55 protein-coding genes and 2 tRNA genes (2 of these 57 only partly in view) are annotated in these 57,671 nt (G+C 36.9%); 24 read left to right on the forward strand and 33 right to left on the reverse strand.

The genetic code is table 11. The features are described from left to right. The 9 genes from ABMA72_RS07250 to ABMA72_RS07290 all read right to left on the reverse strand — a co-directional run. On the reverse strand, positions 1-501 hold the 5' portion of the coding sequence (locus ABMA72_RS07250; protein ID WP_393056652.1) for a hypothetical protein. The gene continues 480 nt to the left of window position 1, outside the view; only the first 501 of its 981 coding nucleotides appear in the window; it begins with the start codon at positions 499-501; its stop codon lies off the left edge, out of view. 62 nt (positions 502-563) lie between these two features. Continuing rightward, positions 564-1,559 carry a hypothetical protein gene (locus ABMA72_RS07255; protein WP_393056654.1) on the reverse strand — a complete coding sequence of 332 codons (996 nt, stop codon included), beginning with the start codon at positions 1,557-1,559 and terminating at the stop codon, positions 564-566. A gap of 102 nt (positions 1,560-1,661) precedes the next feature. After that, positions 1,662-2,624 carry a hypothetical protein gene (locus ABMA72_RS07260; RefSeq protein WP_393056656.1) on the reverse strand — a complete coding sequence of 321 codons (963 nt, stop codon included), beginning with the start codon at positions 2,622-2,624 and terminating at the stop codon, positions 1,662-1,664. A 161-nt stretch (positions 2,625-2,785) separates the two neighbouring features. Next, a complete protein-coding gene (locus ABMA72_RS07265) occupies positions 2,786-3,835 on the reverse strand; it encodes a hypothetical protein (RefSeq protein ID WP_392857499.1) in 1,050 nt (349 codons plus the stop codon). Between the two features lie 137 nt (positions 3,836-3,972). Then, positions 3,973-4,929, reverse strand: a complete 957-nt coding sequence (locus tag ABMA72_RS07270) for a hypothetical protein (RefSeq protein ID WP_393056657.1) — start codon at positions 4,927-4,929, stop codon at positions 3,973-3,975. Between the two features lie 168 nt (positions 4,930-5,097). Beyond that, on the reverse strand, positions 5,098-6,279 hold the full coding sequence (locus ABMA72_RS07275; protein WP_393056659.1) for a hypothetical protein: 1,182 nt from the start codon (positions 6,277-6,279) through the stop codon (positions 5,098-5,100). A 151-nt stretch (positions 6,280-6,430) separates the two neighbouring features. After that, positions 6,431-7,603: a hypothetical protein gene (locus ABMA72_RS07280; RefSeq protein ID WP_392857502.1), complete on the reverse strand. Its 1,173-nt coding sequence runs from the start codon at positions 7,601-7,603 to the stop codon at positions 6,431-6,433. Between the two features lie 97 nt (positions 7,604-7,700). Then, a complete protein-coding gene (locus tag ABMA72_RS07285) occupies positions 7,701-9,230 on the reverse strand; it encodes a transglycosylase SLT domain-containing protein (protein WP_392857505.1) in 1,530 nt (509 codons plus the stop codon). 156 nt (positions 9,231-9,386) lie between these two features. Then, positions 9,387-10,643 carry a dicarboxylate/amino acid:cation symporter gene (locus tag ABMA72_RS07290; protein WP_392857506.1) on the reverse strand — a complete coding sequence of 419 codons (1,257 nt, stop codon included), beginning with the start codon at positions 10,641-10,643 and terminating at the stop codon, positions 9,387-9,389. A 47-nt stretch (positions 10,644-10,690) separates the two neighbouring features. On the opposite strand from ABMA72_RS07290, the gene ABMA72_RS07295 reads away from it, so the two are divergent. Further along, entirely contained in the window at positions 10,691-11,233 is a 543-nt protein-coding gene (locus ABMA72_RS07295; protein ID WP_392857508.1) for a hypothetical protein, read from the forward strand. On the opposite strand, the gene ABMA72_RS07300 is transcribed toward ABMA72_RS07295, so the two are convergent. Beyond that, positions 11,230-12,039 carry a hypothetical protein gene (locus ABMA72_RS07300; protein WP_392857511.1) on the reverse strand — a complete coding sequence of 270 codons (810 nt, stop codon included), beginning with the start codon at positions 12,037-12,039 and terminating at the stop codon, positions 11,230-11,232. The two genes, ABMA72_RS07295 and ABMA72_RS07300, sit on opposite strands and share 4 nt — an antisense overlap. Before the next feature lie 244 nt (positions 12,040-12,283). Here ABMA72_RS07300 and rplU point away from each other — a divergent pair, with 244 nt between their 5' ends. The 5 genes from rplU (at position 12,284) to ABMA72_RS07325 (ending at position 14,903) form a co-directional block, all read left to right on the forward strand. Then, positions 12,284-12,589: a 50S ribosomal protein L21 gene (rplU, locus tag ABMA72_RS07305; protein WP_021266313.1), complete on the forward strand. Its 306-nt coding sequence runs from the start codon at positions 12,284-12,286 to the stop codon at positions 12,587-12,589. Positions 12,590-12,615: 26 nt separating this feature from the next. Further along, the gene (gene rpmA / locus ABMA72_RS07310; protein WP_021266471.1) at positions 12,616-12,870 is read left to right on the forward strand and encodes a 50S ribosomal protein L27; all 255 of its coding nucleotides are present in this window, start codon (positions 12,616-12,618) and stop codon (positions 12,868-12,870) included. Between the two features lie 89 nt (positions 12,871-12,959). Next, positions 12,960-13,961, forward strand: coding sequence for a GTPase ObgE (obgE, locus tag ABMA72_RS07315; protein WP_392857512.1), 1,002 nt, complete (start codon positions 12,960-12,962; stop codon positions 13,959-13,961). Positions 13,962-13,964: 3 nt separating this feature from the next. Further along, the gene (rsfS, locus tag ABMA72_RS07320) at positions 13,965-14,429 is read left to right on the forward strand and encodes a ribosome silencing factor (RefSeq protein WP_392857514.1); all 465 of its coding nucleotides are present in this window, start codon (positions 13,965-13,967) and stop codon (positions 14,427-14,429) included. A 6-nt stretch (positions 14,430-14,435) separates the two neighbouring features. After that, positions 14,436-14,903, forward strand: a complete 468-nt coding sequence (locus tag ABMA72_RS07325; protein ID WP_392857515.1) for a 23S rRNA (pseudouridine(1915)-N(3))-methyltransferase RlmH — start codon at positions 14,436-14,438, stop codon at positions 14,901-14,903. A gap of 6 nt (positions 14,904-14,909) precedes the next feature. On the opposite strand, the gene ABMA72_RS07330 is transcribed toward ABMA72_RS07325, so the two are convergent. Together ABMA72_RS07330 and ABMA72_RS07335 are read right to left on the reverse strand one after the other, a co-directional pair. Continuing rightward, entirely contained in the window at positions 14,910-15,917 is a 1,008-nt protein-coding gene (locus ABMA72_RS07330) for a tryptophan--tRNA ligase (RefSeq protein WP_392858015.1), read from the reverse strand. A gap of 111 nt (positions 15,918-16,028) precedes the next feature. Beyond that, positions 16,029-16,325: a hypothetical protein gene (locus tag ABMA72_RS07335; RefSeq protein WP_392910066.1), complete on the reverse strand. Its 297-nt coding sequence runs from the start codon at positions 16,323-16,325 to the stop codon at positions 16,029-16,031. 149 nt (positions 16,326-16,474) lie between these two features. On the opposite strand from ABMA72_RS07335, the gene ABMA72_RS07340 reads away from it, so the two are divergent. The 3 genes from ABMA72_RS07340 to ABMA72_RS07350 all read left to right on the forward strand — a co-directional run bounded on the left by ABMA72_RS07340 (position 16,475) and on the right by ABMA72_RS07350 (position 19,234). Beyond that, positions 16,475-16,550, forward strand: a tRNA-Met gene (locus ABMA72_RS07340). Positions 16,551-16,743: 193 nt separating this feature from the next. Further along, on the forward strand, positions 16,744-17,955 hold the full coding sequence (locus tag ABMA72_RS07345; protein WP_393056661.1) for a sensor histidine kinase: 1,212 nt from the start codon (positions 16,744-16,746) through the stop codon (positions 17,953-17,955). A 52-nt stretch (positions 17,956-18,007) separates the two neighbouring features. After that, entirely contained in the window at positions 18,008-19,234 is a 1,227-nt protein-coding gene (locus ABMA72_RS07350; RefSeq protein ID WP_392857521.1) for a sensor histidine kinase, read from the forward strand. Here the strand turns inward: ABMA72_RS07350 and ABMA72_RS07355 are convergent. From ABMA72_RS07355 to alaS, 3 genes are all read right to left on the reverse strand, one after another. Further along, complete coding sequence (locus ABMA72_RS07355; protein ID WP_392857523.1) at positions 19,231-19,530, reverse strand: hypothetical protein; 300 nt, start codon at positions 19,528-19,530, stop codon at positions 19,231-19,233. The genes ABMA72_RS07350 and ABMA72_RS07355 overlap by 4 nt on opposite strands. A 65-nt stretch (positions 19,531-19,595) precedes the next feature. Continuing rightward, entirely contained in the window at positions 19,596-19,949 is a 354-nt protein-coding gene (locus ABMA72_RS07360) for a hypothetical protein (RefSeq protein ID WP_392857525.1), read from the reverse strand. A 136-nt stretch (positions 19,950-20,085) separates the two neighbouring features. After that, positions 20,086-22,656 (reverse strand): alanine--tRNA ligase, encoded by a 2,571-nt coding sequence (gene alaS / locus ABMA72_RS07365; RefSeq protein WP_392857527.1) that lies wholly within the window; start codon positions 22,654-22,656, stop codon positions 20,086-20,088. Positions 22,657-22,887: 231 nt separating this feature from the next. Between alaS and ABMA72_RS07370 the strand changes: the two genes are divergently transcribed. The 8 genes from ABMA72_RS07370 (at position 22,888) to ABMA72_RS07405 (ending at position 31,103) form a co-directional block, all read left to right on the forward strand. Beyond that, entirely contained in the window at positions 22,888-24,471 is a 1,584-nt protein-coding gene (locus ABMA72_RS07370) for a phosphoenolpyruvate carboxykinase (ATP) (protein WP_393056663.1), read from the forward strand. Next, a complete protein-coding gene (locus ABMA72_RS07375) occupies positions 24,471-25,007 on the forward strand; it encodes a CopD family protein (protein WP_393056665.1) in 537 nt (178 codons plus the stop codon). Before ABMA72_RS07370 ends, ABMA72_RS07375 begins: the two co-directional genes overlap by 1 nt. After that, a complete protein-coding gene (locus ABMA72_RS07380) occupies positions 25,007-25,252 on the forward strand; it encodes a DUF1653 domain-containing protein (RefSeq protein WP_392857533.1) in 246 nt (81 codons plus the stop codon). Before ABMA72_RS07375 ends, ABMA72_RS07380 begins: the two co-directional genes overlap by 1 nt. Continuing rightward, positions 25,249-26,043 carry a 2-oxo acid dehydrogenase subunit E2 gene (locus ABMA72_RS07385; RefSeq protein ID WP_393056667.1) on the forward strand — a complete coding sequence of 265 codons (795 nt, stop codon included), beginning with the start codon at positions 25,249-25,251 and terminating at the stop codon, positions 26,041-26,043. Before ABMA72_RS07380 ends, ABMA72_RS07385 begins: the two co-directional genes overlap by 4 nt. Positions 26,044-26,126: 83 nt before the next feature. Further along, on the forward strand, positions 26,127-27,962 hold the full coding sequence (locus tag ABMA72_RS07390) for a phosphatidylserine/phosphatidylglycerophosphate/cardiolipin synthase family protein (RefSeq protein WP_393056669.1): 1,836 nt from the start codon (positions 26,127-26,129) through the stop codon (positions 27,960-27,962). Positions 27,963-28,002: 40 nt separating this feature from the next. Then, positions 28,003-28,557: a hypothetical protein gene (locus ABMA72_RS07395; protein ID WP_393056671.1), complete on the forward strand. Its 555-nt coding sequence runs from the start codon at positions 28,003-28,005 to the stop codon at positions 28,555-28,557. A 94-nt stretch (positions 28,558-28,651) separates the two neighbouring features. Then, on the forward strand, positions 28,652-29,737 hold the full coding sequence (locus ABMA72_RS07400; RefSeq protein ID WP_393056673.1) for a hypothetical protein: 1,086 nt from the start codon (positions 28,652-28,654) through the stop codon (positions 29,735-29,737). Between the two features lies 1 nt (position 29,738). Then, the gene (locus ABMA72_RS07405; protein WP_393056675.1) at positions 29,739-31,103 is read left to right on the forward strand and encodes a hypothetical protein; all 1,365 of its coding nucleotides are present in this window, start codon (positions 29,739-29,741) and stop codon (positions 31,101-31,103) included. Here the strand turns inward: ABMA72_RS07405 and ABMA72_RS07410 are convergent, their stop codons facing one another. Further along, positions 31,104-32,840, reverse strand: a complete 1,737-nt coding sequence (locus tag ABMA72_RS07410) for an ABC-F family ATP-binding cassette domain-containing protein (RefSeq protein WP_392857545.1) — start codon at positions 32,838-32,840, stop codon at positions 31,104-31,106. It lies immediately after the preceding gene. 64 nt (positions 32,841-32,904) lie between these two features. On the opposite strand from ABMA72_RS07410, the gene typA reads away from it, so the two are divergent. Both typA and ABMA72_RS07420 read left to right on the forward strand, forming a co-directional pair. Then, on the forward strand, positions 32,905-34,746 hold the full coding sequence (gene typA / locus ABMA72_RS07415) for a translational GTPase TypA (RefSeq protein WP_392857548.1): 1,842 nt from the start codon (positions 32,905-32,907) through the stop codon (positions 34,744-34,746). 233 nt (positions 34,747-34,979) lie between these two features. Continuing rightward, positions 34,980-35,681, forward strand: coding sequence for a response regulator transcription factor (locus tag ABMA72_RS07420; RefSeq protein ID WP_392857551.1), 702 nt, complete (start codon positions 34,980-34,982; stop codon positions 35,679-35,681). Here the strand turns inward: ABMA72_RS07420 and ABMA72_RS07425 are convergent. The 17 genes from ABMA72_RS07425 to ABMA72_RS07505 all read right to left on the reverse strand — a co-directional run bounded on the left by ABMA72_RS07425 (position 35,670) and on the right by ABMA72_RS07505 (position 53,964). Then, positions 35,670-36,737 carry a glycosyltransferase gene (locus ABMA72_RS07425; protein ID WP_392857554.1) on the reverse strand — a complete coding sequence of 356 codons (1,068 nt, stop codon included), beginning with the start codon at positions 36,735-36,737 and terminating at the stop codon, positions 35,670-35,672. The two genes, ABMA72_RS07420 and ABMA72_RS07425, sit on opposite strands and share 12 nt — an antisense overlap. Positions 36,738-36,744: 7 nt before the next feature. Further along, positions 36,745-37,902 carry an NAD(P)/FAD-dependent oxidoreductase gene (locus ABMA72_RS07430; protein ID WP_392857556.1) on the reverse strand — a complete coding sequence of 386 codons (1,158 nt, stop codon included), beginning with the start codon at positions 37,900-37,902 and terminating at the stop codon, positions 36,745-36,747. Between the two features lie 4 nt (positions 37,903-37,906). Then, positions 37,907-39,697, reverse strand: a complete 1,791-nt coding sequence (locus ABMA72_RS07435) for a DEAD/DEAH box helicase (RefSeq protein ID WP_392857558.1) — start codon at positions 39,695-39,697, stop codon at positions 37,907-37,909. Between the two features lie 169 nt (positions 39,698-39,866). Further along, entirely contained in the window at positions 39,867-40,559 is a 693-nt protein-coding gene (locus ABMA72_RS07440) for a hypothetical protein (protein WP_392857560.1), read from the reverse strand. Positions 40,560-40,621: 62 nt separating this feature from the next. Continuing rightward, positions 40,622-41,011, reverse strand: a complete 390-nt coding sequence (locus tag ABMA72_RS07445) for a hypothetical protein (RefSeq protein WP_392857562.1) — start codon at positions 41,009-41,011, stop codon at positions 40,622-40,624. A gap of 160 nt (positions 41,012-41,171) precedes the next feature. After that, positions 41,172-41,561: a hypothetical protein gene (locus ABMA72_RS07450; protein ID WP_392857564.1), complete on the reverse strand. Its 390-nt coding sequence runs from the start codon at positions 41,559-41,561 to the stop codon at positions 41,172-41,174. A 127-nt stretch (positions 41,562-41,688) separates the two neighbouring features. Beyond that, positions 41,689-42,552, reverse strand: a complete 864-nt coding sequence (locus ABMA72_RS07455) for a hypothetical protein (RefSeq protein WP_392857566.1) — start codon at positions 42,550-42,552, stop codon at positions 41,689-41,691. Next, the gene (locus ABMA72_RS07460; protein ID WP_392857567.1) at positions 42,494-43,213 is read right to left on the reverse strand and encodes a hypothetical protein; all 720 of its coding nucleotides are present in this window, start codon (positions 43,211-43,213) and stop codon (positions 42,494-42,496) included. The genes ABMA72_RS07455 and ABMA72_RS07460 overlap by 59 nt, the downstream gene beginning before the upstream one ends. 48 nt (positions 43,214-43,261) lie before the next feature. Then, the gene (locus tag ABMA72_RS07465; RefSeq protein WP_392857568.1) at positions 43,262-44,311 is read right to left on the reverse strand and encodes a hypothetical protein; all 1,050 of its coding nucleotides are present in this window, start codon (positions 44,309-44,311) and stop codon (positions 43,262-43,264) included. A gap of 205 nt (positions 44,312-44,516) precedes the next feature. Continuing rightward, positions 44,517-44,600: transfer RNA gene (locus ABMA72_RS07470), tRNA-Leu, on the reverse strand. An 83-nt stretch (positions 44,601-44,683) separates the two neighbouring features. Continuing rightward, complete coding sequence (locus ABMA72_RS07475) at positions 44,684-46,729, reverse strand: hypothetical protein (protein WP_393056677.1); 2,046 nt, start codon at positions 46,727-46,729, stop codon at positions 44,684-44,686. Next, on the reverse strand, positions 46,730-47,560 hold the full coding sequence (locus tag ABMA72_RS07480) for a hypothetical protein (protein ID WP_392857573.1): 831 nt from the start codon (positions 47,558-47,560) through the stop codon (positions 46,730-46,732). Positions 47,561-47,668: 108 nt separating this feature from the next. Then, positions 47,669-48,541, reverse strand: coding sequence for an ABC transporter permease (locus tag ABMA72_RS07485; protein WP_392857575.1), 873 nt, complete (start codon positions 48,539-48,541; stop codon positions 47,669-47,671). 8 nt (positions 48,542-48,549) lie between these two features. After that, positions 48,550-49,491, reverse strand: a complete 942-nt coding sequence (locus ABMA72_RS07490; RefSeq protein WP_392857578.1) for an ABC transporter permease — start codon at positions 49,489-49,491, stop codon at positions 48,550-48,552. A 114-nt stretch (positions 49,492-49,605) separates the two neighbouring features. Continuing rightward, positions 49,606-51,369, reverse strand: a complete 1,764-nt coding sequence (locus ABMA72_RS07495) for an ABC transporter substrate-binding protein (protein ID WP_392857581.1) — start codon at positions 51,367-51,369, stop codon at positions 49,606-49,608. A 106-nt stretch (positions 51,370-51,475) separates the two neighbouring features. Next, positions 51,476-52,174, reverse strand: a complete 699-nt coding sequence (locus ABMA72_RS07500) for a hypothetical protein (protein ID WP_392858022.1) — start codon at positions 52,172-52,174, stop codon at positions 51,476-51,478. After that, positions 52,093-53,964 (reverse strand): tetratricopeptide repeat protein, encoded by a 1,872-nt coding sequence (locus ABMA72_RS07505; RefSeq protein WP_392857583.1) that lies wholly within the window; start codon positions 53,962-53,964, stop codon positions 52,093-52,095. The genes ABMA72_RS07500 and ABMA72_RS07505 overlap by 82 nt, the downstream gene beginning before the upstream one ends. 492 nt (positions 53,965-54,456) lie before the next feature. Here ABMA72_RS07505 and ABMA72_RS07510 point away from each other — a divergent pair, with 492 nt between their 5' ends. The 5 genes in view from ABMA72_RS07510 to ABMA72_RS07530 are tightly spaced (at most 45 nt apart) and all read left to right on the forward strand, a layout consistent with a single transcriptional unit that may run on beyond the window. Continuing rightward, a complete protein-coding gene (locus tag ABMA72_RS07510) occupies positions 54,457-54,846 on the forward strand; it encodes a polyhydroxyalkanoate synthesis regulator DNA-binding domain-containing protein (protein WP_021265786.1) in 390 nt (129 codons plus the stop codon). Between the two features lie 45 nt (positions 54,847-54,891). Next, positions 54,892-55,548, forward strand: a complete 657-nt coding sequence (locus tag ABMA72_RS07515) for an outer membrane protein (RefSeq protein ID WP_392857586.1) — start codon at positions 54,892-54,894, stop codon at positions 55,546-55,548. Beyond that, positions 55,548-56,360: an ArsA-related P-loop ATPase gene (locus tag ABMA72_RS07520; protein ID WP_392857587.1), complete on the forward strand. Its 813-nt coding sequence runs from the start codon at positions 55,548-55,550 to the stop codon at positions 56,358-56,360. Before ABMA72_RS07515 ends, ABMA72_RS07520 begins: the two co-directional genes overlap by 1 nt. Positions 56,361-56,368: 8 nt before the next feature. Further along, positions 56,369-57,370 (forward strand): ArsA family ATPase, encoded by a 1,002-nt coding sequence (locus ABMA72_RS07525; protein ID WP_392857589.1) that lies wholly within the window; start codon positions 56,369-56,371, stop codon positions 57,368-57,370. Continuing rightward, positions 57,367-57,671, forward strand: the beginning of a protein-coding gene (locus tag ABMA72_RS07530; RefSeq protein WP_021265745.1) for a pyridoxal-phosphate dependent enzyme. 1,078 nt of this gene lie beyond the right edge of the window; 305 of the gene's 1,383 nt are visible here — the first part of the coding sequence; the start codon lies at positions 57,367-57,369; the stop codon falls past the right edge of the window. Before ABMA72_RS07525 ends, ABMA72_RS07530 begins: the two co-directional genes overlap by 4 nt.

Here is a 57,671-nt window from a genome sequence, read left to right on the forward strand (position 1 = left end):
ACCTTCTGTTAAAACAGCATCTACCATATGATGAGCAAGTGAAGCACCTAAAGTTGTTCCATTAACAACAATTGTTCCACCAGCTTCAAGAACTGTGTCATCAATAGTATCTGATAATTCATCTACAGTTAGTCCTAGACCTAGAGTTAGGTTTCCACCAGTTCTAAATCCCATAAGTATATTTAGCTCAGCTAAATCTTCTTCTGAACCCATAGCCTCCATTTTATTTTTTGCATATGAGCCTTCAAATGAAAATGTATCAGTTGAAACTGCACCAAATAAATTTGTAAATGTAATATCAAGGTCAAATGAAGGAGTCGTATCTGTTTCAAGAGATTGAGAAATATATTGGCCAGCAATGAAGCTTCTCTTTTCTTGAGAAACAGCAAGTACTGATGTGTTTCTTGTTTTACCATCGCGTGAAATTTCTGGCATTAATACATTAGCGTATGCTGATGTTGAAAGTGCTGCAAGCGCAACTGCACTAATTAACTTCTTCAAATCTTCCTCCTTGAAGCAATAAAAATAAATATTAAGATTTATTATACTTCAAAAAGGCTTAATTAAAACAAATATCCTACATTTAGTGACAGGCCTAGGCCATCATAGTCAATATCGTTTTCTTCACCGACAAAGATATAGCTCGCACCAATTGTTGCATCTAGTCTTTTTGTGCGATAACCGAAATCAGTTTTTATTCTAACGTCAGAAGTATCACTTGAAACACCCGGCGCGTTTTCGGCAGAATAATTAATTCCCGGAGTAATATAGAAGTTTGAACCTACGAGGAATTCTGCATCGAATTCAAAGTAAAGTGCATTATAGTTATTTCCATCTAGAGAATTACCTTCACCTTTTAGGTAATTTCCAAATTCATATGTGAAGCTACCATCAATCTCAATTCCATTAACAACTTTTGTCATACTACTAAAGAGAGTAAAACGCTTTCCTGTTGTTAAATCATCAGAGCCTTCTGTCATTAACTGCACACCTGCTTCAACACTATTCTTTGCATCTTGCTGACCAAATCCTGCACTTAGAACAAAGAAGCCACCTTTTGTGGCAGAAGTTTTATTTTCAACATATTCAACAGAACCACCTAAAACCTTGTCATTAACTTTAAGACTTCCTCCCGCCGCAATGACGCTTTCGTCTGTTGAGATATCTAACTCAGACTTAGTGTAGCCAAGCCCTAAAGTTAGCTTCTTATTTACCTGGTATCCACCGAGAAATGAGAAGTTGGTTGCATGATTTTTTACCCCCTCCATATCATAAGTCGGTATCTCCATATTTAACTGGCCACTAAAGCTATTAGTCGAAAATCCTCCAAAAATTCCTGGAGAGCTTTGTTTGATTTCAACTGCTGGAGTCGTATCACTTTCAACACTTAAGTATTCATACTTAGCTGCCGCGAAATTTCTTTTTTCTTGTGAGACTGCGATGACAGATGTGTTTAAGGTTTTACCATCACGTGAAATTTCAGGAAGAATAAAATTTGCAGATACATTAGTACTAATAAGTGAAAGTGCACTTAGACATAAGATTTTTTTCGACTTCAACTCGAACTCCTAGGGCGTATGAATATTGTAATAGATTATACAAAGAGAAAAGGGAGATGAAAATCTCCCTTTTTATGACATTGATAAGTTTAAAATCAGTTTTTAAAATAAGTAAGCGACATTAACCTTCCAGGCCATTTCATCGTAATCGACAGTTCCAACTTCTCCAATAACTGCATAATCAACACCGAATGTCGCATCAATTCCGTTCATACGATATCTAAAGTCTGCAGAAAGATCGAGCTGTTTAGTGTCTGTTCCATCATTGTCTGTAAGAGTATATTCAATACCTGGAGCGATAAAGAACATTTTATGTAGCATGAATTCAGCATCAAAATTTAAGTGAAATTGAGAGTAATCACCACCTGCTGTTGTAAAATCACCAGTTGTGTAGTCAATATCACCATCAAGTTCTGTGTTATTTAGTACCGTTGTCATACCTGCAAAGATTTTAGTACGAGTTGGAGACTTAATATCATCATCTTTTTCTTCAAGATCAAATTGAAGACCAGCTTCCCAAGACATATTATCCTTATTTGACCCTAGTCCAAGAATAATACGATTATGAGAACCATCAATTGTTCCGTTATCTTCATCTACAAGACTGAATGAACCACCAAATATTAAGTCATTCATATTAAATGATGCCGCAATCTCTATTACAGAGTCCTCGCTATTTGGATCTGTATCAACCATCTGATAGCCAAGGCCTAAGGCAAATTCTTTGGTTAATCTAAAACCGGCCTTAATATCATAAACTGTAAAGTCTGTATCTGTTGCACCAGTATCGACATTCCCAAAGTCTAAGTCCGCTTCAATCGAAACCATCTTATTTGACCAAGCACCGTAAAAATCAAAGTTAGTTGTATCGATATCACCACCGGTATCGGGTTCTAAATTTGAAGAATTATACTCGGCCGCAACAAAGGTTCTCATTTCTTGTGTTACTGCTATTGTTGAATCGTTTTTGGTTTTACCGTCACGTGACGTTTCGGGAACTATCGTATTCGCAAACGCTGTCGTTGTAAGCCCAACTAGAGTTGCGGCCATAAAGATATTCTTCATTTATTCCTCCATAAAAGTTGTATATGCAAATTTTCAACTAAGATGAAAAAAATAAAAACTTAATTTAATTTAAAAAAATGATGGCTTGAATGAGTTAGTTAGAAATAAAAAAGGGAGATCTAAGTCTCCCTTCACGTATATTCTAAATTTTAAAATTAAAATTAGAAGTTGTAAGCTACGTTAACTTTCCAAGCCATTTGGTCAGTATCATATGCGCCAGTACCATCTATATACTCACCTGATAATTGATAATCTACTCCTAAAGTAGCATCAAAACTATTTGCACGATAACCAAAATCAGCAGAAAGACCTAGCGAGTCTTCTTCAACTGGTCCAACAACACGATCATTATAATAAAGTCCAGGTGTTACATAGAACATTTTACCAATTAAAATTTCAGCATCAAGATTTACGTTTAATTTCTTATAGTCGTTACTACTTAAATTTGTTTCTACTAAGTTATCACCAGTTATATAAAATATATCTGCATCAAACTCTATATCGTTAATTACTTTAGTAATACCAGCAAATACTCCAAACTTTGAATCACGCTTTGTAGTATCAGAACTCGAATCTCCTTCAGCATTATATTCAATACCAGCTTCCCATGACATGTTATTTGCGTTTGAACCAACACCCAAACGATATCCATACCAATCACCTTCAGTTTCTCTAACTAAGCTAATTGACTTTATCGTAGTTTTTCTATCGCTTGAATGATGCGCAATTGATGCTCCAATAACTAAATTATTTAACTTATAAGATAAACCAAATTCTGTTTCAGGGAGTTGTGAGTCAGTATGAACGACTGCAGAGTCAATAGCTTCTTTGTCAACAGTATGAGCTAGACCTAATGAGAGTCTCTCATTTAAACGGTAGCCAATAGCGATATTATAATAATCATAATCATAATCAGCGACTTGATGATAGTCGCCTTTTCCATCTCTTAAATCAGCAGCAAACGTAAACATTGAATTTGACCATTCTCCATAAATATCAATACTATTTCTATCTAGCTCACTGTCAACGTTGTCCTTTTCAAAAGTTGAAGAATTATATTCAACAGAAACAAATTTTCTCTTTTCTTGTGAAGTAGCAATAACTGAAGAGTTTCTTGATTTACCATCTCTAGAAATTTCAGGAACTATAATATTTGCATATGTAGAAGATGAAAGCATAATTACGGCAACAGAACTTAATATTTTTTTCAATGTTTACTCCTTAAAAAACTAACTACACTAAACATTTTCCACATACAGCAATAAAAACACAAGCAAATATTTTCAATGTAAAAAAAAAGGGAGACCTAAGTCTCCCTTCACGTATATTCTAAATTTTAAAATTAAAATTAGAAGTTGTAAGCTACGTTAACTTTCCAAGCCATTCCGTCGAAGTCAACATTGCTTGACTCACCAGCAACTGTATAATCAATACCAAAAGTAGCATCGATTTTGTTAGCTCTGTAACCAAAGTCAGCTGAAAGATCAAACTTAGTAGTTTCTGCACCATCTTCATCTTCATTTGAGTAAGCAAGACCTGGAGTGATGTAGAACATTTTCCCTACTAGGAATTCTGCATCAAAGTCAATTGTGTATTTAGTGTAATCACCACCAGCAACAGTGTTGTCACCTGTAGTATAAGTAATGTCACCATCAAATTCGATGTTGTTGATAACTTTAGTTGCTCCAGCAAATAGCTTAGTTCTTGAAGCTGATGTGATATCATCATCTTTCTCTTCAAGATCAAATACTAGACCTGCTTCCCATGACATGTTGTTTGCGTTTGAACCAACACCAAGAGTTAGTCTATTGTGTGAACCATCAACAGTTCCGTTATCATTAGAAACGATTGCAAATGAAGCACCGATTACTAGATCATTCATGTTGTATGAACCAGCGATTTCAAGAGTTGTATCTTCTGAATTTGGATCAGTATCAACCATTGTATAACCTAGACCTAGACCAAATTGCTTGTTGATTCTGTATGCGGCTTGTACACCGTAAGTATTTACATCTGTATCATTGTCATCAGCCATGTTAAGGTCTGCTTCTACAGAGAACATTTTGTTTGACCATGCACCGTAAAGGTTCATGTTTGTTACTTCATCTTTAATAGCTGGTGTTGTATCTGTTTCTAGGTCTGTTGAGTTATACTCACCAGCTACGAAAGTTCTCATTTGACCAGTTGTAGCGATAACTGAAGCGTTTTTAGTTTTTCCATCACGTGAAGTTTCTGGAACGATTGTGTTTGCAAATGCTGCAGAAGAAAGTACTGCCATTGCGATAATACCTGTCATTTTTTTCAAAACTTACTCCTTGTTTTGTTTTATTTAAACTAGCGTTCTAGTTCGATTTTAAAAAATAATTTACTAAATTATACCCTTTTTGTTTTTGTGTGCAATTTTTTTTTACTTTTTTTTAAGAAAGGCCGTGGTTACGCTTCCACGGCCTTCTGTATATAATCAAAAATTTAATTAGAAGTTGTACTTCATTGCAACTCTTGAATCAGTGTCTTCACCGTTTGTACCAGTGTAAACATCAATATCAACAGTTTTATAATTTAAAGTAGCACCAACAGCAACTCTAGTTGTGTTTTCAAAAGAAGCATCACCATTTGTGTAAGAACCATTGTAGTTAGCAACAACAGCTGATGCTAAAATATTAGTTGGTCCACCTGTTGCATTTGCAAGGTCAGTAGATTTTGCATTTGAGTAAACAGATTGAGAAACAGAACCTCTAAGAGTTAACCAATCAGTTGCTTTAGTTTCAGCACCAATAATAACTGGAAGATTCATTGTTTCTAGCTTTGCTTTACCAGGAACAGCGTTAAGTTCAACATTGATTACTTGGAATGCAGTTCTTACGAAAACCATTCCACCTTCAACTTTGTATTCTTTACCTGCACCAAGATCTAGACGAGAAAGATCTCCATCTTCATCTCCTAAACCTCTTTCTTGATCCCAAGAAAATGTTTTATATGAACCGTAGAATTTAGTGTCTTTATTGATTGTGTAAGAACCACCAACTTGTACACCTAGTGTTCCATCAAATTTGTTACCAGTCGTTTTGTTCTCAGAATCAGACATTAGTGATACGTTGGCATAAGCATCCCAGTTATCTTTGTTCACACCAAGCTTTACTGCCATTGCACTATCTTCGTGCATATGGAAAGTACCTGGTGCAGGTATGCTTTCAACATTTCTTTCTGAAGAAGCGTAAACAAAAGCTGCCCCCCAGTTAACACCAGCTTTTCCACCAATGAAAAGTTCTAGTTGATTATCCGATGTAGAAAGATATCCACCAGATGCTGGAGAAGATGCAAGAATTCTTAAAGAAGAAGAAATATTTGATTCATTACCTAAGTAAAGACCATAAGTGAAGCTCCCCATTTTCTTAAAGAATCCACCCATTGCTTTAGGGTCACCATCAGTATCAAGAGTAGTTGATCCAGAACCAATACCTTCTGCACCGTACTCAAGTACAACCATATCTCCGTAGTTGTTTACAAATGAAGCGTTAGTAAAGATATAACGATCATCCATTGTGTAGTAGTTGTCTTCAACTTCATCACCTAGAGCAAGAAGTCTCGCTTTAGTAGCATAAGCACTTGTACTTAGTAGAGCTAAAGTAGCGGCACCTAAAAATACCTTTTTCATATTCGTCTCCTTGAACGAGTAAATCCTTGAGCTTAAAAATTAAACTCTTCTAAAAAATGTTAGTTCTTAAATTTTCAAAGGAGATGAGATGAATGTCAACACCCCGAAATTGCTAAAGAATTCGTAATTTCGGGGTTTGTATAAGTATTTTTTATTTTATCTTTGCTTGGACGGCCATGCCACGTGCCAGGAATTTTGACGACATCCAAGAATCTACGAATGTAGTATTTTTTGTCGCCGCCTGCTTCAAAGGAGCGTTGAAACTAAAGAAGATTAGATGATCTTCATTTAAAGTTCCGTCTGCAATTGAAGAATCGTCAATATCTGGACAATAAGAATAATCTCTTAAAACCACGCGCTCCTTTGACTTATTCTCATCAAAAGCGTCAAAATTCTTAGCTAGGTTTTTCTTCAAAAGATTGATTTTTTTAGAAATATCTTCTTCTGTGCTCTCTTCTTTATCCACAAAAGTAACAAATTTCGCTGTTTGAGCATATCCTTCACTCTCAGAATCACAGATTTCACCGATAAAATGTCCCCAATCGTGAGTAAACGAAAGAGGAAAAAAGTATGTCTGTTCTGCATCCTCATCCTTAGTAATCTTCTCTTCTAAGTCTAAGTGAACATATAAAGAACAAGGAGTTGTCGTGCTTTCACAGAATTCGATAAACTCACTAGAAAGAGTTTTCTTTTCTTGGAATAGCTCTAAGAATTTAGATGGAGACTCTCCCCAATAAAGATTTTCACATTCAATAATTAGCCCATTTGTCAGGCATACTTTCCAGAAGGCCTGATCAATTAACTCTTCAGGAGTTGTGCGGAAAATTTCTTTGATTCTTAGGCCATAACTATTTTCTTTAATTCGCTCGAGAAGCCCTTCTTTATTAAGAGATGGAAGAATTTCAGATGGTGACAATTGAATATGATTATCAATATAACTTTCTTCTCCCCAAAGTAGTGGCATTGGTTTTGTACGTGATCCAAAAGCGTGAAACTTTGAATCTTTATAAAAACAAGAGCTACTAATTTGAGCTTCTTCAACTAATCCAAGCTCTTTAAAAATTGAAATATTTTCTTCACCGCGAATTAATGATGGCCCCATCAGTTTGAAATTATCTTCAGTAATTTCTTCCTCTGAAAGGAGCTTTACACTTGTCGCATCTAAGTTATTTAAATGGTCAAATAAGTCGATCGCAAAGATATCATTTCCAACAATTAAGTTTTTAATAAATGTCTTCTCTTCTTGTTTAACTTCGACTTTTTTAAGCTTTAGAATATCGCTATAGGCCATGGTACCAAATTCCTTGTGTGTTGTGTTTGGCAATACAATAGCTTATTTTTTTTGGAATTTAAATAGCGAAACCACGCATTAAAGCGTGGTTTCAGGTATTTTCACTATTTTTTTCTTACATTTTTTTAGATTATTTAATGACGAGTCTGTCACCTGCTCTAATTTGTCTCTTCTTAATGATCTTTAAGTTAGAAACAATTAGAGTATCAAGACTAACTCCAGTTTTGCGTGATACCGACCATAAAGAGTCACCACGTTGTACTGTATAGTACTTCGTTGGGTTGTTAATTTTCTTTCCACGCTGTTTAGCTAGTCTAATACGATTGCGATACTTTCTCTTTCTCACAACTGACTTACGTGGCTTATCATAAAGGTCAGCATACATATTATCTTTCTTACTCTGACCAATTCTAAAAGGAAGAGTTACATATGACCCACGCTTAACTCTGGAACGATGTGATTTGAAATCATCGTTTAACCAAGTAAGAACTTCTTTATCTTTAATTTTGAACTTTCTTGCAACATCATCAAGGCGAGTTCTCTTTCCTCTTACGCGGTACTTTTGAAAAACTTCCTGGCTTGCAACGTAGTTCTTCTGTGTACAACAAGCTGCCCATTGCTCTCTTTTTCCAACAGGAACTCTTAATGTATAAGTCTTATGAGTCGGTGGTGTAAACCATCTTTGAATCTCAGGGTTCAAGTAGTGTAGATCATCAAATTCAACATTTAAGTCTTTTGCAATCTCAAATAAATCCGCTCCACCAGGAACAGAAATTTCTTGAAAGTCTAAAGGCTCATGCCAATCAATTTCTTCAAAACCAAATGACTTAAGGTTCTTCCCAATGATAGCAAGGGCCATAATTTTTGGAACATAATTTTTAGTCTCTGGCTTTAGGTAGCGACCTTTTCTAATTTTCCAAAAGTTCTTTGTACGGTAGCGACGAATCGCTCGAGACATCTTTCCTTCACCAGCATTGTATGAAGCAGCGGCAAGTTCCCAAGAACCAAATTGCTTAAATAACTTTCTTAAGTATTTCGATGCTGCATATGAAGACTTAATTGGGTCACGTCTTTCATCAACATACCAATTAACTTCAAGTCCATAACGACGTCCTGTGTACGGCATGAATTGCCAAGGACCAACAGCTTTTGCCCAAGACTTGGCCTTCGTTTGAAAACCTGACTCGGCCATTGCTAAGAAAATTAGATCCTGTGGAAGTCCGTTGTCTTTTAAGACTTTAGAAAGAATTGGTGCATATCTTCCAGCTCTCGCAGAGTATCTTTCAAAGAAGCCACGGCCACGAGTTGTAAAATACTTAATCCACTTCTTAACAGCAGCATTGTAAACAACAGGGATATCAAAATAATTATTTTCAAGATTTAAGTGCTCAGCTCCATATAAGAAGTAAGTCTTAAGTTCGTGAGATGTCGGATGCTCAATCTTTGCAGACCCAACAATTTGATCACTTGAGAACTCTGCACCGTGCTTAGCGCTACGTGCAATGATCTTTTCTTCTGAGAATTCCGCATCTGCTTCAATTTCAGCATCTGTCTCAACTATTTCAGAAATGTCCTTCGGGCTCGGGACATCTTTCTCAACAGAGATACATGAAAAGAGCAGTTGGGAGGCTACCAGTAAAATTAATCCATTAATTCTCATCGATCATCCTTAACTATATATGTGTATTCAGCGTTCATAAATATAAGAGAACCCTAAATTTAGGGTTCTCATATTTTTTCAAATTGTCGTGTCTGAGTCAACGAGGAAAAGATTTTTTCGGTTAAGTTCCGTACTAAAATCAATACTTTGTATTGTTTATTCTTTATTTTTCAGCATAGAGTCAACAACAACTGTTCCCATGGCATCGCCAAATACGTTAACAGCAGTTCTGAACATGTCCAGAATTCTATCAACTGCTAAGATAAGACCGATCCCCTCAATTGGGAGACCTACTGCCGAAAGAACAATCGACATTGTAATGAGTCCAGCTCCAGGAATTGCTGCAGCACCAATGGCCGCAAGAGAAGCTGTCATAAAAATGATAATTTGTTGTGTAAGACCTAAGTCATAGCCATAAGCTTGTGCAATAAAGATGGCCGCTACTGATTCGTATAAAGCAGTTCCATCCATATTAACAGTTGCACCAAGAGGAAGAACAAACTTTGCAGTGTCCTTATCAACTCCGAGATTTTCTTCAACATTCATCATTGTAATCGGTAGAGTTGCCGCTGAAGAAGCTGTTGAGAATGCTGTGATAATGGCCGGCCCAATACCTTTTAAAATTTCAAAAGGTGAAGTCTTGCTGCGAACACTTCCTACAATAAGAAGGAAAATACCGTGACAAATAAGACCTAAAATTACTGTAAGCATATATTTTGAAAGTGATACAATCGCACCAAATCCAGACTTAGCAAGTACACCTGTCATTAGAACAAAGATCCCATAAGGAGCTAAGCTCATTACACCCATAGTTAGCTTATTTGAAAGGGCCTCAAGAGAGCCAACAACTTTAACAAATGGCTCACTATCTTTTGGAATAAATAATGCCGTCATTCCCATGAGAATTGAGAAGACAATTACTTGAAGGATATTTCCATCGGCCATTGAGCCAAATGGATTAGTAGGTATAGCACCTAGAAGAACTTCCTTAATTGAAGCAAATAGTGAAGCCCAACCGCCGGAGCTACTTGCAACTTTAGATTGCATCGCTTCTGATAAACCTTGTACACCGGCGGCCCCAAGATCAGCGCCAATACCAGGGTTGATTAGGTTTACAAAAATGATACCAAATAAAACCGCAATACATGTTGTTACAAAGTAGTATGCAACAGCTCTTACACCCATTCGACCTAAAGACTCAGGAGTACCTAAGTGATACATGGCCATAAAGATTGAAGAGAAAACAAGAGGAATGATTACCATTTTTAAAAGGGAGATAAAGGCATCTCCGACAGGAGAAATAAATTTTACGTATTCACCCTTTCCAAAATAATGTAACAGAAGACCCAAAATTAATCCGAGTACCATTGCAATACCAATCTTCTGCGCTTCCTTCTTTGCTGCTGGTTGCATTAAATTCCCCTTTTAACTATAAAAATTCAAATCGTTTAAAATAACGTATGGTTGAAAAAAATCTTAACAAAATTCTAACATGTTCATTTATTCTCTTATCATTTTGCATATTTATCAATCCGGCAAAAGCTAAGGTGGAAGAACCAAATTACGATTTTACCTTCGATAAATTCAGGCCATTTCACCCCGGACAAAAACTGTCGGATATAAAGAAAGAGTACAAAGCAATTAGGCTTATTAATGATAAGAAACCAGTGGCAACGTATGAAATTCAAATTCGCCACCAAAGCTACTTCTTTCCAGTTTTTATTCATGTACAAGATGAAATCGTATTAGACTTCTATGCAAGACTTCCAAATTATTTTCTTCACAATACTTTTCATCAATCACTTATCAATCGTTATGGTAAGCAAGATAAATTTATCAATAATGACGGCACATCTGTCTATATCTGGAACGATGAAGCCGGATTCGCCATAACATATTCAGGAGCATGTACAATTACATGCTTCCCGATATTCATTCATATGATTAAAAAAGATGATGTGAAAAATAAGGACTCTTTTCTCATTAAACTTTTAAAAAATTAACTTAACTCTTTTGCAATATCATTTACTGCAAACTTATAGCTCATAATATTCTTGGCAAGAGTGGCCACCGCTTGTCTTGTTGCCATTGGCATCCCATTGGCACCAAAATAGGCCGAATGAATTGCTAGAAATGCTTGAGCATCTTCAAATCTCATCTTTACTGGCCCTAATTTATGAAGGGCATCTTGTTTGATGAATATTTCTGATTTTCTAAGCTTATAAACTTCACTCATTGTAAATATATTTTGATTACGATAATCAATATAGATCACCTCACCTTTTACTTCGGCCATACGACCTAAGATAATTCCCTGCTTTGTCTTTCTTCCCCACAGGCCAATAATTCCCATTGGTGCCAGTGCCCATGTAAGAAAGCGATTAATCACCACACGACTTTCAAATTCTCTTTCAGTGTGACCAAGTTCTGGAAATGTTCCCATAAGCCACTCATTTGAAGCCAGAGAGAGAACAATCATGGCCATATTCTTATAGCGGTAAACATTGTAGCCAGGCTTTTGAACGATAGATTCTTTCCCGTACTTATCGTTATCAAAATTTGATCTGATTTGAGCAGCAACCATCGGTGTCGCCTCATCAATTGTCATAACCTTGGCCAGCTGATTAGACGCTAAATTTTGTTGGGCCAACTCACTTTCTTTTTCACCTAGTTCGGTAAAGTTCATGATTTGTAAAAATCCCGCGATCTCAGGATCAAACTCCGCAACGCGCAGTCTAATATAAACAGGTAGTGCCTGCTCTTTAGCATATTGATAATATGTGTATTTTTCAGTACTTACAGATTGCATTAGTGCCTCCATTCAACTTAATTTTTCGGTATTTTTTCCGACAAAATAAGCTCGGAAGCATTTCCGCTTAGCGCTAGGCAAAAAATCCTCAAATAAAGGAGTGTAATTGCGTCTTAGTCCTTGACAACAGGCCCAATTATTAATAAAAATCCTAGTTTCATAAAGTTAATTTCAGTCCGAGGGAAAAAAGAGTTCGCGATATAATATAGCAACCCCCAAAGACTGCCTTTCATTAGGAGAAAGTATGTACGGAGTAGTAGAGATCTCAGGTCACCAGTACAGAGTAGAAGCTGGTATGACTATTGATGTTCAGAAATTAGATCAAGAAGCTGGTTCAACAGTAGAATTCGATAAGGTTCTATTTGTTGGTGGTGAAAGCGCAAAAGTTGGTGCTCCAACTGTTGCAGGTGCTAAAGTTGTTGCTGAAGTAGTAAGACATGATCGTTCAAGAAAAGTTATCGTTTCTAAAAGAAAGCCAGGTAAGTACATCAAGAAGAACGGACACAGACAACACTTTACAACTTTAAAAATCAAAGAAGTTAAAGCTTAATTAATTATCAATTTTAGGAGTTAGATATGGCACACAAAAAAGCCGGTGGTTCAACAAGTAACGGTCGTGATTCAAACCCAAATATGTATGGTGTTAAGAAGTTTGGTGGTGAAGCAGTTGTTCCAGGAAACATCATTGTAAGACAAGCGGGATCTAAGTTCCACGCTGGTAAAAACGTAAAAGTTGGAAAAGACTTTACTCTATTCGCTACGAAAGAAGGTAAAGTACAATTTGGTTTCTATAACAAGAAGAAACAAATCGTTTCTGTTGTTGAAGCTTAATTAAAATTACCATTTTACGCTATTAATTAGTTGTAAATATTAAAGGGAGCCTATACATAGTGCTCCCTTTTTTTATATAAGACCTTATTATGAAATTTATCGATGAAGTTAAAATTACAGTAATTTCCGGAAACGGAGGAAACGGATGCGTAAGCTTTCGCCGCGAAAAGTATATCCCATTTGGTGGACCAGATGGTGGTGACGGTGGTGATGGTGGAAGTATCTACTTTGAAGCCGACGAAGGAATGAACACTCTTGTTAACTTCAGAGGGAAAAAGCACTACCGTGCTGAACACGGACAACAAGGTGGCGGCCGTCAAATGTGTGGAGCATTTGGTGATGACCTCACAATTAAAGTTCCTGTTGGAACGATTGTTCGTCATGCAGAAACAAATCAAGTTATCGCGGATCTAACTGATCACGGAATGAGATTGATGGTTGCCCAAGGTGGACGTGGTGGCCTTGGAAATATTCACTTCAAAACTGCAACTAATCAGGCGCCACGAAAAGCAACTGCCGGAAAAGAAGGTATTGAACTTGAAGTAGAACTTGAGCTTCGCCTACTTGCAGATATTGCACTAGTGGGACTACCAAATGCTGGTAAGTCGACACTTATCTCTTCTATCTCTGCGGCAAGACCAAAAATTGCAGATTATCCTTTTACGACTCTTGAGCCAAATCTAGGTGTTGTTACACTTGGTGAAGATGACTCATTTGTTGTTGCCGATATTCCAGGGCTAATTGAAGATGCCTCGGAAGGAAAAGGACTTGGGATTAAATTCCTTAAACATATTGAAAGAACAAAATCTCTTGTTCACTTAGTTGATGTTTCTTGGTGTCTTGATGAATACGAAGCATTTGAGCAATACGTAATTATTCGCCAAGAACTTGGTCGCTATAGTGAAGATCTTTTAAATAAGAAAGAGCTTATTTGTTTAACAAAAATTGATGCTATGACAGATGAAGAAATTAAGAAGTTCCAAGACTTCTTTGAAGCACAAGTTGATAGAAAGTGTCTTCCGATCTCTTCAGTATCTGGACTTAATATAGACTTACTTAAATCTTTAATGCTTAAAACGATAAAGGACTAACCAATGTCACAAAATGAATTTATCACAAAAAACGTAGATGAAATTACAGATAATTCAAAATTAGAATTCCCTCTAAATATCGCAATGGCCAGTGCTTGGATCCTAGGAAACTTTAAAGGTATCAACCTTAAAGTTCTTGATATGAGAAAGACGACTGCACTTGCTGATTACTTCATCCTTGCTTCGGCTACAAACTCTTCAATGGCAAATGCTATGTCTGATGAGATTGCAAAACAAATGAAGAGAAAGGGACAAACAGTCATCTCTAAAGAAGGTCTACACCAACAAACAGACTGGATTCTAATTGACCTTGGTGACATTATTGTTCATATCTTTGATGAGTCAGCTCGCGAAGCATACGATATTGATAATCTATGGTCAGTACCAACAGTTGAAATTCCAAATGAGTACTACTACTCTTCTGATGAAGCAGAAAGTTCTGCAGACTCAGACAAAGGTTACTTCTAGTAATCTATGAAAGACAATCACGTTATTGTCATTGGGAAGTTAAAAGATAAGCATCTTATCGCGCTTGAAAATGAATACTTAAAGCGCATTAACTTCCCAAAACTTCACATCCACGAATGTAAAGGTCATCAAGAAAATATCGACCTTGAACTCAAAGAACTTCTTAATAAAGTCGAATCCATTAAAGCAAAGTTTGGAAACCAACATATTGTTGCCATGACAGAACATGGAAAGACTTGTGACAGTGAAAAGCTAAGTCATTACATCTATAATGTTATTGAGAATCAGCAAAAGGGTGTTTGCTTTTTAATTGGTGGAGCAGCAGGCTTTCCTAAAGAATTCTTAAAGACAGTTGATTACCAACTCTCCCTGTCACCAATGACATTTCCACACAAAATTGCACGACTTGTTCTTATCGAACAAATATATCGTGCTCAGACGATCAAACAAGACCACCCTTATCATAAGAATTAAATAGAATTAATTAGAAACGCCAATGGCCTTTTTAATACGTCTTAGGTTCTCTTGAGCAATTGGACGAACCTTTGCAGCACCTTCAGCTAGAATCTTATCAATCTGAGATTTATCTGCCATAAGCGCATCGTATTTTTCACGAGCTTCTTTCATCTCACGATTTACGATTTCAAAAAGCTCAAGCTTTGCATAACCCCATCCAATTCCATCTTGATAGCGTTTTGCTAAGGCATCTTGCTCTTCTTTTGTGGCAAAGAATTTATAGATATCAAAAATAAGAGAATCATCAGGATTCTTTGGAGCTTCAGGAGGAGTTGAGTCTGTCGTGATTTTATTAATCATCTTCTTCAGTTTCTTCTCAGGAACAAAACAAGGAATATGATTATTATACGACTTACTCATTTTACGTCCATCAAGACCTGGAAGTAGCTTCACTTCTTCCTTGCTAACAATAGCTTCTGGAAGCGTTAGAAGATCACCATATTTGTGATTAAAGCTTGAAGCGATATCACGAGCAATCTCAATATGCTGAAGTTGATCCTCACCTACCGGAACATAATTAGTATTCATAAAAAGAATATCTGCGGCCATAAGAACTGGATACGAAAATAATCCCATATTAATACCAAAGTCCTCATCGCGATTTTCTTCAGCATTCTTATCTTTCTTAGCCTTGTATGCGTGAGCACGATTCATTAAACCTTTAGAAGCAAAACAAGAAATAATCCAGTTAAGTTCTGTAATCTCTGGAACGTCACTTTGCTTATAAAGAACGGCCTTTTCAGGATCAAGACCTGCCGCTAACCAAGTTGCAGCAACTTCGTAAATATCGTTACGAAGAGTCTCACCATCATGAACAGTGATTAATGAGTGGTAGTCTGCAATAAAGAAGTAGCCTTCCATTTCAGAATTATTAACATTATCAATTGCTGGTTTGATGGCGCCAATATAGTTTCCTAAATGTGGCATTCCTGTTGGTTTAACACCTGTAAGACAAATTTTCTTTTTACTTATGTCACTCATATTTCAAGCCTAATTCTTAAAGTTCACAGTCTTTTATAGCTAAATTTTGCACAAAAAAAAAGGGCCCAGTTAAGGCCCTTTTCTAACAAAATATCTACTCTCTTAATTATCGTATTTTACTACAGAAGATGATTCCATCAGCTCTGTTAATAACTCAATTGAAAACTCTAGTGCTTGATCACCATATGGAATCGATGAGTTGCCTTGGCAAAATTTTGACTGTTTAACTAGTGAAGCACAAATTCTCATAACTTCAGCAGTCCCATCAAAAAAATCCGCTTCATCTTCCGTCGTCACAATATGTGCCATAAGCATATTAATTGTTTTAATCGCGCGAAGTTGTGCAGGCGTAAGCTCTGAAGTGTCGATATCAATCGTTAACTTACTATGATTTTGCATTTCCATCTTCTAAACTCCAAAAATTTTATTTTTTAACATCCCTCATACAGAGTTCATATCGGAGCGTCTTCTAGAAATTTTAGTAATTTATGTCTGACAAATTTAATTTGACATAAGACCTTTCTGATAATATATTGATTTTACTTTGTCGCGGGGTGGAGCAGTTGGTAGCTCGTCGGGCTCATAACCCGAAGGTCGTTGGTTCGAATCCAGCCCCCGCAACCAATTCCTTACTTAAAAAACCCCAGTCATTTACCATACTTACCGTCATTTAAAAACTGGCGCTAACGCTTGTTTTAAAATTTTGCATATTAAGCTCCTCAGCGTCATAAAGCCAACCTTTGCACTTTTACATCTTCAAAACTAAATAAAAATTCGTCATAGCCGAGAAACTTTTATATATAAATATTTAATTATTATGAAAGATCGTCTCAATACAATTCTTATTCACTTTACTAATGTGATGGCAATGCTCTCACTGGTTAGCTACGCCTTTAGGCATCATGATTATATTAATGATGCTGTTTTACATTATTTTGTTCTGCCGATCTCGACTCTCTATCTGGCCTTCTATTATTTTGACTATAAAGGGCAACATCTCCTTAGAAACCTATCAAGTCTCTTTCCATCTTTTGCAATTACCTTAGTTCTAATTACTTCTTTTGGAGGAATTCATGCACCGGGAGTATTTTGGATAGCAGGTTTTCCGATTTTCTTTGCAATATTTTTTAGAAAGAGGGGTATGATCATTGGTATCTTACTCATGCTCGCTATCTACGCTGTTTACTACACATTTGAAGCTCAGATACTTTCGATGACAGTAGAAGTTCCACACGAGCTATATATGGCCGAGAAGAGAATGAATGTTATTCACTTCTCAATAGTTATTACCCTCTTCTTTCTCTACTACACTTGGCTGGAGCAAAGAACGCGAGATGAAATTGAAAATTCAAAGGAGCAGCTCGATACCCTTTTACACGTCGTACTCCACGACCTTTCAAATCCTATAACAATACTAAAACTTAAGCTTGAAAGTCTAAAAAGACGTTTTCATATTAAGGAAGTAGAAACAAGACAGATAAAAAAAGCTTTCACAAAGATCGAAGAGATTATTCAAAATGTTAGAAGCTTTCAATTAAGCTCCGAGGGCCTTCAAGAAGATAGAAAATTAATCAGCTCTTCTGAAGTGAGAACTTATTTAAGTGAGCAATTTAAAGAAATGAATAAGAAGCATCTAAAATTAGTTTTTAACGACTTAGGTGGATTTTACATAAAGTTTTCACCATCTATCCTAAAAGACCATATCTTAAGTAACCTCCTTTCAAATGCAATTAAGTTTAGTCATATTGAAGGGGTCATTGAAGTTACATTTAAGGCCCAAGATGATGCGGCCATCTTAAGTTTTCGCGATGAAGGGGTTGGCATACCTGAGGATATTATCGATGAAATCTTTGATTTTGATAAGAAGACATCGCGGATTGGTACAATTGGAGAAACTGGTACAGGTTATGGGCTACCAATTGTTCGCTACTTCACTGAGTTATCAGGGGCCAAAATATCTGTTCACTCACCTACAAGTACTGGAAAAGGCACGGAATTTACTCTTAGTTTTCCATTAAAAAAACCATAAATAAATTTCACTTTGCTAGTATAAGATTTCATTTTGAACTAATGTGGCCCAAATGAAATTAAATTTTAAACGCGAATTCCTTATTCAGCGCTACCTGATTATTTTCACACTGATTATGGTTTCGATAACAGTTTGTTATTACTACGTAGCATACCCACAGGTTCTCTTTCACAAAATCCCAAAAGAGTTCTTTTACACGTATACAACAAGTCAGGTCTTACTTTTCGTCGTTTCATGCTTCTTAGGTAAGCATAGACTGGCCAGGGCCATCTGTGTTCTTCCTTCAGTCTTTATCATGATCATCATTGTATTTACATTTGGAGGAGTTAAGTCACCAGGAATCCTCTGGATTACAGGAACACCAATTTTCTTTGGGGTCTTTTATAAGCGCTCAGGTCTTCTCTTTGGTGTACTTGTTATGATCTCAACGTTTGCATCTTTTTTTATGCTCGATCATACCATTAGCTCTCTTTCTTACCCTCTAACTTCTAAGCAGTACTACACGCTTTTAAAATTTAATATTGTCCAATTTTCAATTCTCACAACGATTTATTTCTTCTTCTACGTTTGGCTAGAATCGAATTCACGACTAAAATTAGCGCTTTCTAATAAGCAGCTCGATACACTACTACATGTTGTCTTACATGACCTTTCAAATCCTGTCACAATTCTAAAACTTAAGATTTCAAGCTTACTTAGAAAGAGTGTTATTGATGATTCTTCGTATACACAAATCAATAACTCCCTTAGGAAGGTACAGGAGATTATTTCAAACGTTAGAAGCTTTCAGCTGGACTCTGAGAGTCTTCTGACAGAAAAGAGTATGATTCATCCGCAACTAATTAAGGACTACTCTGAGCAACACTTTAAGCTTTTAAATGATAAAGACCTTAAACTCCATTTTGATATTCATACAAATAGTGGCTTCTTTTGCGAACAGAAAATTTTCTTCGATCATATACTTAGTAACTTAATTTCAAATGCCATTAAGTTTAGTTATGAAGGACAGGACATTCTCATTAAACTTTATGATGATGCTGGCCGTGTCTATATCGACATCGTTGATAAAGGGATAGGGATACCTAAAGATATCATTGAGGGCCTCTTTCACTTTGAAAGAAAAACTAGTCGCCTCGGAACCAAAGGTGAAATAGGTACAGGTTACGGACTTCCTATTGTTAAGTACTTCACAGACTTTTCAAATGGTAAAATTAATGTCAGTTCAGACGTCAACATCGGAACGAGGGTCTCTCTCTCATTTCAAGTCGCAAAGAATTAATGCATACTCTCATTTGGTAGCATTAGTAATTCGCTCCAAAAACTTAAATGCTCCTTGGCCTTATCATTTAAGCTAAAAGACTCTTGGCTAATGCTCTTGTAGCACTCAACCCATACCTCACGTATTTTCTCAGCAATATCAACTGGTATAATATTGGCGTCAAGATAGGCCTTGTCTAAGTGTTTTAGTGAAGAAAAGTAAAAGACATCGTTTACACGCGAGCGTTGTTCTCGCGTGTAGTGAATGGCCACAACCACCTTCTGTGCAAATGAAACTCTAGGGTCATAATCTCTCATAATTTACTCCAAATCTCTCAAGATTATTTCGGAGCAAAGTTAACAAATACTTAATTATGAACAGGTTATGCAGAAATATTATTGAATCGGTGAACAACACCATCAAAACGATCTTTGATCACTTTTAGGCGTAATTCATTCTTTTGAGGAAAACGGCCAATTCCCTTACCTAGTAAGTTAATTTCGGCCTGAACGAAGCGTTTCTTTAAAGTTGTTTTTCTAACTCCCTTAAGTTTACCAAGGTAGTTAATATTTGATGAGGTCATATCACTCATCTTAAGAATAATGGACTTTTCTACAAGCTCTCTTTTCTCTTCGATTTCAGCAGCATCTAGATGATTCTCAATAATATCAAGTTGCATTGTTAAACGACGAAGCTCACGAGAAAGAGCATCTGTTGGTAAATTAGTTTTAATCACGTCTACACTCCATAAATTTAAGACAGATTCTTTATACACCAGAATTTGTTGCTAATGACTATGGAGTGAAATTAAGTATAGGGATGTTAGGAAATTAGACACAGGCTCTTTGAACCTGTGTCTATTATAAGAAGGATTACATTTTTTCAATAAATTCAAGCACTTGAGAACCTGAGTTTACATCAGGAGCTCCACCTTGAGCAAAGTTAGGGCGTCCACCACCACGGCCAGATACTGGCTCGAGGATCTTTTTAAGGAGGTCACCGGCCTTAACGTCTGAGTTAGACCATACAAATGACTTCATTCCTTTATCGTCTTTAGAAAGGAGACACACAATTTGTACCTCGCCCTTATTAATTAAGTTATCACCTAATTCTTTTACGGCCTTAGCATCTGCTTCAAGTGTTGCAGCTAGCATTTTAAAGCCTTCATAGTCGCGCTTAACTTCTTTTGTGAAGTTAGTTGAGCCACCTTTTGCGGCCTTCTCACTCGCCTCTTTAATCTTCTTCTTCATCTCTGAGCGAAGATCTTTAATACGCGCTGGAACATCTGAAGGCTTTGTACTTAGCTCTTTTGCAGCAGCATTTAAAAGCGCCGACCTTTCTTGCATAACTCTTACTGCGGCCGTTCCTGTTACGGCCTCAATACGACGAATTCCTTTTGCAACAGATGTCTCTGTTGTAATAACGAATAGTCCAATATCTCCAGTGCGGCCAACGTGAGTTCCTCCACAAAGCTCAACACTATCTTTTCCAAAAGCGATAACACGAACGTCACTATCATACTTTTCACCAAATAGTGCCATTGCTCCACTATCAATTGCTTCTTCATATGAGCAAAGCTTAGTCGTACGTGAGTCGTTTTGCATAATCCACTTATTAACAAGTGCTTCAACTTTGGCAAGTTCATCCGCAGATACAGCTTGTGGGTTTTGGAAGTCAAAACGTAAGCGCTCCGCCGTAACCATTGAACCTTTTTGGATTGCATGCTTGCCAATAACTTCGTGAAGAGCTGCATGTAGTAAGTGTGTTGCCGAGTGGTTTCTCATCGATGCCTTTCTATTTTCACCGTCAACGATTAATTCTATTTTCTCACCTGTCTCAATTTCACCAGAAATAATCTTAGCGATATGAACATGTGTATTCTTCACTTTCATTGTATCGATAATCTGAAGCTCACCAGTTGAAGTTCTGGCCGTTCCAATATCACCGGCCTGTCCACCTGACTCTCCGTAGAATGGAGTCTCTTTTGTTGCAAAGTAAACTTCATCTTCTGTACGGTAGATCTTTAGAATTTCACTATCTGTTTCTAGTGAGTCGTAACCAGTAAACTCAGTATCGGCAACTTCAATAAACTCAAGTTCAATTCTTTCTTGGTCAGCACCAACAGAGCTCTTACGAGAGATTACACGAGAAGCTTTTCTGTGAGCTTCATAACACTCGTTATATTCAATTTCTGCAAATTCAATATTCTTAGAAGCAAGCTCAGCTTTAATTACTTCCAAAGGAAGCCCATGAGTTGTTACAAGTTCAAAGGCTACATGCCCTGGGAATAATTCTTTTGATTTTGAATTTGAAGATAGTTCTTCTTCAATCTTCTTAAGTCCATTTTCAACGATTGGAACAAATTCATTAATCTCTTGTTCCATATTGTAGATAATTGCTTCACGTGCAGACTTAAGTTGAGGGTAAAAATCTCCAAGCATTTCAATAGTTTTTTGAATATGATTTTTAAAGTTTGGCTTAACACCTCTTGAAATACATGCAGCAACACACTTACGAATTAGACGACGAGGAATATACCCTTGCCCTTCATTTCCTGGCATTACACCTTCGGCAAGAATCATAATACTTGCACGCATGTGATCAGAGATCATACGCTCTGTTTGCACATCAGTATTTTTTCCTAGAAGTTCTTTTGAAAGTTTCATCAGTGGTGCCAGTAGATCTGTTTCATAAACAGAGTCACAACCATTCATCACCATTGCAAGTCTTTCAAGACCAGAACCAGTATCAACAGACTTAAGTGGAAGCGGTTCAAATGTTGCATCCTTCTTCTTATTAAGTTCCATGAAAACACCAGCATTCCAGATTTCAATGTAGCGACTTACATCATCAAAGTGTCCACCTGGTTTATACTCTGGCCCATACTCTGCTCCAGTATCATAGAATACTTCAGTACATGGCCCACATGGCCCATGATCTCCAGCTGGCCCCCAGAAGTTATCTTCACCTAGAACAACGATATGATCTTCAGGAACACCACACTTCTTCCATGCTTCAATTGATTCAGTATCTGGCTTGATACCTAAGTCTTCATTTCCACCATAAACTGTAAAATAAAGTCTTTTTGGATCAAAGTTTAACTCGTGAACAAGTAGGTCATAAGCAAGCTTACATGCTCTTTCCTTGTAATAGTCACCAATTGACCAAGAACCAAGCATTTCAAAAATTGTTAAGTGGTGGCGATCACCAACATCATCAATATCTTTTGTACGAATACACGGTTGGTAGTTTGCTAACCTTGGAGACGGAGGAGTCTCCTTCCCAAGAAAGTAATTCTTTAATGGGGCCATCCCAGAGTTGATAAAAAGTAGCGTCGGATCGTTTTGAGGAACGATTGAAGATGCACTAATTTTTAAGTGATCCATCTTTTCAAAGTAATCTAGGAATCTCTCTCTGATCTCGCGAGATGATAATGGCTGCATATTTTCTTCCTTATAATTCAAAGCACAACTAAGTGCATCATATCTATTGTGTATAAGTCTCCAAAATATACTATAAAATCGCTGTTCCGACTACTTCTAGCGTTAAAAAATATGAGCTGAATTAGAATAAAAATGGTTATCAATACAGTTTAAAAAGCATATATTTAGAGGCATAAAAAGAACTAAGAACAAGAACAATTATGGACTGTAAAATCGAACCGGAGATGATGTATGACGCAATTTTATACAGACATGGGAATTAACATGGAGCGACCAAATAATAAGATATTTGTAAACTCTGCAAGAAGTTTCTTAATCCAAGAAACAGTAGCTCGTGGCATTGGAAAACTAACGAAAGATGGTGCCCTAGTTGTTGAGACAGGAAAACATACGGGGCGCAGTGCCAATGACCGTTATATCGTCCGCGATGAAACAACTGAAAATACGATCTGGTGGGAAAATAACTTTAAATCAATGACACCAGAAACTTTTGCTAAGCTTAAGTCACATGTAACAAATTATCTAAATAAAGATCGTGATCTATTCATTACAGAAAGAAGTGTAGGAGCTGATGAAGTACACAACCTTGGAGCAAGGCTTGTGACAACAAACCCAAATCACGCACTTTTCTCAACTCACCTTTTCCGTGAGAAAGTAAGAGACTTTAACGAAAATGACTTCACAATCCTTCACGCGCCAGAGCTTTTACTTGATCCGGCGGAGTTTGACCTAAGATCAGAGACAGCAGTCGTTACTTGTCTTAAGTCTAAGATCACTATTATTGCAGGTACACTTTATGCGGGTGAAATCAAAAAGAGTATGTTTGCAGCAATGAACTATCTTTTACCTGAGTCGAATATTATGCCAACGCACTCTGGAGCATCTCGCCTAGATAACGGTGAAGTTTCAATCTTCTTTGGTCTTTCAGGAACCGGTAAGACAACACTATCAACTGATACGGGAACATTTCTAATTGGTGACGATGAGCACGGAATCAGTGAAGCGGGAACTTTCAACTTTGAAGGTGGATGTTACGCTAAGACATATAAACTTTCTAAAGAAGGTGAGCCTGAAATCTATGCAGCATCAAATCGTTTTGGAGCACTATTAGAGAACGTTGTTCTTGATGAGAGCTCAGGACGTGTTGATTTTTATGATAAGTCACTATCTGAAAATGGCCGTGCTTCATACCCTCTAGAGTTCATTGATGAGCTAGAAAAGACATCACGTGGAGATATTCCAAAGCATGTTTTCTTCTTATCAGCTGATGCCTTTGGAGTTCTTCCTCCAGTTGCAAAACTGACAAAAGAACAAGCAATGTTCTACTTTGTCCTAGGTTACACAGCAAAACTTGCTGGAACTGAAATTGGAGTAAAAGAGCCAACTGCGACCTTCTCTTCATGTTTTGGAGCGCCTTTCATGCTTCGCCACCCAAGCGAGTATGCGAAACTTCTTGGTGAATATATCGACAAGTTAGGATTTAACGTTTGGATGGTAAACACTGGTTGGACTGGTGGTGCTTACGGAACAGGTCAGCGCTTCCCTCTAAATATTACAAGACAAATCATTCGCAACATTCAAGCAAATAATCTTCAGAATGTTGAAACTGAACAAGATCCAATCTTTGGTCTAAATATCCCTAAAGTTGTGGGAGAAGTTCCAAGCACAATTTTAAATCCACAAAAATCGTGGGAAGATCAAGATGCTTACACAGCTAAGGCACAAGAACTTGCAGTTAGCTTTCACAAGCAAATGAGCACATTCGGTAATTTCTATGAAGAAAATATCACTGGTGCTCCAACATTTGGAAAGTAATGAGTTACGAGTATTTAAAAGCATTACATTTAATTAGTATCGTTTGTTGGTTTGCTGGACTTTTCTATATTGTCCGTCTCTTTATTTACCATACAGAGGCCCAAGACAAGAGTGATAGTGAACGAGCTATTTTAAGTGCTCAATTTAAAATTATGTCTCGCAGGCTGTGGTATGGAATTACCTGGCCTGCGTGTATTGCCACAGTAATCTTCGGGGCCTCTTTAGTTTATACGACTTATTGGCCAATGAAAGGTCACTACTGGCTTCACCTTAAGTTAACTTTAGTTCTTCTATTGTTAGTGTATCAATTTAAGTGTCATAAGATTTTTAAGGCACTTCAAAACGACACATTTCCTCACTCTGCAAAATTCTTACGAGTGTGGAATGAAGTTGCCACTCTCTTTCTTTTTGCCATTGTTTTTCTTGCAGTCATTAAAAGCTTAGAAGGAATCCTTTACGGAGTTGGTGGAATAATTGCTTTAGGAGTTATTCTTATGGCAGCAATCAAATTTTATCGTAAAGTAAGGAGAGACTAATGAGTAAGATCGTTAAAGGTGGACTATATCAACACTACAAAGGCATGAATTACATCGTTCATGATATCGTACGACACTCTGAAACTTTAGAAGAGTTAGTTTACTACGAATGCCTTTATGAAAATGAGCTTGGAAAGCTTTGGGTGCGCCCTCTTGAGATGTTTCTTGAGACAGTTGTTATCGATGGTGTCGAAACACCTCGTTTTAAGTATATCGGTGATCAAAAGGCGAACTCTCGCTTATGAGACATATTAAACTTAAAAAGGTAAAACATCTTTCTTCTTGGCGTAAAGTTTCCATGAATACATGGAAAATGCCTGTTGATCCTTCAACATATGGACTCTTAAAATTTGATGCGACAAATTTTCAAGAATATACAAAAGAGAAAGGGGTTACACCGACTCACCTTTTCACAAAGATTATTGCGCAAGTCTTTCACGAGAATCCTCAAATCAATCGAATGATTCGTGGTTCTCATCTTTACCAAAGAGAAAGCGTCGATATCTTCTTACAAGTTTCAGTAGATCATAGCGGTCGAGACCTTTCAGGAACAGTTATCAGAGATGCTGATGAGAAGAGTGTTTTTGAAATTAAAAAAGAACTCATGGATAGTGCAAAGAGCATAAGAAATGATAAGGACAAGTCTTTTAAGAAAGTAAAAAAGGTTGTTGCCCTTATTCCAAACTTTCTTGCCAGACCGGCCCTTGCACTCCTTGATATAGCTATGTACCGACTCAATTTCTACACGGGGCTCTTTAGTGTTAAACGTGACCCATTTGGTTCATGTATGATTACCAGTGTAGGAAATTTTGGAGCTGAATTTGCTTTTGCGCCAATTCCAACAATCTCTCATGTTCCAATTGTCTTAAGTCTATTTAAGGTCAAGGAAGAGGCCATCGTTGAAAATGGTGAGATTATCGCAAGACCAACTCTAACAGTTGGAGCGACTCTGGATCATCGAATTATTGATGGAGTTTATGCGAGCAAGATCATTGCTGGGATAAAGAAGTACACAGAAAGCCCACAACTACTTTAAATTACATCTGTTTTCTTTTTAAACGGCCTAGTAGTTATTTCAAAATTCAATATTATTTCCTTAATTCGCTCTAGAATATGAGCATGTATGTAAAATCAATTCTCATATTCATCATGGCCACGAACGCCCTTGCGCTTCAGATTCCATTTTTAGATCGAGACTATGTTATTGATCAGGCAAACGAGGACAGAGCAACATACAGCTATAAAAAAGATGAATATGGCAGGCTTGAGAATACTAGGTGGTACGAGTTAACTTGGCACCTTTTACAAGATGACTACCGAACAGATTTTAAGGCCTATACTAATGAATACAGAGGGACGACCTTTAATGAGGCCAAGATTAACTACTACTCTCAATTTAACTTTTCTATTGAAGCCAGACACCACCTTGTGGATGAATATCCACTAAAAGAGTGGGGCTTTTTAAACCACTCACCTATTAGAGAAAAGATTAATGATCTTTCTCTATTTTCTAAAGACTTTGAAAAAATTGATTTTAAAACAATCGAGCATCCTTATTTCTCAACAGACTTTCAAGTCAGAATGGATGAAGTATCCAAATCTCAACTGAGTTTTGGAAATAATATAAGAGTTCTAGAGAATCATCATTCTTATCAAAAAAAATTGAAATTAATTCGAGGAGCAAAATCAGAAATCCTAATGTCTTCGCTTAGCTTTGTTTGTGACAAATCGGTAAAGGTACTTGTAGATGAGCTAATAAATGCTCACCAAAGAGGTGTCAAAGTATATGTAATGGACGATAAGATGATGTCTAAGGCCCTAGGTCATAATGAATGTCCTAAGAAACTAAAAAAGAAGGGTGTACAATTTATAAGAGCAAATGACTTCTGGAAATATGAAGGACGTACCGTTTATCACCATAAGAAGCTTGTTGTCGATGGTAAGACTGCAATTATCGGTGGTCAGAATCAATTAAATGCAGACAATTTATCGCAAGATACGGATTTTAAGAATAAGGATATTGATGTCATTATCCAAGGTCCACTTGTTACTGATATCGCCATCGGTTTCTTAAAAGATTGGCAATATTTTAAAAAGAAGAATACTCGTATCATAAGAGGAAATAGAGGAAGTATTATCAGACGTACGGGGCAGCATATTGCAAACCTAGATAAAGAGCTTAACTTTTACAAAGCAAGACAAGAGTGGGAAACAAAGAACGAGTTAAGGGGTCAGGCCCAATACCACAAGGTATTAAATAATAAAGAAGAGCGCATGAATGGTGTTTGTCGCTTTATTCAACAATCCCCTTATGAGTATCAAAATAATATTGGAGACGCCTACCTATTGGCCCTTAACCATATTCAAAATTACCTGGGTATTATGGATCCGATTCGCTCTGACACTTATTACAACTCGGTTTTTAAAGATGCACCACTCATTGAGAAATTTGATACTTTTAAAATGTTCAACAAACTTCATTACAAGTTAAAAGGTCTCCAAGAAAGAGGTATCTCACTAGATTTCATTACAACAGGCACAGATATGACAGGTAATGAAATAATCGATATAAAAAATGAAGAGATTAAGGATCTCATTTTAACTGAAGGCATTAGCGATAAATTGCTTCGTAAGAAAATAGAGAAAAAACTTAAGAGCATAAAGAAGTGGAACGACCACTTTGGAGAGGCCCATTTTGCAAACTTAATCAAAGACTATTCAGGATTTGATAATACGCGTGTTTGGCTACACATTAGCTTTCTTCACTCAAAAGTTTTTTATTTTGATAGAATCTTATCAAGTATTGGTAGTTACAATTTCCAACACAATGCTACCGATCATTCATACGAAAACACCCTACTTTGCTTAGACAAGGAGCTTAATCGAGAGCTAGATGAAGTCTTTGTTAGAGATATGGCAAACTCGGTTCCACTAAAATTTAATAATTTAAAATAATTTCCGATGAGTGCCTAGGAAACTATTCTTAGGTGGTAATATGAAGCTCAGTTATATCTTTAAAATTTCATTAGTGACTATTTTTGCAATAGTAATTCAGGCTTCTGAAATGAAGATAAAGCTTAATAAAAGCTTCTTTCCTAAAAAAGAAATCACTATTGATGCTGACTCTCCTGATCGTATAATCGTCGAGTACGATCTTATGTACTATATAAGTGATGGCTGTGCAGCTGATGTCATTACTTCTTATAAGCTTGGCGGTTGCCCACGCAAAAAATACAAGACCCTAAGAAAAGAAAGCAAGTATATCGTTGAACTTGGGGACTCAAGTGCACGAAAAGGCAAAGGGCCACAAACGATTAGGCTTTCTGTGAAACAAGAAAAGAAAGACTCTTACGATATTATACCAGTGATCACAATCTTAGATGGCAATGAAGACCAAATTAAAATTGAAGATCCTTGGTTTAGTGCAACGAAAGTTACTCTAGAATCACGCGATCATGTCATTAACCAGTCGCAAGCTAATCAAAAAGGTGGCGAGCACAAAGGCCAACGAAACCATAAAGACAACAAAGTGAAATCTCACAACCAATAGAGATTTTAAACACTTAGAAAAGAACACATTTACTCAAGTATTTCCCCCATCTCTCCGATAAGAATAAAGTAATGAGAGAAAGGGAATTATCGTAATGATTTATTCAAAGAAAAAAATTTTAAAACTATGTGGACTCATAGCTCCACTACTCTTCTCAACACCTTTGCTTGCAAATGACGACAAGGTTGTGGATCAAATCATTGAAGGACATGAGTTCTATGAAGCAAGTGTTCATGGTTCAAAGATTAATATTCTAGAGTCAGATGCCTACAAAACGGCATTTACAGCACATTTAAAAGCAAGACTTACAGAAGTTATTATGGAAAAGGCCGAGCCTCTTTTACAAGAGGAAAAGGCATTATTAGATAAGATTGCCAATGGAGATACATCAACAAGTACCCGCGATATTCTTAGTAATGTTCGTGCAAAACTCGACGTATATCGCGATAGAGAAGAAGTAAGAAAGCTCTACCGTGAGGTCAAAGAAGAGGAAGTGAATAAAGAAAGTAATTACTGCTATGATTATTCACAAACGACTCTTAGAATCGTCTCAAATGGAGAGATGACTATTCGTTGTATTCAAAATGAAAGTGCTCGCAATATTGTAAAGGTCGCCCAACTAAATCCAAAGGATCGTAGTGACCTTGAAGTAAAAACAACTTCGGCCACTAGGCCAGAGCCAGTTGAGGAACAAACTCCAGAAATTGAGAGAAGGTATTACTTCTGTTACGAGAGAACAAAGAATATCTTAGCAAAAGAGAATAATTGTCGACCAAAGAGATTAGAGCTTTCTGAGGAAGAACTTGAAAAAGTTGGACGAAGTAATTGTTATCCAATCGATCAAAGTTATAAGTACGACCCTAAAGATGGCTTCACACCAACCGCGAAGCTATACGGAAAGTGTCGTGATGAGATCTGTACAAATCAAAGTGAACAAATTGATTTTGCAAGTTTTGAACTGATCTCTTTCTCACAAGAAGATCCAAAGCAATGTATCGATGATAACTCAAAGTCTCGAGTGTGTGCTCAAACCTACAAGTGTAAGAATCAAACTTACCAAATTACTTGTGAGTTCAATGATGAGGAGACTGTTGACGAAAATCCATGTCACGTAAAAACAATTCTTAATTCAACGATTGAGAACAAGTGTAGTGTTATTGAACTAGGAACGGAGGTATAAGATGAAGTTTTTAATTTCTGTTCTATTTTCAATTACTTCAATTTTTAATACGTACGCATTTACGGTTCCGACTGTATATAATACGGGAAAATTAATTAATGTTACGAAAGAACACTACTTAATTCAAACGAAGTCGAAGAAATATATTAAGGTTAAACCATTTTTAAAGAACCCAAAAATAGGGATTCAAGTAACCTACCCTATTTCAACAACAGATGTTGCAGTTTCAGATAATTATATTTATCAGAAAGCTTTAACGATGCTTCCACAAAGTGAATATACTTCAGATATTATCGAAGCTTATCTGAAAACTCTTGCCGAAGTATCACGTAATGGACTTTATAAAGTTGAAAGTACAAATGGCGGCAGGTATTCATTTAACTTTGTCATGGATATGCTAATTCCTACGGCCTGTGCCGAAGGACAAGATTGCAATAATATGTGTTACTTTGGAGGATGGGCATCCACAAGAAAAGGGAGTTATTGCCAAGCACCTTGGAAGGTTTCGGGACTTGATAAAGTTAAGAGTGTCGATTCAGAAGTTTATACTAATAACTATAGCTGTGGTGGAAAAAACCTATTCCGTTGTAACCCAAAAATATTCGGAGCCTACGACTCTAGTCTAGACCCAGTACAATTTGTTGCGACAAGAAACTCAAAGAGAAATAGTGAAGCTGGTATTTGTATCAAGGTCTCACCTTCTTATGCTCATGCGACAGCGCAATGTCTTGAGGCTTCTGCAAAAGTTCCTAACTTTAAAGAATCTCTAAAGGAACGCTACAACAATAACAAAGAAACATTTGAAAAGATCATTGATAATGTGAATTGTTTTTGTGAATCAAAGAGTACACCTAAGAAGGCCTTCAGCTGTAACGCTCTAAAAGAGAGACTTGCAACGATTTTTGAAAAGCCAGAAACACCAGAGGTTCCAGTTGTTCAAGAACCAGTTGAGGAACCGACACCTCCACAGGTCGAAGAAAAAGAACCAGTGGCAATTCCGGAATCAATTCCACGTGAAGCAGATGGTGGAGACGAAGAAAAATTTGTTCCTATTCAAGAAGAGATTGAACAAGAAGAAGAACTTCTTCCTGACGATTTAATCTATTACAATTGTAACTTTGACTCGGATGAAAAATTATTTGAAGGAAAGAATGCTAATTGTTCGAATAAGGGAGTATGTCTTAAGAAGCTAATTTGTGAAGCACACTCTGAAAAACAGAAGAAATTTGATATCAAGTCAAAACTTCTGGCTTACTGCCCTTGTGATGAAAACGATGCCACACAATGTGCTAATGCCAAAGCAGATAAGGCCATTCGAACAGGAACACCTGACTCATCAAATTCAACATCTGTACAAGAACAGTAATTATAGTAACTCTAATAATTCATCAATTTTTGCATTAACTAGTTCAAGCTCATGGCCTGCGCTAGTTATTGCATCGGTGTCACCGGCCGCTGAAGCATTCTGAATTTTTTCTTCAAGAACAGATTGATACTTTTCTAAAGTTTCAATCTGGGCCATAACCTCTTCCTCTTTGTATTTATTTCCAGATACTTTAGGCTCTTCTTTCTTAGCTGGTTCCACTTTTACAGGCGCAGGCTTTTCTTTTGCTGGTTTAACATCTTCTTCCCAGCCAATCTTTTCAAGGAATTCATCATAAGTTCCTTCAAAAAACTCAGCGCCATCTTTTCTAAAGATCACAAGCTTATTAACACAAGACCTTAGAAGGTCTTCATTGTGGGTAACAATGAGGCATGCCCCTTCGTATTCGTTTATGGCCTCACCAAGAGACTCAATGCTCTCCATATCTAAGTGGTTTGTCGGCTCATCTAGGAAAAGTAGGTTCGTTTTTTTTGCCAGAATCTTTCCAAGCATAACTCTTGCTTTCTCACCACCTGACAGCACAGAGATTCTCTTATCAGAATCTTCACCAGTAAAGAGCATTGTCCCAGCAATGGCCTTTACTCTTGTAATAGGAAGTTCTGTATTAACTTCTTGAATCTCTTGAGCAATTGTATTTTCCGCATGAAGGCGTTTCACATTAGTCTGGCCAAAGTGACCAAGAGCAAGACTTGGGTGTTCCCAAATCTCTCCAGTCCCTTGCTTAAGTTCATGGGAGAGAACATTGAGAAGAGTCGACTTCCCCTTTCCGTTTTTTCCAATAATCCCAATTCGATCTTCGCGGTCGACTTCAAAACTAACTCCTGAAAATAAGTCTTCATCACCATAGCCAAAGCTTAGGTCATGAACTTTCATAATTTGTTTCCCAGGACAAGGAATATGATTGAATGAGAAGTCTAAGTCAGCAATCTTTTCAAGTTGCTTCATATCCTGCATTTTCTCAATCGCCTTAAGACGTGACTGAGCTTGCGATGCACCCCTGGCACTTACACGGTACTTATCCACGTAGTCCATCATGTGCTTTATTTTCTTTTCTTGATTCACACGAGTTTGTTCATAGATAATTTCATCTTGCTCAAGTTGCTCGTAGTACTTCTTTGTCGGCCCTTTTATTTTTCTAAGCTTTCCACGGTGAACACCCATAGTATGAGTTGTCACTGAGTCCATAAAGGAGCGGTCGTGAGTAATGATAATGACTTCACCTTGAAATGTTCTTAAAAATGAACGAAGCCATTGAAGTGAGACAATATCAAGATAATTTGTTGGCTCATCTAATAATAGGCAGTTCGGCTCAGTCAAAAGAGTTTTGACCAGATTAATTCGAATCTGATATCCACCAGAAAAACTTTGGGGGCTTTTTAAAAAATCTTCATCAGAAAAGCCTAGTCCAGTTAAGAGTTTTTCCGCACGATAAGTCTCATATTCAAATTCAGGCCCAAGGGCCGACATGCATTCAGCAAGTACAGTCTCATGTGTAAAGTGGATATGTTGATCTAACGTACCGATTTTATAAGATTTTGGTATCTTCACCTCACCACTATCATGGGACTCGACACCAGTAATAACCTTAAACAAAGTCGATTTACCAGTTCCGTTACGTCCGACTAGGCCTATTCTTTCACCCGTATTGAGGGAGAACGTCACTTCTTCAAAAAGCGTTCGGCCACCAAAAGATTTAGTTACATTTACAAGCTGAATCATATATATTGTGTAGCAAATAAATTCATTAATAGAAAGCAGATAAGACAGACAAGAAAGGGGCACAATGAGTCAATTCGAGAAATTAAAAAACATCGCAGTAGTTGCGCACGTTGACCACGGTAAAACAACCATGGTTGATGAAATCCTAAAGCAATCAAACACTTTTGACGAACGCGCTGAAGTTGAAGAGAGAGTAATGGACTCTGGCGAGATCGAAAAAGAACGCGGGATTACAATTACAGCTAAAAACTGTTCTTTCTTTTACAAAGACACAAAGATCAACCTACTTGATACTCCAGGCCACGCGGACTTTGGTGGAGAAGTAGAAAGATCTCTAATGATGGTCGATGGTGTACTACTTCTAGTAGACGCTTCAGAAGGTCCTCTTCCACAAACTCGTTTTGTACTTAGAAAGGCACTTTCACGTGGACTTAAGGTTGCCGTTATTATCAATAAGGTTGACCGTCCAGACCAAAGAATTGACGAAGTTAAAGGTGAATGTGAAGACCTACTTCTTGAAATTGCGACTGAACTTGAAGTTGAAGATTTCGATATTGATATCCCTTTCATCTATGCTTCAGCTAAGAATGGTTGGGCCGCAATGGAGCCAGGTGTAGTTAGAGAAGACATGATTCCAGTTCTAGACTTTATGGTATCTGACTACTTCCCAGAGCCAGAAAGAGATATTGAATCTCCACTACAACTTCTAGTATCGAACCTTACATACTCAAAATTCCTAGGACAACAGTTTGTAGGTCGTATCCACAAAGGTACAATTGTTAAAAATCAACAATTCACTTGTATCGGTGATGGTAAAACTAAAAACTTTAAAGTTTCAAATATTCAAACTTACTCAGGTCTTCAAACTGTTGAAGTTAACGAAGCTCACGCTGGTGAGATCGTAATCTGTGCAGGTATTGAAGAAGTTCATATTGGAGATACAATCACTCCAACGACAGCTCAAAACCCACTAGAAAGAATTGAAGTTGAACCGCCAACTGTTGCAGTTAACGTATCGGTTTCAACATCTCCAATGAGTGGTCAAGAAGGTGAATACCTAACTTCAAGAAAGCTTGAAGAATTCTTACAAGATGCTTGTCGTCTAAACGTTGCTCTTAAGTATGAAGCAACTGATGATGCAAAAGTATATAAGCTTAAGGGCCGTGGTGAGCTTCAAATCGCTATCGTATTCGAAGAGCTAAGACGTAAAGGTTTTGAGCTAATGGTTTCAAGACCAGAAGTTCTTTTCCAAGAAATCGACGGCCAGAGACAAGAGCCATATGAGCTAGCAGTTCTTGATGTTCCTGATGATTTCACAGGAGTTGTAACAGAGAAACTTTCAATCAGAAAAGGGATCATGTCTTCAATGATGCCAATTGGTGAAGGCCGTACAAGAATTGAATTTGAAATTCCATCACGTGGTCTAATTGGTTACCGTGGTGCTTTCATGACTGATACTCGTGGTGAAGGGATCCTTTCAACTGAATTCTTAGGTTACCGTCCATACGCAGGAGATATGCTTGCTCGTCAAAACGGTGCTATTATCTCGGATAGAGCTGGTAAAGTTACAGGGTACGCTGTCTTTAACCTTCTTAACAACGGTGAATTCTTTGTTGAACCAGGTGATATGGTTTATGAAGGTATGGTTATCGGTGAAAGTAAGAAAGAGAACGATGCCAACGTAAATATCTGTCGTGGTAAGCAGCTGACTTCAGTTCGTACTGCTGGTAAAGATGAAAATATCATCCTTCCACCAGTAAGACCAAGAACTCTTGAGTGGGCACTAGACTGGATTGATAACGATGAGTGGGTTGAAGTAACTCCACAAAATATCCGTATCAGAAAGAAAGAGCTTGCTGCTAATAAACGTTCAGTAGTTAGAAAAGAAAAAAAGAGTAAAGATTAGGCAAAATTGTCGGCATTAAAAATTTTTAAAGCTACGAATATAGGCCCCTAGAGAGAAACTAGGGGCTTTTTTTTATCAAGATTACAGCTCCTTAAGTACCTATAATTAAAGAAATTCTATAAATTATTCCCCAAAGACGCGGTGAACATATATTTATCTTATTGACGACCATATGAACCAACCTTTAAAATCAATACGTTATAGTTCAAAACTAAAGAACGAGAAGTTGAATCATGTCAAAATCTTTAAAGGCACATAAGCCACACGTAACAATCGTTGACGACGACAGCGATAACTTAGAAAACTATCAAGATCTTCTTGAGGATGATTTTGATTTGGAGTTAATTCAGAACCCTCTAGAGTTACTAAGTTTCTTAAACACTAATAAAACAGACATCATGGTACTGGATCTTCACATGCCTGAAGTGAATGGTTTCGAACTATTCAGCAAGGCCAGAGAACTAGCTCCTCGTACACCTGTTATCTTCTTAACGGGAGACCCTTCTGAAGAAGCTTGTGTAAAAGGGCTTGAGATTGGTGCACAAGACTTTATTGTTAAGCCAGTTACTATCAATGAACTAGTTGCTCGTATTAAGAATAAAGTTGAAGCTAAGAAGAGTAAGCACCGTCGTAAAAAGAAGAATGAGATTAATTTTGAAGATCATAATTTTTCAATCAACCTTGATCAGCAAAATGTCACTCTTGAAGGTAAAGAGATTAAGCTTACGACAACTGAGTATAAGATCATCACGCTATTAGCTTCAAACCCTAACAAAATCTTTTCAAGAGATCATATCTCTCAAGTAGTTTGGGCCGACAGTGATGTGAACTCACAAAATATTGATACTCACCTATCAAATCTAAGAAGAAAGATTAAGCCTTTCTCAAACTACATCAAGACGATTAAGTCTCGTGGTGTCCTACTAAGACTGTAGAATTTCTTTTAATATAATCTCACTCGCATGCTCCCTATCTTGAGGGGTAGCATGTGATGGGATCTTTTTAATTTCTTCAAGTAAATCACAATTCCCAAATTCATCTTCAGTAATAACAACCGATCCCAAAAGACGATTTGCTTCCATTGCATTATGATACTGTTCATTTTTTTGAGCGATCTTCAGGGGAATATAAAGACTTGGTTTTCCAATTGCAATTAACTCCGCCACCGTTCCCGCACCAGAGCGAGAGATAATATACTTTGCGGCCTTCATTAGATCTGGCATTTCATCACCAAGGAAAGCAACTGGATAGTAACGACTGCTTTCAAGAGAGCTATATTCATCAATATACTGGCTCCCCACTTGGTGGATAACAACAAATTGCTTCGTTAGCGAATCCAAGTTCTCTTTAATTTTATCATTTAAAAGTTTTGAGCCATTTCCCCCACCAGTGATAAAGAAAATAGGTGCTTCGGAGTCTTTTAATTCAATACCTTTGAAAGTACGAGTTTTTAACTGAGTTGTTTTAAACTCATCACGTACCGGATAACCAGAATAACGAACAATCTTTTGAGGAAAGTATTTTAATGAATCTCTAAAACTTACAAATACACGGTGAGCAAAAAGTGAAGCAATCTTATTTGCAAGTCCAACACGAGAAGTCTGTTCATGAACAATAATTTTATAACCGAGGAGTTTTCCTGCAATAACAGTAGGAACACTAACAAAGCCCCCCATTGATACAATTGTATTTGCTCTCATTCGAATATGGGCAAGATAGTAAAAGCATTGGACTAGCCCAATCATTAAGCGAAAAATATCTGTCACATTTTGCCAGTCTAAGTATCTTCTAAGCTTACCTGTTGAAACACCAATATAGCGATTAACCTTATCCTGAGTGAGCTTAGACTCAATTCCCGTATATGAGCCGATATAGTAAATCCTTACTCCATCCTGCTTTAATTTTTCAATTAAAGTAAGGGCAGGAACAACGTGTCCACCACTTCCACCACCAGTAAATACGACTGCTTTTTCTTTTCTCTTATTTCTCATAGAGAAATTATACATATTTTGCAGCTACATAGCCAGAGGACCAGGCCCATTGGAAGTTATATCCTCCTAGAAGTCCTGTAACATCAAGAACTTCACCTACAAAGTAAAGATTCTTTTGCAATCGACTCTCCATTGATTTAGAGCTTACTTGATTTGTATCGACACCACCTCTCGTAACTTCGGCCTTGCGGTAACCTTCAGTTCCACTTGGTACAAAAGTCCAATGGTGCATAACTTCGATAAGTTTTTCTTTTTGCGCCCCAGACAATTCAGCACAATTTCTATTTAAAGGAAGCTCATGTTGAGCAAGCCAAAGCTCTACAAAGCGTGTTGGTAGATGTCCCTTTAAAGCATTCACTAGATTCTTTTTCTTATGTTCTTTTAAGATTTCATAAAGATCAGATTTAGGAAGAAAATTAATCTTCACTTCATCTTTCTTATTCCAATATAACGATGCTTTTAGGATCGATGGGCCACTTAGTCCCTTGTGAGTCCATAGAATATTTTCTAGAAATTTCTTATTCCCTACTTTTACTTCCGACTCAATTGCAATACCTGCCAGGTTCGCATTAACCTTATCTAGCGTAAACGGAACAAGTGCAGGTGTCGTCTCGATTAATTTATGACCAAATTTCTTGGCCACACGATAACCGATATCCGTTGCTCCAAGCCCAGGAAAAGAAAGACCACCAGTTGCAAGAACAAGTGTTTCACTTGAGAAGGTTGTCCCATCACTTAAAGAAACCACATACTCTTCTTCGTGTTCCACGTCGATAACTCGACTATTTACTCTCAATTCACAGTTACTTGGAATAGACTTTTGTAGCGCCTCGAGAATTCCACGAGACTTTTGATCACAAAAGAGCTGCCCTAGAGTCTTTTCTGTATACGTTAGATTGTGTTCAGAAATAAAAGAAATAAAGTCCCAATTCGTATACTGGCTTAAGGCCGACTTACAAAAATGAGGATTACTTGAAACATAGAAATTAGGAGTGACATCAAGATTAGTGAAGTTACAACGGCCTCCACCAGAGACAAGAATTTTCTTTCCAGGACCTTTGGCACCTTCAAGGATTAAAACGCTTCTTCCTCTCTTGGCAGCATGAATGCCGCAGAATAAACCTGCGGCACCAGCACCAATGATTATGACATCATATTTTTTCATTTAATTAGAATGAGTTGCGAGAGTTTCCTCTATTACCGTTTGAACGTCCAGAGTTGCGACGGTTACCAAAACCACCACGACCGCCACGATCACCACCGCGTCCACCGCGATCGCCACCACGACCAAAACGTCCACCACGACCACCATCGCGTCCACCATCACGTGAGCGCTCTTTTGTCGCTTCAAATCTTAGCTTTTTATTACCGATAAATACTTGTTCTTCACCGTTAATAAGTAGCTTTCCACTTTCGATAGGAATATCGATGAAAGAGAATTTATCTTTTAACTGAACGTTACGGATCTTTCTCTGGTCAATATTAAGCTCACCTGCAATTGCGTCTAGGAAAGACTTAATTTGAGCTCCATCATCACGTCCGTAGTTTACGAAACAACGGATATTTCCACGGTTGTCAGCTCTAACTTCACCACGAGCACCACGCTCTCCTCTCTCACCTCTTTGTCTTGGCTCCATATCAATGATTGGATTCATTTCAAAACGCTTTAAGTTATCAGAGAAAAGTGACATGTACATCGCTCTTAGTACTTGCTCTTTTTCTAGGTGATCAAAGTTTTCAGCGAAAATATTGAAGCTTTCATCAAGGTTGTCATCACCTTCAAGTTCTTCAAAGATTTCATCAAAGTGATTAAGTTTACGACGAACCATTGCACCTTTAAGAGTATCAACAGTTGGAATTCTTTCTCTTTCGATCTTTGCTTTTGTTAGTCTTTCAAGAGCAGAGATCTTTCTAATTTCACTTGGTGAAACAACTGAAAGAGCTAAACCTTTTTGACCTGCACGTCCAGTACGACCAATACGGTGTACGTAAGACTCTAGATCTTGTGGAAGGCCATAGTTAAAAACGTGAGTTAAGTGATCAACGTCAATCCCACGAGCAGCAACATCAGTACATACAAGAAGTTTAACTTTCTTGTTCTTGAATTTCTTCATTGTTACATCACGATGCTTCTGGTCCATATCTCCGTGAAGAGAATCTGCAAGATAACCTCTTAGGTTTAGTTCATCACAAAGAGAGCTTGCTTCAAGCTTTGTCTTTGTGAAGATAATCCCGTAGTAGTCTTCAACAGCATCAAGAAGACGACAAACCGCTTCTCTCATGTTTTGATCTCGTACTAGGTAGAACTTCTGAGTGATATTATCATTTGAAAGAGTCTTCTTTTGAACTCTTACGATCTCAGGGTTATCAAGGTAGTTTTTGATTAAATCAAGAATTGCAGGTGGCATCGTTGCAGAGAACATCCACGTCTTCTTATTTTCTGCTTGAGCAAGAATTTCCTTAACATCATCAAGGAATCCCATATCAAGCATTTCATCAGCTTCATCTAGAACTGCATACTTAACATTTTCAAGTTTAAGTACACCACGATCGATAAGGTCAAGAACACGTCCTGGAGTACCTACAACGATTTGTGGTCTAATCTTTTTTAGATTTCTAATTTGATTATCAATTGGTGTACCACCATAAACCGACATCGTTTTAACTGTTTCAAAAGTTGAGAATTTCTTAATCTCTTCATTGATTTGGTTAGCAAGCTCTCTCGTTGGAGAAAGGATAATTGCTTGGATATTTTTCTCATTTCCATCAATACGGTGAAGTAGTGGTAGAGAGAAAGCCGCAGTCTTACCTGTCCCAGTTTGGGCCTGACCAACAAAGTCAGTGTCTTTTTCAATTAGTAATGGGATAGCATTAGACTGGATATCTGTAGCTGTTTCGAACCCTCTATCTTCGAGTGCACGAAGCAGCGATTCCTTAAGTGGAATTTCGTTAAAATTCAATTTTGACTCCTTAAACGCAAGCCTAGAATGCTGGCCACGGATTTTTTGCTCGACAAGAGCGGGATAATGACTAAGTGACCGTCATTTTTAATAGGCGTAATTTCTTAATTTCCGGGACTCTAACACGCTAGACGCTGTGTTTCAAGGGCCGTGGAAATAATACAATTGTTCAATTATTAATTGTATTAAACTCTGATCGTAAATTTTTGGCCATGTTGCTAAAAAATGTTGAGACCGTGATGGATTTATTAAGTAACCAATGGTCAGTGCTACAAGTAAATGTGTATGTATAGCGAGTTTTGCCACCGGAGGCAGGCATTATATAGTAAACCCCACCAGAGGTTTGCATCACACTGTTATTACTAAGAGGAGAAGAGATATAGGCCTTAGATTGCTTATCATTCAACATCTCCATCGTGATCTTGAAACCATCCATATATCGATAGACACGAATAAGGTCATTATATGTATAAAGACCGCGATTATATGACCTGCGCTTTACGACAAAACGCTTAATTTCATTCTTATCCAGTTTTTTAACTTTAAGATTTTTAATGATTACTGATTCGATTAGTGAATCACTCGAGAATGGACATGAGATATTTTTAGCAGAAAGCGTACGCTTATCCCTGTACTCGTTATTACAACGCTTATCAAAGGCAAGAACTGTTTCTAGAACCTTATCAACAGGCTGAGCAATCGTATCGCTAATTGTTCCCTGATAGAAGCGAATGCCCTTCTTTTTTCCAGAAAGCATTGAGACATCAAATTCCTTTGATTTTTCACGGTAGTCTATTTCAAATTTTTTGATATTGATTGCATATGATGAAATCGCCGCAAATACTAAAATAAGAGTCTTCATGCCATCTATTTACCACCATTTGAAAATTTGGGCAAAGACAATAGGCTCTAAATAAAACTATATTACTCTCTATTGTCTTTGTGATCGTTGAAGAAGCGATTAATGGCATCTTCTCCGTCTTCCGCGCTAACTTCTAGTAATGTATTCATCGCATCGAGAATACGATCTTCTTCATCAGCAGAATAGTCATTATGAGCAAGGCGATCTTCTAAGTTTCTTATAACATGTTGTAATGCCGTCTCTTCTGCTAAAATCTGCCTTTTTAAAAGAAGACTATCAAGGGCCTTTTGCCTTTTTATAATTGAAATATTAAGAGCAGTACTCTCTTGCTCATGATGATAAATTTCTTCTTTGATTGTATTTAGCTTCTTCTCTAACTCAAGATCAAGATCACCAGCAAATGAGCTAGCTGAAATCAATAGAGTAAAGAATGCGATTGATAATGCCTTCATGATCATTTCCTTTAATTTTAAAATTGAACTAAAGTAAGATTATCATCAACAAAGAATATTTCACTCAATCTTGAAAGCATTACAAGTGCTGTACAAAAGGTACACACGAACTTATCGAGGCCCTTTGAATACTAAAAGGCCTCAAGTAGCTGAAATTGTTTTAGAAGTCGCGAAATACTTCGTCTTCGATGAATTCAGAAGTTTCAAAATTCTTAAACCACAGCCTCGCAGAGATAGTCTTAATGATCTCACCCGTTTTTACATCTTTTATTCCGATATCAAGATTGGCAATGTCACCAGCGATCTCATAACACTCTTCCATCGTTGTATTATCAATAATGCGCTTTTTGGCCCACTCATGAAAGACACGACTCATTTTTATTCTAACTGGTAAGTTGTCACCAAAGTTTCCCTGTACCATACAAGCAGTACTAAGTGGTACTGGCATTGGCTCAGTTGTTTGGTCACTATCCGTTTGATCATTTGCAAATGAATTAAGCCCCGTTAGAAGCACAAGTAAACACAGTAATCCCTTTAACATTTTAGGCATAAATCCTCCCTCTCAATAGAATTCACATTTTGATATGGGAAAACCTATCAACATCTAAGAGGCTCGACAAACCAAGTTCATACAAATTGAGAAAGATTAAGAAAATATTAACCTTGTTCTAATACCGTTAGAAATTTGTCATTGGAGATATGGGAAAAATAACTTCAGAAGTAGCGGAATATTGAGAACGGCCGCCCCAGTAATCGATATACTTATAGCGAAAGTAATAGCGTCCATCTCGGGTGCTACGCCAACAGAATTCAGACCTATCAGACCAGAGTTCCCTAACAATTCGCTTCATCTTACTATCGCGATAAATTTCAATATAGTACTTCTTTGCAGTCTTATAATCAGGAAGATCGACTCGGTAGCACTTATCTTTTGAATTATACTTCATCACATACTTATTCATCTGCTTCGGCTTACTATTTTCAGGGGGAGTAAGAATGAAATTCTTTTCGCCAAATGAAACGAGTTGATCATTTTCAAAATGAGAAATTTTAATTTTATAATGGCCGGTTTGGTTTTCTTTGAAGTCATATGAACGTTGATTAACGATCTCTCTATTTATTACTTCATCTTTGCTATTGAGAACTTCTACAACGTATTTACCAGATTTAGATAATTGATTTAGCGACGTCCAACTAAAGGATTCGGTAATCATATCTTTCTTATTTTTAGGAGATCCTCTTTCAATCACAATCTGCTGAATTTCGACCTTCTCAACAACCTTGATTTCTTCAACCACTTCAGCCACTTCAGCCACTTCAGCCACTTCAACTTCAGTAGGCTTCTCTTTTGTTTTGGTAACTTTTGGAACAGGGAGAATAGGAATGACAGCTTTATCCTTAGAAGGATTTATAAAAGCTGAAGCAATGACCACTCCCACAACGATCAAGGAGATTAAAATAATTTGATTAGTTCTATTTTTCTTACTTTTTAATAATTTTTTCAGAACTGATCTCTCTTCTTTTCGGGTTTGAAAAATCATACTTTTTTCTTACCGCATGATACTCCATTTGAACTGTCTCAAAGTCTTTGTAGTATAGAGTAAACCCAGGAAAGATAAGATCATAGTCGTCAATGATCTCTTTATTATTATCCCAAATATTAATCCAGAAACGACTATTGCCTTCATACACTCCCTGTGAAATTTTTCCCAGAGTATCATCCTTCTTAATTAAATATGGCTCGCCTTCAGGTCTTATATATTCCAACTCTTCAGGAATTCTTGGAACCTTAATTGTTTGTCCAACATGCATATCAACTGTTCCATTTAATTCTCTGATCTCTTTCCACTTACGAATATCTTTGTAGAGATAGAAAGCAATTTTCATGGCCGTATCAAATTCTTGAACGACATATAGGTCATATTCCATACTTGAAGACGCTGGAGCACGATGACCTTTTAAAGAGATTTCTTTTTCAATGATATTTCTTTTTGGAATATCTTCGTAAATAGTATCCGATCGCAAGAGATCACTCTTCTCACTAACAGTACCAAGGTTAAAAACGAGATCATCCTGAGTTAGAACGAGAGTATCCCCTTCAACTACTGAATCGTCATCTGCAATAAACTTGGAAGCATCAAATGAACAAGATTGAAAAATAAGAGCAATAAATAAAACTGAAATTAAATTATACTTTTTCACATACACCTCAATATATATTGTCGGTATTAGTGAATAAAAGTTTAAATTTTATAAAATATAGCCAAAACCTAGTCCCACTCTTAGTGTCGTGATATCTGATGGGCCATTCATCCAATGATATTTAATTAAACTGTGAGCAAAGAAATTATTCCCGACGTTTTTAAACAGGTATAAGAGAATTTTGCTACCAGTAAAGCTTTGTGTATTCTCTGCGTTAGCTAAACTTATGCTTCTTTGAGATGATAGCGACTGTGAATAGCTTAATTTAGTAAAAATCCTATGTCCTAGTACCTCTATTGAGCGAGAGGCCCCTACTGTGAGGTAGAGCACTTCATTTGTATCGAAAGTAACAAGGTCGTTCTTCTGTAAATTTTCAAGATTGAAAGTATTAAACTTTTCAAAATCGAAGCCTGCATACAATGAGATGGCAGGAGACTGTAAGCGATATGAGAAATAGACGTTACCACCAATTTCTGGATCCACCTTAACTTCATCACTAGTATAGTTGTCAATCTCAGCAGTCGTTAGATAAGAGTAATAAAGACTACCAGAAATATTATATGAACTATCCTTTGGATAATAAGCAGAGCTTAGACCTAATGAGACTGGTGAGTTTTGTAAAAAGCTAACATCTGCATAAGATGGATTAGCTTGCGAAAACTTACCATAAGAGGCCATATAAAAAACTGAAGAACGAAAGGACTTTTGGCCAAGCTGCTCCTTTATCCTATTCATACTTTTTTGACTTATTTGTTCTGTCTTATTAAGCCTATGCTGGAAAACTGAGAATTTATTATAATCGAGTAAATCGACAGAAATATAAAGTTGGAGAATTGTATCCTTTTGTAATTTTGAAAAGTCTAATTGATTGGCCTTCATTGTTCGCTTAACCATTTCGTGGTTAATGCTGACGACTGCTTCATCAATAATAAATTTCTTATATATTTCAGATAGTCGTTCTCCATCAAAAGCTATCCGATATGGAAATTTTATGAAATCGACATTCTTATTTCTTACTACTTCTTTAAAATCAATTGGCTCTGCACGCACAGAGAAGAAACAAAAGAGAGTTATTAGTATTACTTTTATAATTTTCACTTAAATCCGATTTTTAACTACAAATTGTATTTAATTATAACAAATGATTGATTTGAAGCAACCGCCTTCGTGCAGAGTGGAATATAGGATCGTTTAAACAAGTAATACGATCAATTCATCTTACGAAGTTGAGAGCTAAATAATGACAAAATTAAAGTTGAAGAAAGGCAAAAAAAAAGACCGCGAAAGCGATCTACCAAAAAGATGGTGCCCAGAAGAGGACTTGAACCTCCACGCCAAAGGCACTAGATCCTAAGTCTAGCGTGTCTACCAATTTCACCATCTGGGCACAATTAAAAATTTTTCAAAAATTTCATTGGTAAGGCGTGAGAATATTTATAAGGGACTTCATTCAAAATGGCAAGAAAAAAATTAAGCTGCTGATTTATTTTTATTATTAAGCTTTCTCTCTAAGTCTTTAATTTTATTTGAAAGGATTTTATTTTCCTGATTTATTTTATGATTATCTTTTTTTAGAGAAGAAATTTCTGTCTCCATCTTCGATTTAATCTTATTTTGTTTATCCATTAGCTTCTCAAGATGGGCAATTTTCTTATTATTTACTCCGCCACTAGCAGCTGCCTTCTTTGCCTTCTCTAGTGTTTGTATTTGAGACTGAGCAAATTTAAGCCTTTGCTTGTACATCTTGATTTCAATGTTAGCATCCTTAAGTTTTGTCTCCAGATCTTCACCTGAACCAGCACCACCAGATGCACCTCCATTAAACTTTGATAATTCTTTTTCTAGGTCTTCAACCTTTAAAATCTCTTCCTTTAGCTTTTGTTGGGCAAGCGAAAGCTCTTGCTTATCTTCTGCCGCAGATAAATTGGCGGCATCAACCTTTTGGCTCATCACTTCGATGGAGTCATTTTTGATTTCAAGCTCTTTTGAAAGTTGCTTAACCTTATCCTCAAGGTCTTGCATTGCTCGCTGCTCTCCCATAGACCCTAAAGGAGACTCACCATCCCCCTCGCTTACAGGAGCGGCATTATTAGGTGATTGCTTGGCCTGCTCTAACTTTGCCTGCATTTGCTCAAATAAGTGGCTCATACGAGCAACTTTCTCTTTCATGGCAAAGTATTCTGACTCTCTTATAAATTGCTCTACAGACTTGCCACTTTTCTCCAACACTTCTTCAGCAAGACTTCCCTCAACATCTTCTTTAACTGTTTCAAAGTCTTCTTTTGGAACGTTATAATTTTCTTCGACATAGCCCTGAACTGAATTAATGTATTCATTATAGGTTTCAGGCCCTTTTTCATTTAGAATTTTAGATTTTATTTCTTCTTTTAGAGCATCGTTATCAATTGGCCAATTTTCGGCTTTAACAAGATCTTTTAAAGTTTGTCTATCCACCTTATTAAAGAAGTTTTCGTTAAACTCTTCCCTACTTTGTTCCTCAAAGCTATTAACTACTGTTAATCTAATCGCTTCTTTTAAGCTCTCTGTTCTTTCTTTATTAAGTGCAGATTTTTTTATAAAATCAATATCATCATCAGCAAGAACTTTTAGAATTTGCTTATCAGGATAGGCTTCTAGGTGATCGAGAAATTCATCATTTGTTACTTCTCTTTTTGATAGAAAATCAATAATTCGCTTTAACTCTTTAAGAGTTACCTTCTTTACGATTGGGTCATGGTAGTTGGTGTGATCAACAATTTTTTCACTGGCATTTGCTACAGTTTCACTATTAGAGATGATCCTAGAAGCTCCCACTTCATAATCAAAACGCGCAATATACGATTTTTTCTTCTGAAGAGAGAATCTTAAATCCATCTTTCCTTGCTTACGATTTATTCTTAGGCAAAGGTACGAAAAATCATTCGAAACAAAACGATAAATTTCATTAATTAACTCATCGTCTACAAAGATCGATGAGACATTCATATTAATGAGCAGCTCTTCATCACTAAAAAGCATCTCCATTTCAACAGGAGCACATTGTCTTTTTAAAACAATGCCATTTAAAACTCCTTGTAAGCTTGTCGAAAGCTTTTCAATATCAAATCCATTCTCATGGGCCTTAAGATTTGCAAGATCACAATAGTAACCGACACTAAAGCGAGAAAGAATTTTGTACTGCTTAACCTTTGTAAATTGAGGAAATGTACGGTTTTTAGGTGTTTGTAAAACACCGAAGTAATTTTCAAGTTCATTTAAAATAAATGAATTCTCTGTATACATAGCATCAGGAGTAAGGCTGACTTCACCGATTTTGACTTCTTCGCTAATATAGACAACTTTCCCCATTGGGTTAGTATTCTTATAGCTGACGTCATCAACAATAATATTTTTCTTATCCGCTAGCTCTGTAATATTTTCGACTTGAATAAAACTTAAGTCTTCACACATTAATTCACCTAGCTTATCAAAAAGCTCTTGTGCAATAAATGTGTAAACTTCAATTCTATTAGTCATCTAAGCACTCCTCCCAATATCTTCTTGAGAGAAAATTTCATTGAAGTAGCGATAGTCTTTTACATTTTCTAAAATGGATTTAAAGATGACTTCAATATCATTAGAGTCAAATTCTAACTCTAAGGCGAACACCTGGTCATGAATCTTATGCCATAGGTTACTAATATCGTCGTCCAAGTTATAGTCGAGCTCAAAAAAGTCCTTACTTAAACTCTTTAGATACTTAATATTCCCATAAGACTCCTCCAGGCTTGCTAGCCTATCTGTTACGCTTGTTCCATTGCGGCAAACATATGAGAAGTAAGTCATTAGGACTGTATTAAAAACTTCCTTTAAAAAGTTAAAGTCGAGATAACCAGATACTAGTGACAAGTAAACAACAGAAGAAGCGATAACTTGTGCCTTCTTAAAAGTGATAGCACTTGTTTTAATAAATTCTTCTTCAAGGTTTATCTTATCATTGTTGAACTCATAGAAAGTTTCATGACAAATAAAAACGAAGTCTAGTGTTGAAGACTTTTCACCTTCATTTAAGGCGCGATAGAAGTCCACTAAAATAAGATTACGATAACGTAGCTTAACCTCTTCTAACTGGGCCTTTTGAAGATCCATAAAGTGGTCAACGACCTTAGAGACGCGCTCTTCATCGATGATTATTTTTTGAAAGAATTGATCGTTTTGTTGAGAAAGTTTTTCTACTAACTCGAGATTTGCAAACTCTCCAGCACGGCCTATAAGAAGGCGTCTGCCACTTGGACGTGACCAATACAACTCTCCCTTAAGTAGAGGATTGTTTTGTATTTGATGGAGGCTTAAGTTTATCTCTCTCATAATCCCGTAAGTTAATAAAATTAGGGCCTATTTCTAGGCCCTCTTAACAATATTTATCGGAATGTTGAGTAAATAAATTAAGCTATTTTTTAATAGTAGAGCGTTTTCCTACGCTTTACCTTTAAGCTTTGGATCTAGAGAGTCACGAAGAGCATCTCCAAGAAGGTTTAGTGCTAGAACAAGCACAAACATCGCTAGTGTTGCCGCAGAAAGTTGCCACCAAACACCACGAGCAAGTTCAAGTTTTGAATCATCAATCATTGTTCCCCAAGATGGCTGTCCTTGAACACCAAGTCCTAAATAAGAAAGGATAACCTCAGACTTAATCGCCTGTTGAAATCTTAGAGAGAATTGAATGATAACAATGTGGAAGATATTTGGAAGAATATGCTTAAACATTCTTCTCATATTACCTGCACCAAGAGCTGCCGCTGCTTGGACATACTCTCTTTCCTTGTGACGAAGAACTTCACCACGCACAAGACGACATAGACCTACCCAAGAAGTTACCCCAAGAGCTAAGAATAATGACGACGTTCCTTTTCCTAGTACCATTGTTACGGCAAAAAGAAGCATGATATATGGAATCGATGCAAGTGACGTGTAAAACCAAACAATGATTTCATCGACTTTTCCACCAAAGTATCCGGCCATAAGACCTAGAGTCACACCAATTACAGTTGAGATCATTGCTGTTGAGAAACCAATCCCAATTGCCATCTCTGCACCTTTTAGAGTTTTATAAACAACAGAGCGTCCGAAAATGTCTGTTCCAAATAAAGCATCGGCACTTGGTGGCATATAAGATGCACCAATTTCTTTTGACCATTCACCTGCAATTACACCAAAGAATGTAAGTGCAGCTAGTAATACATATAATCCAATAACAACCATACTGAAGACTGCGGCTTTATCTTTTTTAAGCTCAGTCCAAGCATGTCCCCATAGTGATTTTGATTCGCTTGATAAATTTGCTGACATGACAACTCCTACTTTAACCTTACTCTTGGATCAACGATTGTATATAGAATATCCGTAATTACTGTGAAGATGATATAGGCCATTGCCGAAAGAATCGTCATTGCCTTAATAACTGGAAAGTCATTATCAAATACAGCTTTTACAGTTAATCCACCTAGCCCTGGAATTGAGAAGAAACTCTCAAGAAGTAGAGCACCTAAAATAAGGAAAGGGATTTGAATAACTACATATGTAATAATTGGAATTAATGAATTTTTTAAAACGTGCTTTAATAGAACGACTCTTTCACTAAGACCTTTTGCACGAGCTGTACGAACATAGTCTTGGTAAATATCATCTAGAATAACTGTTCTAAAGTAACGAAGGTCAGGACCTAAGTTTAATACGACCATAATAATAACTGGAAGAATTACGTAAGGAATAAAGTAAGGGAATCCATGTTCGTAACCTGAAATTTCAAACCATCCTAGCTCATATGCAAAAAACTTTTGGAAGAAAAGAATATATGCAAGAGATGGGATACTCATTAAAGAAACACTTACAATAACTAACGTGCGGTCGATTGCTTTACCTCTAAAGAACGAAACAACGATTGCTAGTAAGATTGATAGAATAGTCGAGATTAAGAAAGCTGGAAGAGTTAAAGTTAGTGATGGTACAGCACCTTCTTTAATCATTTCAATAATACTTTGCTTAGTTGCCCATGAACGACCAAAGTCGAATGTAAACGCAGACTTTACGATACCAATATATTGTTCAACAAGAGGACGATCTAAACCTAGCTCGTGTCTTACCTCTGCAATTTGCTTCGCGCTTGCGTGCTTACCTAATAGAAGTTGGGCAGGATCATACCCAGAAAGGTTAAAGATTGCGAAAATAATTAAACATACCCCAAGAATAATAGGGATCGTATAAAGTAATCTTCTTAAAATATATGACCAAGTATTCACAAAAACAGCTCCTTAGCTCTTACTTAATTAAAGCGTTTCGCTTATTTAAAAAAGCAACCATTTCGATTGCTTCATTAAATAAGCGCCGGAGAAAACTCCAGCGCTATAAATCAATTATAATTTTGATTGCATATTCTTTTTAGCTTCAAGATCAATATCTAGGTATTGAGCTTGACCAGCTTCAAAGTCAGTTGTGATGTAGTTCCTTAACCAGCTATGCTTGATTAGGTATGACTGACGGTGAACACCGTATAGCCATGGAACTTCTTCAGCTGCCATCTTATTAAGCTGCTCATAAATTGCAGTTCTCTCTGGAGAATCTTGCATGATTGAAGCTTTTGCGAAAAGTTCATTGAACTTAGGATTGTTGTAACCTGATCCGTTAGCACCTGGTGAACGATTTGGTCCGTAAAGAAGCTGTAGGAAGTTTTCAGCATCTGGGTAATCTGCACCCCATGCGATTCCGTAAAGCATTACCTGGCGAGCTGTGATTTTCTTTTGTAGCTCTGGCCATGAGTTTTGAACAACTTTGATATTTACACCAATTTCGGCCATTTGTTTCTTGAATAGTTCACCAATTTGTCTTGAAGTTGAAGAACTTGGACAGTCATAAGTAATTTCTGGAAGACCTTTACCTTCAGGGTAACCAGCTTTTGCAAGAAGTGCTTTAGCTTTTTCAAGGTCACGGCTTCTGTATGGACTTACGTAATCTGGCATATTACCAGCGATCCCTGGAGGAACAACTGATTGTGCCGGAAGAGCTGTATCATTATAGAATAGCTTATTAAATTCTTTAACATTGTAAGCTAGAGCAAGAGCTCTTCTTAGGTCAACATTGTGAAATAGTTTTAGATCATGATTGAATGCTGTGTAAGTAACATCTAGAGATGGTGAAACTGAAAGCTCAATTCCTTTCTTAGCGAACTCATCACCAAGTCCCTTACCTGGAGTAACAGCTGATTCAAAGTTATCTTTTGGGATACCAATATAATCGACTCTACCCTTTAGGAAGTTTAGCCATCTTGGTTGATCTTCTTTGATAATATTAACTTCGATTTTTTTTACGAAAGGAACTTGTTTACCTGCGTACTTAAGCATGTGCTTAAATTCATCACTTGCTTCAGTTGGGAAAAGTTTCTTTCTAAAGTTAGGGTTTACCTCGTAAGTAAATTTCTTTGCAGACTGACGGAACTCCTTAAGCATAAATGGCCCTGTACCAACTGGGTGGTTAAGGAATTCTTTCCCGTAGTGATCTACAACTTCCTTAGCAACAACAAATGTAAATGGCATTGCAAGAGAGTATAGGAATTGTGGGAATTGCTTCTTTAGTTTGAACTGAAGAGTATACTTATCAAGAGTCTTTAGTCCCTCAACAACTTCTGTGTAATCAACAGTGTCTTTTTTAGAGTTTTTCTCACGCCACTCATCAAGACCTACAATTTTGTCTTGAAGTAGCCACCAACCAAGCCCCTGAAGCTTTGGATCAGCAAGTCTTTTAATTGAGTATACGAAATCTTGTGCAACTAGCTCACGACCTTTACCATCTTTAAAAGCAGCATCATCGTGAAATAGAACACCTTGTTTAATTTTGAAAGTATAAGTTAGTCCATCTTCAGAAACTTCTGGAAGAGATTCTGCAAGGTTTGGCACAAGCGTGTATGGTCTTTTTAGGTAATGATACTCTAGTAGACCTTCATAAACACGACCAACTTCATTTGAAGAGTACTTGTCGTTTGAGTAAATTGGATCCATTCCCTTCACTTCTGAAGTAACGGCCAGGTGTAGAACTTTCTCACTAAGATCTACTTTTTTTGTACATGAAACAGTTAAAGTTAAAAGTCCCATGATTAAAAATGAAACAAGATTCCTTGATTTCATAAACCATCCTTTGTTCAAAAAATTATTGCATAGAATAATACTAGAGTAATTTATACAAGAGATAAGATAAATTTACTAGAATTTATTAGGAATCGGTGTTGCGCTGCTAGATAGATTCACAGCTATCGACGATTAAATCTAAGGCCAAAATTCTCTGCTCTTTCTGTGGATTCTTTGTGTGCCTAATGCCTTCGAGTCTAATGAATTTATATTCGTTGGCCTCGAGCTGGCTGAAGCTTGCGTGATACTCATACTTTCCAAGCATCTTTCTCTCGAAGTCTACATTGCCATTGCTGTAATGTGTAAGCTTCCCTTCAAGACACCCACTGTCACAATAATTGCTGTCGACATTTTTCAAGTCACTGAAGAAGAGACGATTTTTAAGTAAAAAATCATCCAAAATTTTTAATGAAGTATAACGCCCTGCCTTCACTAACTCAGTTGAAATTTTCTTATAAAGAGTTCCTTCAACTGGTCTCGTTGCGTCGAGTGGAAGAATAAGTGTTTCTTGTCCTTTAAAGGGTACATCAATGGCCAAGCTAAAAGTCTTTTTATTTAAAATGGCATTGTATGTAAATCGGTCCTGACTTTTGCCAAACTTTAAGCGGCCTCGGCCCTTAAACTCTTTACATAGTCCACTACTAAGAAGCTTATGGGCCACAACTTTATCAGTTGAGCCCTTAGCATTTATGTCTTCTTTAATTGGATTTGTTGTACAGGATATTAACGAGATGCCGGCAAGCGCACAGAGTCCAGCTTTTCGATATAATTTAGAATTTCTTCGCGTTCGTTTACTTTCGTACAATTTTTAAGTGCCTCGACATAGTATTGACGAGCCTTTTCCGGCTTCTTTAATGAAGTATATATGAGCCCTAAGTGCTTTGCAATGACCACATCATCACTAACAAGAGCGAATGCCTTCTTAATTTCGCGGTATGCTTTTTGATACTCACCAGTTTTATAATAGTACCAACCTAAAGAGTCTCGGATATACCCATCTTGTGGATTAAGCTGAACAGCTCTTTTAATATAAGCATAGGCCTTATCCATATGAACACCTTGCTCTAAGTATGTATAGCCTAGAAAGTTTAGTGCATGAGAATTATTAGGATCACGCTTTAAGATATCGAGCATGATCTTTTCTGCTTTTGTGAAGGCCTTATCTTTTTCATATAAAGACGCAAGGTAGTATGCGTGGCCATCAGTATAGCTATCGTGCTCAATTTGAGATTCCATTAAAGCAATCGCTCTTCCAAGGTCTTTTCTATTTTCATAGTAGCCCGCAAGAATAACTTCTAGTTCAAAGCGTAACTCTTTCGATGCTTTTGAACGCTCTTTCACGAATTCAACAAAACGCTTTTCTTGAGAACGATCTTTTTGAGCATAGGTATTTAAAATATTGGCAATCTGAATATTAGACTCATGAAAGAGAGAGCTGTCTTCTTTAATACGTGAGAAATAAGTTACAGCTAAGTCACCCTCATTAGACTTCTGATATAGACTTGCTAGGTAGTACAGAACCTTATCAGAATCTGGTATTACAGAAAGGATCTCTTTAAAGATACCTTTTGCATCTTCAATTCTTTCTGTCTCAGTATAAATAACCCCAAGTCTCACTTTCAAATTTAAGTTCTCAGGATCAAGGGCCAAAAGCTTCTCTAAGTATGGAACAACCTTCTCATACTCTCCATCCGAGAATAATAAATTCACGTACTTTCCAAGAGCTGTATAATTACTTGGTTCATACTTTAAGAACTTATGATAAAGAAGTTTCGCAGAGTTGAAGTTTCCTTCTTGCTCATAGATCATACCTAGAAGGATCGTACTCTGCTGATTTGTTGGATCTAGTTTTAAAGAGTTATTAAAGTACTTCTTTGCATTCTTGTAATCAGACTTTTCAAAATAAATCTTACCTTTATGAAAGGCATAATCACTTCGATTATCACGATCTTTTTTAGAGCAGTAACTTAATGTTCCAACTGCTTTTTTAAACTTCTTTGCATCAACATATGCCTTCGATAAGTAAATACAAGCTTCACTAAGAATTGGCTTAGTTTTATAGACTAGTTGACGGTATAGCTTAATTGATTTCTTTGAACTACCTAGGGCCCCATACACCCCTGCAAGTAGCAATTTGGCCTTCACCTTAATTTCTTTATCTGCATGTTTAATAAGGTACTCAAGTTCCTTCTTTCCATCTTCTAGTTGGCTCGACTTGATTAGCTCAACAGCATACTTTTTTCTAAGGTAAATATCTTTAGGTTTTAACTCAACAACGTGCTTTAAAATTAGAGAAGCTGAAACAGAGTCACCACTTAATGAAGCATCTGCGGCTTTTAGAAACAGGTCACTTGCAATAAAGTTCACTGTTGCCTCACCCTTTGTCTTTGCTTCCTCTACAATTTCCGAAAGAGACTGATCAACGAACTCTTGGGCCCGCCTTGCCTTCTCAATATCAGTAATCGTACTTGAAAGCTGAGATTCTTCATTTATCTTAGAATCAGAATCATCTTTAACACTGCTAGTCGTCGCACAACCAACAAGTGTTACTAAAGCTACGGTGCAGAGTGAATTTTTAATGAAAATTTTAAACATTTAATATCCTTGGCCTTACTGCCTCAATCACTCATCGTCCTAAATAGATATTTCTTAAAGAAAATTAATCCTTAATTTCGTAGGGGCAACATAAGTAAGTACTCAAGAATCAACAACTTGCATTAGCTCGACCTAATGCATGATAAATAGTTGAAATCATGGCAAATAAATGGATTCTCTTTGAATTTAGATAAAATTAAGAAGCCTATCCCTTGACAGTTACTGTCATAGACTGTTACTTCTCTGATGCAAATTTCAAAACGCTCAGCAATAGACACAGCGGGAAATCAATAAAATCTATGAACACCAACCTGTCTTTTGTAATAAGTTGAACTTGTAAGTATTTAATTTTACTTAATATGTCTTAACGGTGAAATTTATACAAAAAGCTTAACTATTAGAAAGCGTCGTGTTAATTATTAACTCGTTTTAGCTCAAGAGAATTCTAAAATTAAACTTGAGATATATTCGTAAACCAATAGGGGTAGTAGAATGAATGATGTAAGAATTATTAAAAGGTACCAAAACAGAAAACTTTATGACACACACCAAAGTTGCTATGTAACACTTGAAGAGATCGCTCAAATCATCAGAGAAGGTCACGAGATTCAAGTTATTGATAACAAGACTAAAAACGACATCACTTACATGACTCAAATTCAACTTCTTTTTGATCAAGAGAAAAAGTCAACTAAGCCAGGTGACGTAGAACTTCTTAAGAGAGTTATCCGTGGTGAAGAAGGTACATTCACTGGATATATTAGAGGTCTAGAAGGTATTGAAGCTCCAGTAGTTGAAGAAGCTCCAGCTCAAACTTTCAACGCTTTCAACAGTGCAGCAAACCTAAACTCTTCTGTTGAAACTACGACTACTTTAAACTAATATAAGGCAGTTATTACTGCATATATATTTAGTTTAGAGGGTGAAATGATTTCTAAAATTTCAAAATCTATATTAAGGCCTGCAGTTATTCTAGCAGGCCTTTTTATTTTTGGTGTTCAAACACAAACACAAGCACAAACAGTTAAACAACTGACTTCTTCAAAATCAGCGAAGAAGAATTCAGATGCTGCAGCAGCGGCGGCCCTACTTAGTGGTCAAGAGCTTCACATTCACTCAGTTGGGATCGGAATTGGTCAAACACTTCTAATGAGTGATCTAAAAGACAACGGTGAAGATAAGATTACGGCCGAATTATTCTACAATTATAAGGCTTCTTACTCATTTGATTTTTACGCCAATCTACATTATTCAAAACATGAATATGAAGGCACTTATTCAAAAACTGCAGGACTTCTTTTTGGAGCGAAAGGAAAGCTATTTCATTACGATGCTTTCCAACCATTCCTTGCAGCAGGTCTTGGATTTTTTAGACCTCAGATTAAGACTGAAACGTATAAGTCAGATGCGAAGACAGTATTTGGTTATCAACTTGGCGCAGGTGCAGACTTTGATTTAAATAGAAAAATCTCTGTTGGTGCTATGGCCACATTCAACGATCCGTTTGATGTAGATCAAGAGAATCGCTCAGATGTTGAGGGATACTACTTTAAAGTTCTACTTACGGTCTTCTACAAATTCTAATGAAGTTTAAAGACTTATATATCGTCACGGGAAAAGGAGGCGTTGGAAAAAGCCTCACTTCCCTGGCGCTTACTAAGTCGATTTCTGAACTTAATCATAATAAGAATGTCTATTATTTCTCGTTTGAACAAAATGAGGATAAAGAACTTATCAAGTCTCTTGATATCAATACCGTTGAACTAACTCACCTAAGCTCAGTCCAAGAATATATTGCTCGAAAGCTCAATTCTAAAACAATTGCAAAGTGGATTGTTTCAACTTCTTTCTTTAAGGCCCTCTTTGATATGGTGCCAAGCTTTGGCCAACTCATTTTTCTAGGGCACATTATTGATCTTGCAAAAGACGAAGAGAATATTGTGATAGTAGATGCACCAGCATCTGGTCACCTACTTTCAACAATTCACTCACCTAAGGTCTTTAAAGATATTTTTAAGATTGGGCCAATAGCAAACGATATCGATAAGATGCATAACTTCTTAACGAATAAAGAACACACTCAATGTGTCGTGGTTAGTATTCCAACAGAGCTTGCTGTTGAAGAGGGAGTTGAGTTAAGAGCTGAACTCACTGACGAATACAATTTATCGACAATTGAAGTTCTCAACTGTGACTTAACTTTGAATAAGTTCCCTGAAGATGATACTCCAGACTTTATTAAGGTAAAGATTGAGAATCAAAAACAATTACAGAAGAAGTTTCAGGTAAAATATGATCTCCACTTCCCGCTAATTATTGCTCAAAATCAAGAGCAACAAGTGGAGGCGTTGAGTGATTTAATTATAGAAAAAATGGATATCTTTAAATCCAAATAGGCTTGCTAGTGAAGGACTTTAAAAAAATAGAAATTTTTTGTGGAACAGGAGGCGTTGGAAAAACAACGATCTCAGCATCCCGCGCCTTCTCATTAGCCGCTGATAATAAGAAAGTTCTACTAATCACAATTGATCCGGCCAAGCGCCTAAGACAGCTTTTAAATTTAAAAGACCAATCTGAAATCGTTGAATTTAAAAGTGAAGAGATTTCTTTTGATGTTCTTCTATTAGATTGTAAGTCATCTTTTGAAAAGATTCTTGGTTCTAAAGTTGATAATAAAATTTTAGAAAATCTAACCAGTTCAAGAGGTGGTCTCAATGAGATTCTTGCAGTTCTTGAAATTCAGACACAAATTAATCGCAATATCTATGATGCAATTGTTGTAGACACAGCACCAGGAAAAAACTTTTTAGACTTCCTAAATTCATCAAAGAAGATCAATCGCTTTTTCAATAAGACTTTTGCAGAAGCTTTTAACTATATAACAAATCAGAATAAGCCAGGACGTTTTTTCAATCGCATTATTTCAACAGGAATTGAAAAGTTTCTAAGCTACTTAGAAAGCGTCACAGGACAGGGCTTTATTAACGACTTCCTTGAGGCCATTTCAATCCTCTATGGAAATCGTGAGAAATTTATCGATGGTTTAAGTGTAGAAAAGACATTAAATGATCCAGCTCACTCTAGGTGGTACTTAGTAACCTCGGCCGAACATATGAAGGAAGTTGAAACAAAGCAAATCTTTGACTCAATTCAGGCCCAAATGGACACCGAACGTTACCTCATTATCAATAAATCATGGTATAACAACCTCTCATCATGGCAGCCAAAAACGGCGAAGATGAAAGAGTTTAAGAAAACAATAATTAAACAAGAAGAAATAAAAACTTCCATTTCGAAAAAGTCTAATATCGAAACTCTAACGTTTCCAGATCTTGTGACTTTTGATCCTATAGAGCAATTAAGGGCCCTACAGAAAAATTGGAAGCAAACGGAGAAAGAAGTATGATGAAAGGTGCTAAGGCAAACGTTGTTGAAGCAATTGGTAATACGCCAATCGTAAAATTAAATAGTATCGGAAAAGATACAAATTGTGAGTTCTACGTAAAATTAGAATATATGAATCCTGGTGGATCAACGAAAGATCGTATCGGTGCTTATATGCTTGATCGTGCCGTTGAAGAAGGCGTTCTTAAACCAGGTGGAACAATTATTGAAGGAACATCTGGAAACACAGGTGTTGGTCTTGCAATGTGGGCAGCAGTTCACGGTTACAAATGTATTTTCGTACTAGCTGACAAGCAATCAAA

Source organism: Halobacteriovorax sp. CON-3 (assembly GCF_043196995.1).
GTDB lineage: Bacteria > Bdellovibrionota > Bacteriovoracia > Bacteriovoracales > Bacteriovoracaceae > Halobacteriovorax_A.

Bases quoted from the DNA above. Each gene is read 5' to 3' on its own strand.
- ABMA72_RS07260 (WP_393056656.1), bottom strand. From the start codon at position 2,624: ATGAAGAATATCTTTATGGCCGCAACTCTAGTTGGGCTTACAACGACA.
- ABMA72_RS07275 (WP_393056659.1), bottom strand. From the start codon at position 6,279: ATGAAAAAGGTATTTTTAGGTGCCGCTACTTTAGCTCTACTAAGTACA.
- ABMA72_RS07285 (WP_392857505.1), bottom strand. From the start codon at position 9,230: ATGAGAATTAATGGATTAATTTTACTGGTAGCCTCCCAACTGCTCTTT.
- ABMA72_RS07290 (WP_392857506.1), bottom strand. From the start codon at position 10,643: ATGCAACCAGCAGCAAAGAAGGAAGCGCAGAAGATTGGTATTGCAATG.
- ABMA72_RS07295 (WP_392857508.1), top strand. From the start codon at position 10,691: ATGGTTGAAAAAAATCTTAACAAAATTCTAACATGTTCATTTATTCTC.
- ABMA72_RS07300 (WP_392857511.1), bottom strand. From the start codon at position 12,039: ATGCAATCTGTAAGTACTGAAAAATACACATATTATCAATATGCTAAA.
- rplU (WP_021266313.1), top strand. From the start codon at position 12,284: ATGTACGGAGTAGTAGAGATCTCAGGTCACCAGTACAGAGTAGAAGCT.
- rpmA (WP_021266471.1), top strand. From the start codon at position 12,616: ATGGCACACAAAAAAGCCGGTGGTTCAACAAGTAACGGTCGTGATTCA.
- obgE (WP_392857512.1), top strand. From the start codon at position 12,960: ATGAAATTTATCGATGAAGTTAAAATTACAGTAATTTCCGGAAACGGA.
- rsfS (WP_392857514.1), top strand. From the start codon at position 13,965: ATGTCACAAAATGAATTTATCACAAAAAACGTAGATGAAATTACAGAT.
- ABMA72_RS07325 (WP_392857515.1), top strand. From the start codon at position 14,436: ATGAAAGACAATCACGTTATTGTCATTGGGAAGTTAAAAGATAAGCAT.
- ABMA72_RS07335 (WP_392910066.1), bottom strand. From the start codon at position 16,325: ATGCAAAATCATAGTAAGTTAACGATTGATATCGACACTTCAGAGCTT.
- ABMA72_RS07345 (WP_393056661.1), top strand. From the start codon at position 16,744: ATGAAAGATCGTCTCAATACAATTCTTATTCACTTTACTAATGTGATG.
- ABMA72_RS07350 (WP_392857521.1), top strand. From the start codon at position 18,008: ATGAAATTAAATTTTAAACGCGAATTCCTTATTCAGCGCTACCTGATT.
- ABMA72_RS07355 (WP_392857523.1), bottom strand. From the start codon at position 19,530: ATGAGAGATTATGACCCTAGAGTTTCATTTGCACAGAAGGTGGTTGTG.
- alaS (WP_392857527.1), bottom strand. From the start codon at position 22,656: ATGCAGCCATTATCATCTCGCGAGATCAGAGAGAGATTCCTAGATTAC.
- ABMA72_RS07370 (WP_393056663.1), top strand. From the start codon at position 22,888: ATGACGCAATTTTATACAGACATGGGAATTAACATGGAGCGACCAAAT.
- ABMA72_RS07375 (WP_393056665.1), top strand. From the start codon at position 24,471: ATGAGTTACGAGTATTTAAAAGCATTACATTTAATTAGTATCGTTTGT.
- ABMA72_RS07380 (WP_392857533.1), top strand. From the start codon at position 25,007: ATGAGTAAGATCGTTAAAGGTGGACTATATCAACACTACAAAGGCATG.
- ABMA72_RS07385 (WP_393056667.1), top strand. From the start codon at position 25,249: ATGAGACATATTAAACTTAAAAAGGTAAAACATCTTTCTTCTTGGCGT.
- ABMA72_RS07390 (WP_393056669.1), top strand. From the start codon at position 26,127: ATGTATGTAAAATCAATTCTCATATTCATCATGGCCACGAACGCCCTT.
- ABMA72_RS07395 (WP_393056671.1), top strand. From the start codon at position 28,003: ATGAAGCTCAGTTATATCTTTAAAATTTCATTAGTGACTATTTTTGCA.
- ABMA72_RS07400 (WP_393056673.1), top strand. From the start codon at position 28,652: ATGATTTATTCAAAGAAAAAAATTTTAAAACTATGTGGACTCATAGCT.
- ABMA72_RS07405 (WP_393056675.1), top strand. From the start codon at position 29,739: ATGAAGTTTTTAATTTCTGTTCTATTTTCAATTACTTCAATTTTTAAT.
- ABMA72_RS07410 (WP_392857545.1), bottom strand. From the start codon at position 32,840: ATGATTCAGCTTGTAAATGTAACTAAATCTTTTGGTGGCCGAACGCTT.
- typA (WP_392857548.1), top strand. From the start codon at position 32,905: ATGAGTCAATTCGAGAAATTAAAAAACATCGCAGTAGTTGCGCACGTT.
- ABMA72_RS07420 (WP_392857551.1), top strand. From the start codon at position 34,980: ATGTCAAAATCTTTAAAGGCACATAAGCCACACGTAACAATCGTTGAC.
- ABMA72_RS07425 (WP_392857554.1), bottom strand. From the start codon at position 36,737: ATGAGAAATAAGAGAAAAGAAAAAGCAGTCGTATTTACTGGTGGTGGA.
- ABMA72_RS07430 (WP_392857556.1), bottom strand. From the start codon at position 37,902: ATGAAAAAATATGATGTCATAATCATTGGTGCTGGTGCCGCAGGTTTA.
- ABMA72_RS07440 (WP_392857560.1), bottom strand. From the start codon at position 40,559: ATGAAGACTCTTATTTTAGTATTTGCGGCGATTTCATCATATGCAATC.
- ABMA72_RS07445 (WP_392857562.1), bottom strand. From the start codon at position 41,011: ATGAAGGCATTATCAATCGCATTCTTTACTCTATTGATTTCAGCTAGC.
- ABMA72_RS07450 (WP_392857564.1), bottom strand. From the start codon at position 41,561: ATGCCTAAAATGTTAAAGGGATTACTGTGTTTACTTGTGCTTCTAACG.
- ABMA72_RS07455 (WP_392857566.1), bottom strand. From the start codon at position 42,552: ATGATTTTTCAAACCCGAAAAGAAGAGAGATCAGTTCTGAAAAAATTA.
- ABMA72_RS07475 (WP_393056677.1), bottom strand. From the start codon at position 46,729: ATGACTAATAGAATTGAAGTTTACACATTTATTGCACAAGAGCTTTTT.
- ABMA72_RS07480 (WP_392857573.1), bottom strand. From the start codon at position 47,560: ATGAGAGAGATAAACTTAAGCCTCCATCAAATACAAAACAATCCTCTA.
- ABMA72_RS07485 (WP_392857575.1), bottom strand. From the start codon at position 48,541: ATGTCAGCAAATTTATCAAGCGAATCAAAATCACTATGGGGACATGCT.
- ABMA72_RS07495 (WP_392857581.1), bottom strand. From the start codon at position 51,369: ATGAAATCAAGGAATCTTGTTTCATTTTTAATCATGGGACTTTTAACT.
- ABMA72_RS07505 (WP_392857583.1), bottom strand. From the start codon at position 53,964: ATGTTTAAAATTTTCATTAAAAATTCACTCTGCACCGTAGCTTTAGTA.
- ABMA72_RS07510 (WP_021265786.1), top strand. From the start codon at position 54,457: ATGAATGATGTAAGAATTATTAAAAGGTACCAAAACAGAAAACTTTAT.
- ABMA72_RS07515 (WP_392857586.1), top strand. From the start codon at position 54,892: ATGATTTCTAAAATTTCAAAATCTATATTAAGGCCTGCAGTTATTCTA.
- ABMA72_RS07520 (WP_392857587.1), top strand. From the start codon at position 55,548: ATGAAGTTTAAAGACTTATATATCGTCACGGGAAAAGGAGGCGTTGGA.